This is a genomic window from Pasteuria ramosa, assembly GCF_056496785.1.
Genome location: NZ_CP143099.1, coordinates 519044 through 576714 on the forward strand (window position 1 = coordinate 519044; position 57671 = coordinate 576714).

At 30.5% G+C, this 57671-nt stretch carries 49 protein-coding genes and 9 tRNA genes (2 of these 58 running past the window's edge); 39 read left to right on the forward strand and 19 right to left on the reverse strand.

The window, feature by feature from the left end; translation table 11 throughout:
- The 17 genes from VS182_RS02310 to VS182_RS02390 all read left to right on the forward strand — a co-directional run.
- Nucleotides 1-739, forward strand: the 3' portion of a protein-coding gene (locus VS182_RS02310) for a Bax inhibitor-1 family protein (RefSeq protein ID WP_479492700.1). 2 nt of this gene lie to the left of the window's left edge; the window shows 739 of its 741 coding nt (coding positions 3-741); its start codon straddles the left edge of the window (only 1 of its three bases is visible, at nucleotide 1); the stop codon is at nucleotides 737-739.
- 277 nt (nucleotides 740-1016) lie between these two features.
- Nucleotides 1017-1108, forward strand: a tRNA-Ser gene (locus tag VS182_RS02315).
- A gap of 13 nt (nucleotides 1109-1121) precedes the next feature.
- Nucleotides 1122-1195: transfer RNA gene (locus VS182_RS02320), tRNA-Glu, on the forward strand.
- 7 nt (nucleotides 1196-1202) lie between these two features.
- Nucleotides 1203-1275: transfer RNA gene (locus tag VS182_RS02325), tRNA-Val, on the forward strand.
- A gap of 39 nt (nucleotides 1276-1314) precedes the next feature.
- A tRNA-His gene (locus VS182_RS02330) sits at nucleotides 1315-1387 on the forward strand.
- An 11-nt stretch (nucleotides 1388-1398) separates the two neighbouring features.
- Nucleotides 1399-1470, forward strand: a tRNA-Gln gene (locus tag VS182_RS02335).
- Between the two features lie 9 nt (nucleotides 1471-1479).
- Nucleotides 1480-1552: transfer RNA gene (locus VS182_RS02340), tRNA-Lys, on the forward strand.
- Between the two features lie 37 nt (nucleotides 1553-1589).
- Nucleotides 1590-1670 (forward strand) — tRNA-Leu (locus VS182_RS02345).
- A gap of 12 nt (nucleotides 1671-1682) precedes the next feature.
- A tRNA-Leu gene (locus tag VS182_RS02350) sits at nucleotides 1683-1767 on the forward strand.
- A gap of 198 nt (nucleotides 1768-1965) precedes the next feature.
- Nucleotides 1966-2036 (forward strand) — tRNA-Gly (locus tag VS182_RS02355).
- Nucleotides 2008-2601 carry a tRNA (adenosine(37)-N6)-threonylcarbamoyltransferase complex ATPase subunit type 1 TsaE gene (gene tsaE / locus VS182_RS02360; RefSeq protein WP_479484911.1) on the forward strand — a complete coding sequence of 198 codons (594 nt, stop codon included), beginning with the start codon at nucleotides 2008-2010 and terminating at the stop codon, nucleotides 2599-2601. The genes VS182_RS02355 and tsaE overlap by 29 nt, the downstream gene beginning before the upstream one ends.
- A 3-nt stretch (nucleotides 2602-2604) precedes the next feature.
- Nucleotides 2605-3267 carry a tRNA (adenosine(37)-N6)-threonylcarbamoyltransferase complex dimerization subunit type 1 TsaB gene (gene tsaB / locus VS182_RS02365; RefSeq protein ID WP_479484912.1) on the forward strand — a complete coding sequence of 221 codons (663 nt, stop codon included), beginning with the start codon at nucleotides 2605-2607 and terminating at the stop codon, nucleotides 3265-3267.
- Nucleotides 3268-3352: 85 nt separating this feature from the next.
- Nucleotides 3353-4369: a tRNA (adenosine(37)-N6)-threonylcarbamoyltransferase complex transferase subunit TsaD gene (gene tsaD, locus VS182_RS02370; protein ID WP_479484913.1), complete on the forward strand. Its 1017-nt coding sequence runs from the start codon at nucleotides 3353-3355 to the stop codon at nucleotides 4367-4369.
- Nucleotides 4369-4977, forward strand: a complete 609-nt coding sequence (locus VS182_RS02375) for a 5-formyltetrahydrofolate cyclo-ligase (RefSeq protein WP_479485124.1) — start codon at nucleotides 4369-4371, stop codon at nucleotides 4975-4977. The genes tsaD and VS182_RS02375 overlap by 1 nt, the downstream gene beginning before the upstream one ends.
- Nucleotides 4978-5118: 141 nt before the next feature.
- Nucleotides 5119-5886 carry a twin-arginine translocase subunit TatC gene (tatC, locus tag VS182_RS02380; protein WP_479488828.1) on the forward strand — a complete coding sequence of 256 codons (768 nt, stop codon included), beginning with the start codon at nucleotides 5119-5121 and terminating at the stop codon, nucleotides 5884-5886.
- A 160-nt stretch (nucleotides 5887-6046) separates the two neighbouring features.
- Nucleotides 6047-6988, forward strand: coding sequence for an ABC transporter substrate-binding protein (locus VS182_RS02385; protein ID WP_479492701.1), 942 nt, complete (start codon nucleotides 6047-6049; stop codon nucleotides 6986-6988).
- A 363-nt stretch (nucleotides 6989-7351) separates the two neighbouring features.
- On the forward strand, nucleotides 7352-7672 hold the full coding sequence (locus VS182_RS02390; RefSeq protein ID WP_479488831.1) for a hypothetical protein: 321 nt from the start codon (nucleotides 7352-7354) through the stop codon (nucleotides 7670-7672).
- A 57-nt stretch (nucleotides 7673-7729) separates the two neighbouring features.
- On the opposite strand, the gene VS182_RS02395 is transcribed toward VS182_RS02390, so the two are convergent.
- Together VS182_RS02395 and VS182_RS02400 are read right to left on the reverse strand one after the other, a co-directional pair.
- Nucleotides 7730-8443 carry a sortase domain-containing protein gene (locus VS182_RS02395; protein WP_479484917.1) on the reverse strand — a complete coding sequence of 238 codons (714 nt, stop codon included), beginning with the start codon at nucleotides 8441-8443 and terminating at the stop codon, nucleotides 7730-7732.
- Nucleotides 8444-9658: 1215 nt separating this feature from the next.
- The gene (locus tag VS182_RS02400; RefSeq protein ID WP_479484918.1) at nucleotides 9659-10372 is read right to left on the reverse strand and encodes a sortase domain-containing protein; all 714 of its coding nucleotides are present in this window, start codon (nucleotides 10370-10372) and stop codon (nucleotides 9659-9661) included.
- 686 nt (nucleotides 10373-11058) lie between these two features.
- On the opposite strand from VS182_RS02400, the gene purB reads away from it, so the two are divergent.
- Nucleotides 11059-12363 carry an adenylosuccinate lyase gene (gene purB, locus VS182_RS02405; RefSeq protein ID WP_479488832.1) on the forward strand — a complete coding sequence of 435 codons (1305 nt, stop codon included), beginning with the start codon at nucleotides 11059-11061 and terminating at the stop codon, nucleotides 12361-12363.
- An 85-nt stretch (nucleotides 12364-12448) separates the two neighbouring features.
- Here the strand turns inward: purB and VS182_RS02410 are convergent, their stop codons facing one another.
- Complete coding sequence (locus VS182_RS02410) at nucleotides 12449-12661, reverse strand: hypothetical protein (protein WP_479484920.1); 213 nt, start codon at nucleotides 12659-12661, stop codon at nucleotides 12449-12451.
- A gap of 684 nt (nucleotides 12662-13345) precedes the next feature.
- Here VS182_RS02410 and VS182_RS02415 point away from each other — a divergent pair.
- Nucleotides 13346-13507, forward strand: a complete 162-nt coding sequence (locus tag VS182_RS02415; protein ID WP_479492702.1) for a hypothetical protein — start codon at nucleotides 13346-13348, stop codon at nucleotides 13505-13507.
- A 136-nt stretch (nucleotides 13508-13643) separates the two neighbouring features.
- Here VS182_RS02415 and VS182_RS02420 read toward each other — a convergent pair whose 3' ends face one another.
- Complete coding sequence (locus VS182_RS02420) at nucleotides 13644-14693, reverse strand: mechanosensitive ion channel family protein (protein WP_479484922.1); 1050 nt, start codon at nucleotides 14691-14693, stop codon at nucleotides 13644-13646.
- Between the two features lie 1653 nt (nucleotides 14694-16346).
- Here VS182_RS02420 and codY point away from each other — a divergent pair.
- From codY to VS182_RS02460, 8 genes are all read left to right on the forward strand, one after another.
- Nucleotides 16347-17159 carry a GTP-sensing pleiotropic transcriptional regulator CodY gene (gene codY, locus VS182_RS02425; protein ID WP_479484923.1) on the forward strand — a complete coding sequence of 271 codons (813 nt, stop codon included), beginning with the start codon at nucleotides 16347-16349 and terminating at the stop codon, nucleotides 17157-17159.
- 246 nt (nucleotides 17160-17405) lie between these two features.
- Nucleotides 17406-18338, forward strand: coding sequence for a heme o synthase (gene cyoE / locus VS182_RS02430; protein WP_479488833.1), 933 nt, complete (start codon nucleotides 17406-17408; stop codon nucleotides 18336-18338).
- Nucleotides 18339-18389: 51 nt separating this feature from the next.
- Nucleotides 18390-19523 carry a cytochrome c oxidase subunit II gene (gene coxB, locus VS182_RS02435; RefSeq protein ID WP_479488834.1) on the forward strand — a complete coding sequence of 378 codons (1134 nt, stop codon included), beginning with the start codon at nucleotides 18390-18392 and terminating at the stop codon, nucleotides 19521-19523.
- A gap of 168 nt (nucleotides 19524-19691) precedes the next feature.
- A complete protein-coding gene (gene ctaD / locus VS182_RS02440; protein ID WP_479492782.1) occupies nucleotides 19692-21539 on the forward strand; it encodes a cytochrome c oxidase subunit I in 1848 nt (615 codons plus the stop codon).
- Between the two features lie 13 nt (nucleotides 21540-21552).
- A complete protein-coding gene (locus tag VS182_RS02445; RefSeq protein WP_479484926.1) occupies nucleotides 21553-22149 on the forward strand; it encodes a cytochrome c oxidase subunit 3 in 597 nt (198 codons plus the stop codon).
- 41 nt (nucleotides 22150-22190) lie between these two features.
- The gene (locus VS182_RS02450; protein WP_479492703.1) at nucleotides 22191-22487 is read left to right on the forward strand and encodes a cytochrome C oxidase subunit IV family protein; all 297 of its coding nucleotides are present in this window, start codon (nucleotides 22191-22193) and stop codon (nucleotides 22485-22487) included.
- Nucleotides 22488-22739: 252 nt separating this feature from the next.
- Nucleotides 22740-23015: a hypothetical protein gene (locus VS182_RS02455; RefSeq protein WP_479484928.1), complete on the forward strand. Its 276-nt coding sequence runs from the start codon at nucleotides 22740-22742 to the stop codon at nucleotides 23013-23015.
- A 231-nt stretch (nucleotides 23016-23246) separates the two neighbouring features.
- A complete protein-coding gene (locus tag VS182_RS02460) occupies nucleotides 23247-23648 on the forward strand; it encodes a hypothetical protein (protein WP_479484929.1) in 402 nt (133 codons plus the stop codon).
- 65 nt (nucleotides 23649-23713) lie between these two features.
- On the opposite strand, the gene VS182_RS02465 is transcribed toward VS182_RS02460, so the two are convergent.
- Nucleotides 23714-24196 carry a CBS domain-containing protein gene (locus VS182_RS02465; protein WP_479484930.1) on the reverse strand — a complete coding sequence of 161 codons (483 nt, stop codon included), beginning with the start codon at nucleotides 24194-24196 and terminating at the stop codon, nucleotides 23714-23716.
- Nucleotides 24197-24358: 162 nt separating this feature from the next.
- On the opposite strand from VS182_RS02465, the gene VS182_RS02470 reads away from it, so the two are divergent.
- Nucleotides 24359-24862, forward strand: a complete 504-nt coding sequence (locus tag VS182_RS02470; protein WP_479484931.1) for a DUF2614 family zinc ribbon-containing protein — start codon at nucleotides 24359-24361, stop codon at nucleotides 24860-24862.
- A 135-nt stretch (nucleotides 24863-24997) separates the two neighbouring features.
- Here the strand turns inward: VS182_RS02470 and VS182_RS02475 are convergent, their stop codons facing one another.
- Nucleotides 24998-25429: a Fur family transcriptional regulator gene (locus VS182_RS02475; protein ID WP_479488836.1), complete on the reverse strand. Its 432-nt coding sequence runs from the start codon at nucleotides 25427-25429 to the stop codon at nucleotides 24998-25000.
- Between the two features lie 616 nt (nucleotides 25430-26045).
- Here VS182_RS02475 and VS182_RS02480 point away from each other — a divergent pair.
- Complete coding sequence (locus VS182_RS02480; protein ID WP_479484933.1) at nucleotides 26046-28223, forward strand: ATP-dependent helicase; 2178 nt, start codon at nucleotides 26046-26048, stop codon at nucleotides 28221-28223.
- Nucleotides 28224-28262: 39 nt separating this feature from the next.
- On the forward strand, nucleotides 28263-30251 hold the full coding sequence (ligA, locus tag VS182_RS02485; RefSeq protein ID WP_479484934.1) for an NAD-dependent DNA ligase LigA: 1989 nt from the start codon (nucleotides 28263-28265) through the stop codon (nucleotides 30249-30251).
- A 71-nt stretch (nucleotides 30252-30322) separates the two neighbouring features.
- Here the strand turns inward: ligA and VS182_RS02490 are convergent, their stop codons facing one another.
- Entirely contained in the window at nucleotides 30323-31987 is a 1665-nt protein-coding gene (locus VS182_RS02490; protein ID WP_479484935.1) for a hypothetical protein, read from the reverse strand.
- Nucleotides 31988-32229: 242 nt separating this feature from the next.
- Here VS182_RS02490 and sufC point away from each other — a divergent pair, with 242 nt between their 5' ends.
- The 5 genes from sufC (at nucleotide 32230) to sufB (ending at nucleotide 37636) form a co-directional block, all read left to right on the forward strand.
- Nucleotides 32230-33003, forward strand: coding sequence for a Fe-S cluster assembly ATPase SufC (gene sufC / locus VS182_RS02495; protein ID WP_479484936.1), 774 nt, complete (start codon nucleotides 32230-32232; stop codon nucleotides 33001-33003).
- A gap of 38 nt (nucleotides 33004-33041) precedes the next feature.
- Complete coding sequence (locus tag VS182_RS02500; protein ID WP_479484937.1) at nucleotides 33042-34310, forward strand: SufD family Fe-S cluster assembly protein; 1269 nt, start codon at nucleotides 33042-33044, stop codon at nucleotides 34308-34310.
- Complete coding sequence (locus tag VS182_RS02505) at nucleotides 34307-35554, forward strand: SufS family cysteine desulfurase (RefSeq protein WP_479484938.1); 1248 nt, start codon at nucleotides 34307-34309, stop codon at nucleotides 35552-35554. Before VS182_RS02500 ends, VS182_RS02505 begins: the two co-directional genes overlap by 4 nt.
- Before the next feature lie 172 nt (nucleotides 35555-35726).
- On the forward strand, nucleotides 35727-36161 hold the full coding sequence (sufU, locus tag VS182_RS02510) for a Fe-S cluster assembly sulfur transfer protein SufU (RefSeq protein WP_479484939.1): 435 nt from the start codon (nucleotides 35727-35729) through the stop codon (nucleotides 36159-36161).
- A 44-nt stretch (nucleotides 36162-36205) separates the two neighbouring features.
- Nucleotides 36206-37636 (forward strand): Fe-S cluster assembly protein SufB, encoded by a 1431-nt coding sequence (gene sufB, locus VS182_RS02515; protein WP_479484940.1) that lies wholly within the window; start codon nucleotides 36206-36208, stop codon nucleotides 37634-37636.
- Between the two features lie 1107 nt (nucleotides 37637-38743).
- Here the strand turns inward: sufB and VS182_RS02520 are convergent.
- On the reverse strand, nucleotides 38744-39505 hold the full coding sequence (locus VS182_RS02520) for a hypothetical protein (protein WP_479484941.1): 762 nt from the start codon (nucleotides 39503-39505) through the stop codon (nucleotides 38744-38746).
- Nucleotides 39506-40101: 596 nt separating this feature from the next.
- Nucleotides 40102-40866, reverse strand: a complete 765-nt coding sequence (locus VS182_RS02525) for a hypothetical protein (protein ID WP_479492704.1) — start codon at nucleotides 40864-40866, stop codon at nucleotides 40102-40104.
- A gap of 194 nt (nucleotides 40867-41060) precedes the next feature.
- On the opposite strand from VS182_RS02525, the gene VS182_RS02530 reads away from it, so the two are divergent.
- On the forward strand, nucleotides 41061-42332 hold the full coding sequence (locus VS182_RS02530) for an IS701 family transposase (RefSeq protein ID WP_479488904.1): 1272 nt from the start codon (nucleotides 41061-41063) through the stop codon (nucleotides 42330-42332).
- A gap of 357 nt (nucleotides 42333-42689) precedes the next feature.
- Here the strand turns inward: VS182_RS02530 and VS182_RS02535 are convergent, their stop codons facing one another.
- The 7 genes from VS182_RS02535 to VS182_RS02565 form a co-directional block, all read right to left on the reverse strand.
- Complete coding sequence (locus VS182_RS02535; RefSeq protein ID WP_479492705.1) at nucleotides 42690-43598, reverse strand: hypothetical protein; 909 nt, start codon at nucleotides 43596-43598, stop codon at nucleotides 42690-42692.
- 1262 nt (nucleotides 43599-44860) lie between these two features.
- Nucleotides 44861-45616, reverse strand: a complete 756-nt coding sequence (locus VS182_RS02540) for a hypothetical protein (RefSeq protein WP_479492706.1) — start codon at nucleotides 45614-45616, stop codon at nucleotides 44861-44863.
- Between the two features lie 1828 nt (nucleotides 45617-47444).
- On the reverse strand, nucleotides 47445-47696 hold the full coding sequence (locus tag VS182_RS02545; RefSeq protein WP_479484946.1) for a hypothetical protein: 252 nt from the start codon (nucleotides 47694-47696) through the stop codon (nucleotides 47445-47447).
- A 256-nt stretch (nucleotides 47697-47952) separates the two neighbouring features.
- Complete coding sequence (locus VS182_RS02550; RefSeq protein WP_479488839.1) at nucleotides 47953-49095, reverse strand: N-acetyldiaminopimelate deacetylase; 1143 nt, start codon at nucleotides 49093-49095, stop codon at nucleotides 47953-47955.
- A gap of 10 nt (nucleotides 49096-49105) precedes the next feature.
- On the reverse strand, nucleotides 49106-50344 hold the full coding sequence (locus VS182_RS02555; protein ID WP_479484948.1) for an aminotransferase class III-fold pyridoxal phosphate-dependent enzyme: 1239 nt from the start codon (nucleotides 50342-50344) through the stop codon (nucleotides 49106-49108).
- A gap of 4 nt (nucleotides 50345-50348) precedes the next feature.
- The gene (gene dapD / locus VS182_RS02560) at nucleotides 50349-51071 is read right to left on the reverse strand and encodes a 2,3,4,5-tetrahydropyridine-2,6-dicarboxylate N-acetyltransferase (protein WP_479488840.1); all 723 of its coding nucleotides are present in this window, start codon (nucleotides 51069-51071) and stop codon (nucleotides 50349-50351) included.
- A 387-nt stretch (nucleotides 51072-51458) separates the two neighbouring features.
- Entirely contained in the window at nucleotides 51459-51920 is a 462-nt protein-coding gene (locus VS182_RS02565; protein ID WP_479484950.1) for a hypothetical protein, read from the reverse strand.
- An 811-nt stretch (nucleotides 51921-52731) separates the two neighbouring features.
- Here VS182_RS02565 and VS182_RS02570 point away from each other — a divergent pair.
- From VS182_RS02570 to VS182_RS02580, 3 genes are all read left to right on the forward strand, one after another.
- Entirely contained in the window at nucleotides 52732-52977 is a 246-nt protein-coding gene (locus VS182_RS02570; protein ID WP_479492708.1) for a hypothetical protein, read from the forward strand.
- A gap of 93 nt (nucleotides 52978-53070) precedes the next feature.
- Nucleotides 53071-53337, forward strand: a complete 267-nt coding sequence (locus VS182_RS02575; protein ID WP_479484951.1) for a hypothetical protein — start codon at nucleotides 53071-53073, stop codon at nucleotides 53335-53337.
- 21 nt (nucleotides 53338-53358) lie between these two features.
- The gene (locus tag VS182_RS02580; RefSeq protein WP_479484952.1) at nucleotides 53359-53724 is read left to right on the forward strand and encodes a hypothetical protein; all 366 of its coding nucleotides are present in this window, start codon (nucleotides 53359-53361) and stop codon (nucleotides 53722-53724) included.
- A gap of 1780 nt (nucleotides 53725-55504) precedes the next feature.
- Here the strand turns inward: VS182_RS02580 and VS182_RS02585 are convergent.
- The 3 genes from VS182_RS02585 to VS182_RS02595 form a co-directional block, all read right to left on the reverse strand.
- A complete protein-coding gene (locus VS182_RS02585) occupies nucleotides 55505-55657 on the reverse strand; it encodes a hypothetical protein (protein WP_479492709.1) in 153 nt (50 codons plus the stop codon).
- A 269-nt stretch (nucleotides 55658-55926) separates the two neighbouring features.
- Nucleotides 55927-56316, reverse strand: a complete 390-nt coding sequence (locus VS182_RS02590) for a hypothetical protein (RefSeq protein WP_479492710.1) — start codon at nucleotides 56314-56316, stop codon at nucleotides 55927-55929.
- Between the two features lie 451 nt (nucleotides 56317-56767).
- On the reverse strand, nucleotides 56768-57671 hold the 3' portion of the coding sequence (locus tag VS182_RS02595) for a transposase (protein WP_479492361.1). It continues 368 nt past the right edge of the window; only the last 904 of its 1272 coding nucleotides appear in the window; its start codon lies beyond the right edge, outside the window; it ends in the stop codon at nucleotides 56768-56770.

Below are 57671 nucleotides of genomic sequence, written 5' to 3' on the forward strand. Positions count from 1 at the left end.
GAAAATATTTACTCCACGTGTATCAGAACCTGTCGTTGTGTCGGATTCTGAGTCTTCAAATATCTTATTGCGTAAGGCTTTTGCTTGGATGTTTGTAGGTTTATCTATGACTGCTATTATTATCTATTTTATTGGGAGTCAGCCAGATATAATTCTTGATTTTAAAGAATTATATTTTGAACACGGAATGGCTTTTATTTTGATTTTAGGTATAACTAACTTTATTATTTCTTTAGCCTTATCATTTATAGTTAGAAGTAGTAGATTTTCCCCTACGATATCTGTTTTTTTGTTTTTGCTTTTTGCGGCCATTGAGGGTTTATTTATGTTACCTTTAGTTCTATTTATCGAACCTTTTCAAGTTGGGCTTGCTTTTTTTATTTCAGCTTCGATGTTTGGTTTATTTGCTCTTATCGGTTATTTAACAAAAATTAACTTAGCTACGAACCGTTTTAGATTATTTCTTGGGATGGCTTTTGGCGGTATGTTGCTTGTAACGATTTTTGGCCTCTTTATTTTTCGGATGTCGGGTTTGATTTTGTTGGTCAGTTATGGTCTAATCATACTATCTTGTATAGCCATTTCTTCGGATTTGCAGTTTTTGCGTATTTTATCTAAGAAAGCTGGTAACAATTCTAGAGATCTTGAACGATTAGCTATATTGGGTGCATTTATGTTTTATTTGAACTTTATCATTATTTTCCGTAGCGTACTTCGTATTTTATATCTTCGAGATTGATTTTTTTCTTTTTATAAAATAAAATGAGTTATTCAAAATTTTTTTTAAATTGTTTGTAGTACTAGGGTTCTTGCATGGATATATTATTAATAAGATCTTTCATGCGAGTGACCCTTTTAGTTTTTATTTTATGTTTTTGGCTTGATAGCGGCAATTTTTAAATTTTGATAATTATTTTCTCCAGACACTTGCAAACTCCATCATATCTTGTTACAATATTACATGTTGCTTAGTTGATTTTACTTTTGTTTATATTCCTTATTCTAGAGTTGAGTAAGGAGAGGTACTCAAGAGGCTGAAGAGGACGGTTTGCTAAACCGTTAGGGGGTTTTAAACCCCGCGAGGGTTCGAATCCCTCTCTCTCCGCCAGTGGATTTATTTTGGCCCGTTGGTGAAGTGGTTTAACACACCAGCCTTTCACGCTGGCATGCAGGGGTTCGAACCCCCTACGGGTCATTTTTATGGACGGTTAGCTCAGCTGGGAGAGCACCTGCCTTACAAGCAGGGGGTCGGCGGTTCGATCCCGTCACTGTCCATTGTTTTTGTTAGTTTGTGGTTTATGTTAATTTAATAAGGCGGTCGTGGCGAAGTGGTTAACGCACCGGATTGTGGATCCGGCATTCGAGGGTTCAATTCCCTTCGATCGCCCTGGTATTTGTTGGGGAGTAGCCAAGTGGTAAGGCAACGGGTTTTGATCCCGTGATACGGAGGTTCAATCCCTCCCTCCTCAGTGTTTACGAGAGCCATTAGCTCAGTTGGTAGAGCATCTGACTTTTAATCAGAGGGTCGAAGGTTCGAGTCCTTCATGGCTCATGTTTTTTTCATATTTTTAGTTTTTTTTTTAATATATGCGGGTGTGGCGGAATTGGTAGACGCACTAGACTTAGGATCTAGCGCCTCCGGCGTGGGGGTTCGAGTCCCTTCACCCGCACTTTCCTTGTTAGCGGTCGTGGTGGAATCGGTAGACACGCTATCTTGAGGGGGTAGTGGCCTTTGTGGCTGTGCGAGTTCGAGTCTCGCCGACCGCATTTATTTTTTTTAAAAATGTGGTTCTGATTTTAAGTTCTCTGCATATGATAAGGTATCAGAACATTTCAGTTAATTGAGACAGCGATTTAAAAATTTTTTTAAAAAAATTTAGAAAATGTGGTTCTGATTTTAAGTTCTCTGCATATAATAAGGTATCAGAACATTTCAGTTAATTATTTCAAAGATAATATTTATGTGCGGGTGTAGTTCAGTGGTAGAACATCGGCCTTCCAAGCCGAATGCGAGGGTTCGATTCCCTTCACCCGCTTTTAAACTTTATAAGTATGTTACCATCTCATGGATGGTGCATGCTTGTTTTTGTATTTTTAGACGGGGTGATAAATATACTATTAGATAAAAAAAGTCAAATTATTAAGGATAATTTTGGACCTCTTAGACAAAGTTGGACTATTAAAGATGATTTTTTGATGCAAAAGCTAGGCGCATCTTTTGCGCGTTTTTTTGGTCCAGGTGATGTACTAGCTTTATGTGGACCTTTTGGTGTTGGTAAAACAACTTTGGTTAAAGGGGTAGCTATTGGATTAGGTATTGAAGAAGATGTAGATAGCCCTTCTTTTGTTTCAGCAAAAGTGTATAATGGGGGTCGTTTGACACTTTATCATATAGATGCTTATAGGATAAGCAATGATGCTCAAGAAGGTGATTTATATGCAGAGATGATTGAAGGAGCTGGTATATGTGTTATAGAATGGGCTATGAATTTAATTTCTTGGTTACCTGATCATACATATTTTTTAGATATGACTATATCTTCAAATGGCGAACGTGTTATTAATTTGTTTGGTCGAAACATTTTTTTTGAGGAGGGTTAGGTTTTGATTTTAGCTATGGATACTTCTTCCTCTTATCTTACTTTAGCGATTTATGATACAGAGACAGGCTGTATCTTGGACGATATCAATATGTATGCACCTAGAGAACATGCTACGCTTTTGGTACCTTTATTATCAAAAGTTTTGCAAAAAAACCATTTGAAAATTGATGATTTCAAAGCTATTGTTGTTGGTTTAGGTCCAGGTTCTTATACTGGGATTAGAATTGGTTATATGGTGGCTAAAACGCTTTCTTTTACACATAAATTGCCCTTATATGGTTTTTCTACATTAGCGATGCTAGCTAATGAAGCTAATTTTTTTTCAGGTACGATTTTTCCTTTATTAGCTGCTCGTAAGGGGTATTTATATACTGCTGCTTATCGGTTTGAACATGATGAATTTTATGAAATCACACCACCTTGTTTAGTGGCAGAAACGGAAAAGTTTTTTGCGTCGGAGGGTAAGGTATTATTAATCGGTCTTTCTCCTATGGAAGAATTTTTTGCTAACCTTTGTGATCGTGATAGAATGATGTATATGGTTCGTCATCCACGTGCTGCTAATTTAGCTTATCTTGCAGCTAAAAAGTTGACATGTTTACCATCGATAGATGATTGTTCAGCTCCTTTTTATCTAAGTTCACCAATTTCCAGGACATTATAGTGTTTTATGATATATTTAAGATTTTCCAAACTTTTTATTTATTTTTTTATATATCTTTATGTTTATTTTGTGAAGGATGATTTTTTTGTCTGAAAATATAATATTATTAGGCATTGAGACGAGTTGTGATGATACTGCTGTAGCTATTATTCGTGATGGTAAGGAGATTTTAGCAAATGAAGTTATATCCCAGGCTATTCATCATAGTAAAGAAGGAGGAGTTATTCCCGAAGTTGCTTCTCGTTTACATGTGGAACAGATTATACCGGCGTTACAAAAAGTTTTTGATCAAACTAAGCTATTGCCGCAAGATATGCATGCTATTGCTGTAACGGATGGTCCGGGTTTGATTGGGTCTTTGCTTATTGGTGTTATGGTGGCTAAAACATTATCGCTAGTTTATGAATTACCTTTGGTGCCTGTTAATCATATTTTAGGTCATATTTATGCGGCTCATTTAGTTAAAGAGCTTACTTTTCCCTTGGTTGCGCTTGTGGTATCTGGGGGGCATACAGAATTGTTAGTTATGCATAAACATGGCTTGATTAAACGTTTAGGCAAAACACGCGATGATGCTGCAGGGGAAGCCTTTGATAAAGTGGCGCGTATGTTAGGGCTACCATATCCTGGGGGGCCGCCATTAGAGAAATTGGCTCTTAACAGTAAAAATCCATATTGTTTTCCCCGTGCTATGTTGCCTCAAACACCTTATCATTTTAGTTTTAGTGGTTTAAAAACGGCTGTTTGGCAACTTTTGTTTAAAAAGGATTCATCTAATATTGATAAGCAAGATATTGCTGCTGGGTTTCAGTCAGCTGTGGTAGATGTTTTAGTTTCGAAAACCATGAGAGCTGTTGATGATATTAAAGCACAACGGTTACTTGTTGTTGGGGGTGTAGCTGCAAATAGTTTTTTGCGCTCGCAAATGGAAGAACAATGTTATCTTAAAGGCATAGATGTTACTTTCCCTCCTCCGCATTTATGTACTGATAATGCAGCGATGATAGCTTCAGCCGGTACTTATATTTATCGCAATGGTATTAAAGCTTCTTTAGATCTTGTCCCATCATCTCAAAGGAGTTTTGTGGATGATTATATATGATGCTGAAGAATGATTTGAAAAACTATTTACGAAAAAAGATTTTAAAGCAACGTTTGGGATTTACAAGGTCTTTTTGTCAGCAATCTTCAATACGAATTTTTTCAATTTTATATAAATGGAGATATTTTTTGTGTGCTAAAAATATCTTATTCTATTCATCTGTCAATAATGAATTATCTTTAAATACAGCTATTCATTATACTTGGTTAAATAAAAAGAATGTTTTTCTACCACGCATTGTTGGACAGGATATTTTATTTTATAGAGTTGTTGATTGGGATAATTGCAGAAGGGGTTCTTTTAATATTTTAGAACCACTGAATGGTTTTGTTATTTCAATCTCAGAATGTGATTTGATGTTTATACCTGGTCTAGCTTTTGATAAGCGAGGATATCGTTTAGGTTATGGAGGGGGTTTTTATGATCGATTACTATGTAATTCGGATCATATGAAGTGTGATGATAAATATGTAGATTCTGTTATCGATATAAAAAATAAAACTTTAATTATAGGTATCGTTTATAAGGAATTCTTATTTGAAGAACTACCGATTGAAGATCATGATATACCTGTTGATATTATACTTACGCCGGATGGTTTTTATTAGTTATTTTTTAATATATTATTATTCTATTATTTTTTATAGATTAATTATATTGTTTCTTTTTTTATATGATATTAATTTTTCATATTATTTTTTTCTTAATTAAGATGTTCTAATGATAAAATATACAGAGGATAATATAAAATGGATTATAATAATAAAGGTTTATCATCAGAAGAATTTTTAGTTTCTAAAGAGAAAACATATGTACAACCTTGGGTAGATCATATCAAAGAATTACGTAATCGTTTAGCTATTGTTGTGGTAACTTTTATTTTAATTTTCATAACATGTTTTTTGGTTTTTCCTAAAGGTGTTATAAGTTATATGGTCAATTTTGCTTATGAGGGATATCAGCTTTTTGCGATTAATCCTCTTAGTCCTTTTCAAATGAGTATAAAATTAAATTTTTTGTTCGCTCTTTTGATAACCATGCCTGTGCTTTTATATAATTTATGGCGCTTTGCGTCTCCTGGTTTTAAAAACAGAGAAAGATTTTTAATTTTGATTTGGTTGCCTGTTATTATTGTATTATTTATATTAGGATGTATTTTTGGATCATTTGTTTTATTCCCTTTTATTAGAGAGTTCATATTTTCCTTTAATTCAGATATTAATCTACAACAAACGTATGAATTAGGATATTCTTTAGATACTTTTTTAACCATAGTATTAGCTACTGGATGGATTTTTGAATTACCTGCGCTTGTCCTTTTTTTAGGAAAACTAAATTTAATAACATCGTTACAATTAAGGCGTTCCCGTCGGTTTTCTTACTTAGCCTTAGTTGTTATTGCCGCTTATTTATCACCAGATGTTTTAGTAGGAAATATTATTGTAATTATTCCACTAATCTTTTTATATGAAATAAGTATTTTGTTTTTAACTTGGTTGGAGAAGAGATCAGTTTAAAGGATGTTTGAATAAAATGGATTTGTTTTTGGACAAACTATTTAGGTTTGTTAAATATAGAACTGTTTTTTATAAAGTATGGTTTGATAAAAAATTTTTTAATAAAATGTTCTATATTTTTTTTATGTTCTTTGTGATTATAATGCTATTGTTTTTTTGTTTGGGTTGTTTTTCTGACAAAGATCAAGTTGGAGATAGTGAAGGGCATTTATTCCGTATAACTCTAGATTGGGAAGCTAATACTCATCATACAGGGCTGTTTGTTGCTAAGGAAATGGGTTTTTTTAAAGATGTTGGTCTGGATGTTGAAATATTAAATTCCCATAGTGGTATTCCTGCAGAAACCTTAGTGGCTGATAAAAAGGCTGAGATAGCTTTTAGTCATACAGAGAGTTTTTTATTTGCTAAGAATCAAAAATTACCATTGATATCTTTAAGCGCGGTAGTGCAGGATAATTTACATGGGTTAGCTGTTAAAAATGATGTTAATACGCTTTGTGATCTTGTAGGGAAGCGCTATGGTAGTTATGGTTCTGTTTTAGAATGGTATATTTTACAAAATATCATTATGGAAAAATGTGGCGATGCAGATTTAAAGAAGATTAATACAGATTCTTTAGATGCATTAGCTCTTTTAAAGCGGAATGTTGCAGATATAGTTTGGGTATACTCAGGATGGCAAGGTGTTCAGTCTAAGCTAAAAGGTGATGATTTTAAAGTTTTTGTTATGCGTGAAGTAGATCCTGTATTTTCTTATTACACACCTATTTTGATTGCCAATGATGAAGAATTAAAGAAGAAACCTGATTTATATAAAAAATTTATGTTGGCTATAAAAAAAGGTTATGAATTTGCTATATCTAATCCTGAAAAAGCAGGTGACATGCTGATAAAGGAACATCCTATGCTGGATGAAACGTTAGTTCAACATAGTCAGCAATTTTTAAAACCTTTATATATTGGTCAAGCGGATTATTGGGGTTTTCAGGATATTAAGCGCTGGGAGGCTATTATATCTTGGATGCAGGATAAAAAGTTGATTGATCATCATATTAAGGCTAAAGATGTTTTTACTAATTATTTTTTGATTAAAGATGAATGATAATATAAATTAAAAAGATAATTTTGAGATCATTTATGTTTTCTACAAATATATATCTTAAAAACTTGTTTATATTTTTATATCTTATGATATTTTTACATTTTAGTTCTATTACATATTATGGCAAAAATTAATATATTTTTATATGCGATATTTTAGTATGACAAATCCGCTATTTATGCATAATTGTTTAATTTTATACAAAATAATTTAATATTATTTTTTTTAAAAATAATATATTTCCTTTAAGATTATATATTAAATTAATGTGTATAATATAAGTTGAGAGAAAAATTAATCTGAGAGCAGATCATCTTTTAGATTAATTTTTTTTATCAATATTTTTAGGGGGTTAATATGTTTATGATAAGTTTTCGACATAACAAGGGTTGTTCTATGGCTAGTACTATTATTTTAGGTTTTTTAGTTTTAATATGGATTTGCTCGCCAAGCTGTCGTAGAAGATGGTATGCCTTTCTTTGTGGATGTTCATATGATAATAAAGTTAGTTGTGAATTAGGTTCTAAAATTAAAAAATGGGTTAAAGGTGATGTTAGTGATAATATCAATTTGTGCTCAACAATTCCTTTAGCACAGTCTCCTTCGGCTCATATGGGTAATAATGGTAACGATAAAAATAATGTTGATAACAACAACGGTAATGGTAAACATAATAAAAAATAATTCAAACACACACTCTCTCTGAGGGGTGTGTTTGAATTATTTTCAAAAGCTTTATTATTAACTTTTATTATGAATCCATGGCCATTTTGCTGGATTTTTGGTCACATCTGTTAATTGAGATTTATAGTGTCTTCTATATGGCGCATCACCTGTGAATTGAAAAGGAAAACATGTAGAAAGTTCAAATCTGAATTCGCCAGGTTTAGGTTTTGGGTCTACTAACTTAGACTTTTCTCGTGCTTGTGTTCTGTGGCCGGTGATTTGGAAATGCCATTGAGTTTTTTTATCATATAATGTGAACATGTGACCTGGTTTAACGTCTTTAAAATTTCTAAATGTTGTATCTCGATGACCTGATATGACAACAACACCTTCTTCTCCTGGATACGCAGTTGCACCACTTCTATGTATAAGCGAAGCGCCTTTCTTTAGGCATCCCTCTTCTGATGGAAGATTTGGTGCATAAAACACAGGGAATACCTTTTTTAATTGCCATGAATAAAGTTCAAATATTTTTTCGCATTTTTTCGGTTTTTTGTTTTCTCTTTCAGATTTAGGATTTAATTTCATTTTATCTAGTTTTTCTTTTTTAATTACTATGCCTGTTTCGATAGCTTCTTGAGTTACATTATTTACATCTTTTTCGTTTAATGATCTTTGATATTCACTTAACGAACTTGTGCTTTCGTACCACCATGTATACCCATAGTAGGCAGATATACCAAATCCTGATATACAAATTAACCAAATTATTTTTTCTAATAATTTCAACATTATGCTCCTTTTAATTGCTGTTTTTTTATTGCTAATTATTATTTAATTAACTGTAATTACAGGAAAATAAAGTCAAAAATTGCAAATTAGATTTTAGGGAGGAAAACAGGTATAAAAATAGACATAAATTTCCCTTCTGTGTAAGATATAGGTATAAACTCACACATATGAGAAACGAGAATGTCTAATACAAAAAATTTACCATAAAAAGAGTGCTTGGGCAAATGTTTTAAAAAATTGAAGTTATTATTTTATTTTTCTAAACCTGTTGTTAATAATATGGTACATATATTCAATGGGATGGTATCTGATGTTTTTACAGGTACATTGGCAGAAAGCTTTTGTAATAGAAGGAGTCTCAATGATATGCTTGCAAATGGCAGATAGAATGCAAAATTCCTAAATAGAATTGTGCATCCATTTTATGAAAAAAGTCAGATATAAGTTAAGAAAAATAACCAATAAATTTTTGTTGTAATTGATGATAATGTTTTTAACAAAAAAAAGCTTTTTTCATTGGCTATTAATTCTAAGAAGAAGATAGATATAATTATTATGTATTATAGAGAGGACTTGTCCAGAAACGTTAAATATCTAATTAGTCGTGAGGTAATTCAAAACCCAAAATAGCCGTTATTATAAGCCTTTAGTGTTTTCCATTAGGTTTTGCAACTCGCTGTTACATAGGTTTTTGGACAAGCTCAGAAAATAAGTTTATAGACACTCTTTTTCCAACAATTTTACTTGCTGATCATTTTATATATCAATTTGTTATATCAATATATGCACCTGAAAAAAGGAAAAGACTACTCTTGGCGAAGGCATAAATTTGATTTATAAATCATCTTAATCATAATAAAAAAATTTTATGTATTTTCGTGATTTTTAAAAAACAGTTTTGATATAAAATTTAAAAATACTTCTTTTTATTTATAAAGTAAAAATCAACCGTGTTATTTATCAACAAGTAATTAAGTAATATCTCAATCAATTTACTTTAGATATTTATTCTTAAATACACCATGCATTGAAGTTTAATCCCAAGTCCATGGATTCAAAAAAAACATGCTTTTTATATTTTTCTTAATTTTATTAGATTTTTCCTAAATCTTAGAACAATATTTTAGATTAAAGCTAATTTCAGCAATAAAAAAATAATTTAAACATAATAAATTTATGTTTAAATTATTTTTATTATCTCTATATTTATTGTTAAATTTTATGAACCCATTTCCATTTTTCTGGATTTTTGGTTACACCAGTTAATTGAGATCTATAGTGTCGTCTGTAGGGAGCATCGCCTGTAAATTCAAATGGGAAACAAGTAGAAAGTTCAAAGCGGAATTCACCTGGTTTTGGTAAGGGATCTATTAGTTTTGAGGCATCTTTAGGTTTGGTTCTATGATTGGTTATTTGAAAATGCCATTGAGTTTTTTTGTCATATAATGTGAATGTGTAACCTTTTTTTATATTTTTAAAATCTCTAAAAGTTGTATCTCTATGACCAGATATTACTACAACGCCTTCTTCGCCCGGATAAGCAGCCATACCATTTCTATGAATTAGTGAAGCTCCTTTTTTGAGACAGGCATCTTCTGATTGAAGATTGGGAGCATAAAACACAGGGAAGACTTTTTTTAATTGCCATGAATAGAGTTCAAATATTTTTTCGCATTTTTTTGGATTTTTGTTTTCTCGTTCAGATTTAGGATTTAATTTAACTTTATCTAATTTTTCTTTTTTGATTATAACACCGGTTTCGATAGCTTCTTTTGTCACTTCATCTACTTCTTTTCCATCCAATGCCCGCTGATAATCACTGACTGAACTTGTGCTTTCATACCACCATGTATATCCGTAATAGCCTGCAAAACCTAATGCGGCTATACAAATCAACCAAATAATTTTTTCTAATAATTTCAACATTCATATTCACGCCCTCTCAATCATTATTTCTCATTTTTTTATGGTTTGTTTAATATAAATTTATATTTAGGCATGAATAAAAATTTTTAGTTTATATGATTAAATTAATTTAAATTTTATTTATTTTTGTTTAATTTTATTATTTTTTGTGTTAAAAAACACCTCAATCTATGTGAATAAAATAATTTTTATAAAAATTATTTTATCGATGTAAATTTTAATTTTTAAAACTTTAAATCTATTTAAATTAGCATTTTTCATAATATGTTTTAATAGCATCCAAAAATACAATATTAATATTTATTATAAGGACTATTTGACTTTTTGTAAAGAAATTGTGATATTTTAATTAATAAAAAGTTGGATGATATTTTGGATTGTTTTTAAATGTTATATAATGAAAAGGTGATTGTTGGTGTTAATTTTTGATATTTTATTTTTTTGTTTAAATTAAGAAACAATACATTACATTATATTCTATTATATTCTATTGTAATAAAATATATTATGAATTTAGATGGTTATGATTTGCCTCTTAATTATTTTTATTTGATGTATTTTTTATGTTTTTTATTAATATAATGTTTGAGTATAATATTTAAATACAATATTTTGATATAATACTTTTGTTCTTTTTTTATTAATATAATGTTTTTTATGATTATTTAGATAGGAGAGATGTATAATTGCTTCCCCGTTATGTAAGTACCAAAATGAGCGAACTCTGGAGTGAGGAGTATCGCTTAGAGATTTGGTTGAAAGTTGAAATTTTGGTATGTGAAGCTTTGGTTGAAAATATGGTTGTGCCTCCTGAGGTGTTATGTGAATTAAAAACCAAGGCTAAGATAGATAAGGACAGCATGCGTGTTTGGGAAAATAAAACCCACCATGATGTCGTTGCTTTTCTATGGTCGGTATCTGAAACAGTTTCAGAAGAATCAGCTAAGTGGTTGCATTATGGGCTTACATCTACGGATTTAGTTGATACTTCCTTGGGATATTTTCTCAAGCAAGCTAATAAATATTTACTTCAGGATATGAAGGAACTGCTAAAAGTATTGCGCCATTTAGCTTTAACTTATCGTGAAACGATTACTTTAGGTAGAACTCATGGTATGTATGCTGAACCGGTAACCTTAGGATGGAAGTTTGCTCGTTGGTATGCTGAAATTATGCGCCATGTAGATCGATTCGAGCAATCTGCTCAAGAAGTAGAGGTTGGTAAATTATCTGGAGCAGTGGGTACATATTCTACCATAGATCCTTCCGTTGAGTTGTATGTATGCCATAAATTAGGTTTACAACCAGCTTCTTTAGTAACCCAAACGATTACTCGTGATAGGTATGCACAATATATTGCTAACTTAGCTTTGATTGCTACTTCAATCGAAACTTTTGCAACAGAAATTCGTCATTTACAAAGATCTGAAGTAGATGAAATGGCGGAATCTTTTGGTAGAGATCAAACCGGTTCTTCCGCTATGCCTCATAAGCGAAATCCTATTGGTTGTGAGAATTTATGTGGATTAGCCCGTATGATGAGGAGTTATATTGCACCTGCTTATGAAAATATGGTTTTATGGCATGAACGTGATATTTCTCATTCATCTGTCGAACGTATTATTATGCCTGATGCTACACAGTTGCTTGATTATATTTTGAGCCGTTTCACGGATATCCTTAAAAATTTAGTTATAAATGAAACTAAAATGGCTCAGCGTCTTTTTGATGCTAACGGAGAGCCATTTTCGCATAATCTTTTATTAGCATTGATCCGTAAAGGTTGGTCTCGTATTAAGGCATATAATTTGGTAAGATCTTTATCTAAATGTTCTAGAGAGAGGCAAGCTCCATTTCGATTATTGGTTGAAGAAAATGACGATATCCGGCGTACTCTGACAGAAAGCGAAAGGGAAGCTTGTTTTGATATTAAAGAACATTTGAAGCATATGGATAAACTTTTTGTGAAAGCTGGTTTATTTACCAATTAAATATTTATAATTTTTTTGGTTTTTGTTTATTAGTTAATCCTTAATATGTTTAGTTTAATCATTGGCATATCATTATTAACTCTTTTCAACCAATTTGGCTTGCTTCAGGTTCGCTTGCAAAAGGTATAACCTGAATGGGTATACTGAACCACCAGCCACCTTGACTGCGTTTTACGGGTTGGTAGCCCGCTTTTTTTAATCTTCTTGCCACGGTATAACTGGCCGTATATACCGTGGCCATATTTGTGGATTCATCAAATTGAATCACGGTTTCGCGTTCGATATCACTAAGGGTCATTTGTAGCACACTCCTCCATTAAAAGAGACGGCACGTCTACCGATCATATGTTCGCTAGGCCACCTCATTATATCATAAACTTAAGTTTGGTATTGAAATTTTATTTAAATAAAAACTTCATACCCTTTTTCGACACAAAGTTACATCAAGCCTGCTTATTTGTGTATTTAAATACATAAATCAACTTTTGATTTTTTTGTAATTTTTTCGGATTATACTTGATAATAAGGTTAATTTAATGCTTTTTATTCATTTTATAATATAATATTGATTTTTTTTATACTTTTATAATCGATTACCCTTTTGAAAAGTATTATATAAAAAGTTAAATATATATTCAAGTAATAGATATGAGTTGTGTTTTTGTCGAAAAACGAGGAATGATAAATTTTTTTGAAATGATTTTTATTACGGTTCGACAAAAATCGATTATTTTTTAAAAAATATATTAGTATTATTTATTAATAGATATTATTATTTATTAATATATATTATATTGATATAAATTTATTAATCAAGTTTTATACTTAATAATGACATTTTTTAATAAAAAAATAATTTTTTGTTTTTGGATTCATTTATAATATAAATTGTTCATATATGAATGGATTGTAATTATTTTTTATTTTCTTGATATGCATTAATCTTGGGATTGAGTAAGCTCATATTTACGGAGGGATTATAATGGTTAAACCAATTAACTTAAGTGATCATAATAAGATGAACAACAAAACATTGAACTTTAATCAGATTATGAATCGCGATCTTAAGTTGACTGTGCTTTGGGCTGCGTTATCTTGTTTGTTTATTTGTTTTTTATATTATTTTAAGGATTTATATATTTAGTTATTTTTATTATTTGGTATTAAATAAAAATAACCACCTCTTTTTATACATTTTGTTTATATGTATAAAGAGGTGGTTATTTTGTTGCTTATTTTACTTAATTACTTAATGACTTAATTACTTAATTACTTAATAATTAATCTTTGGATTCTTGATTTATAAGGTTTGAGGGTTTTGGATTTGGATTTTCTTTAATTTTTGGAGATTCATTATTTGCGCGACCTATTGATAAGGTGTTGCTAGTCGAAGATGGTGGTTCTTCTGGATTTCGTACGGCTTGTGTTATCCAGTAAACTTTATATTTTTGTAATGCCGAAATAGATGCTTCTCTTAAGCGGCATTCTATTTTCCATACTCTTTCAGGGACTGTTAGAACAGCTATAGTTACTTGAACACCATTTGTATCTACCTTAGTTACGCCAAGAACCTCAGGTTTTTCTAAGATCCATTCACCGAAGTTTGTTTTCACTTCTTCAGCAGCTTCTTCCAGGGCTTTTTTAACCACTTCTAAATTAGTTGATGCTAAAATATTAATAGAAACCATTGCTCGCATTTTTTCGCGTGTTGAGTTTGTTATTTGAGTTATACTTCCGTTTGCTATGTAATGAAGACGTTGATTAAATTCGCGTATTTTTGTAATTCTTAGACCTATTTCCTCTACAGTACCAGAGATTTGATTATTAATTAAAACATTATCATTTACTTCTAATTGTCCTTCGAATATTATAAAAAAACCATTTATTATATCTTTTACCAAATTTTGAGCTCCTATACCTATAGCTAAACCAATGAAACTCACACTTGCCAATATTGGTAATGGATCTAGGCCAAGATTTGCTAATAAAGTTAATGCGGATATAAAATATATAGTGTAGCGAGCAATTGATTTGAATAGTTTTCGCATGGTAACTGCCTTAGCACCTATAATATGTGTTATACTGAAGGCGTGGTCAATTAGCCGATTAATAATTCTTAAGATTAATATTGTACTTAGGATAATAAAAAAAATCTTAATGAATGGTATTATTAGATATTCAATAGGATTTTCCCAGATATTTTGGGCTAAATTTGTTATTTTATTTATCCATGTGTCAAAATTTGCTTTTTCTTTGGTAGAGGTATTGTAGTATCCTGATTCTGTTTGTGATATACTGGGAACAGAAGGATTTGGATTTTTAATATTCAATTATCAGTTTCCTTTTTAAGTTTTGATTTTTGTATTCTTAATACCTATTTATATTAATACTATTTATAGGGTTTAATTTTAAGAAAATACTAATTTTAATCACTTTTTATATTTCTTGTATTCGCATGCAAAGAGTTAGGGATATCCTACATATGTAATGATATGTTAATCATTTTAACATTTAAGTCAACTTATTTTGTTTAGTTACATAAAAAATAAAATAAGATTTTTATTATCTTACTTGTTGTATAAATTATGATTCTTTGTTATCATGTGCAAATATTTTACAGGTCTATGTATTGATTTTTTTAGACATAATATTTTTAATTTTAATATTGAGAGGTCGAGGTCATTTTTTATTCATTATGATTATGAATTGATTGTTTGACCTTGTCTTCGTTTTGTTGATTGTCTATGTTAAATTCCGAATAATTATATAATATAAATAATTGCGTTATAGGCTTGAGATTTTGTTTCAGGCATATTTTGATAAAGATCAAATTGCATGTTTTTGTTTTCGTAGTTAACTGTTATATGATTTTTTATATTGGGTATTTCGATATCAAAAGTAATATTATAGATAATATTACAAACATTTTTGTGATATAATGAATTTTGTTAATTTATACTAGTTATTCGTTGGTTTTATTTTCATTTTAGCTAGAGTTTGTTTTTTTGGAGTTTTTAAGTATAATTTTATTTGTATATTTTTATCAAAAATTTTTTATTGATCTTTTTATTTATTTTTTAGCTATTGACTATATTAGGGCAAGGGCCCTGGTTAATTTTTGTTTTTCTCTTATTTTATATAACAATATTTGGATTATGGATTTCTTTTTTTAATTTTATTTTTACCTCTATATTTTGTTTTTATTTGGTTATTTATTTTTATATTATGTATTTTTATTTTTTATTTAATTCGCTTTTTATATGTTTGTTTTTTTATATTTTTGGTTTTATAATTTGTTATCGTTGGTTTTGATTTTTAAATTATTTTGTACCTTTATTGTTTAAATAATTATTTTTATGTTTTTATATGTTTTGATTTTTTTATAGAAAATGGTTTGATTTTTTTATAGAAAATTAGCGTTTAGTATATTGGTTTTAATGTTTTCTTTTTTTTCTCAATTTTTTATTTTTGTAAGCACTCTTTTATTTTTTCTTTTAGCTTATTGATATTAATTTTGTTATGGTGAGTCAGATTATATTTTTGGGGTCAAATGTTTGTATTAATTCCAATTATTTGACTACTGTTTAATTTTGGAACTATTTATTATATTTGCATAATTAACGTATTTTTAGTTATTTTTGTTCTTTCTATTCAATTTATCTTTTTCATTTAAATTGTTTTTATGTATATGTGATTCTGGGGTTTCGTTGTAAGATTATTATAAGTCGTCTTTAAAATTCTGAAGGTTAGCGGTTTTAACTCTTTGTCCTTTTGGCGATACAGTGGTAGTAAGCATTTTTTATTTTTGATTTTCTTGCGATGTTTTTTCAGTCAATAAGGACTATTCGTTTTAGTTGTTTTGTTTTTTTATCTAAACATACCAAGTTGTCAAAAAAACTGTTAATTTCTTTTTATCTATTTATTAAAAATAATTTTTAAAATTTTGGATATTTGATTTAATACTTTGAGGAGGAATTGTTTTTATGGATTTGCTCGGTAAAACACGTTGTATATCTAGGATATTGCAAAAAAATGTTGGTAATCATTTGGTGGATTTAGATGAGGTGGCTCATGCTTTATGTGATGTCATATCTGCTAATATTTATGTTGTAAATCAAGATGGTATTTTGTTGGGTCTTGCTATTCATCATGAATTTACAAGTGAACGGATGCGCATGTATTTACAAACACGAAAGTTTCCGGATGAGTATGCAAAAATGTTGATGGAAGCTGATAAAACTTTATCTAATTTAAAGATCGATAGTCCTTACACAGCTTATCCTGTAGAGATGGTTGAGATTTTTCATGATGGTTATACGACAATTGTACCTGTTATAGGGGGCGGTGATCGTTTAGGTACTTTAGTGTTCGCTAGATTGGGTGAACCCTTTAAGGAAGGTGATTTGATTTTAGCGGAGTACGGATCTACTGTTGTAGGTATGGAAATTTTACGAGAACGCGCAGGTCGTGTGGAGGAAGAAGCGCGTAGTAGAGCTGTTGTGCAGTTAGCTATTAATTCGCTTTCTTTTAGTGAGCTAGAGGCTGCTGAACATATTTTTAATGAGTTAGATAATAGACAGCGTAAAGAAACAGATCGCGAAGGTTGTAAAGAAGGGTTATTGGTGGCTAGTAAAGTGGCAGATAGGGTGGGTATTACGCGTTCTGTTATCGTTAATGCTTTGCGTAAACTAGAGAGTGCAGGTGTGGTGGAATCTCGCTCGTTAGGCATGAAGGGTACATATATAAAGATACTTAATCCTAAATTGATTCCAGCTTTAGAAAGAGCGCGCTATTAAAATTTGCTTTTTATTTTTAATTGATTATTTAAAATTATCCCATTTTTTTCTATTTGTATTAATTTGCTGATATCTGAGGTGATTTAGTTTTTGGTTCTTTTTACTAAATATGGTTCTTATTTTTCTTTGTTTTGTTGAATGCTGTTAAATGGGTAGATATAATTGGGATGAGGTATTTTTTGCTTGTCGTATTTATCTGTGTTTATAGAAGATTTTTTAGCGTTTGAGAGGGTGATCAAGACCTTTATGGGTAAAACGGTACAACAGTCGGTATCAGAGACGGCTTCTATCGAACAAACTGCAGTTCATATTCCTCGTCCTATATGGTATGATTTAGCGGAATTAAGTAAGCCGAATATGATTTACAGCAATGTCTTAGTTGCGTGGATGTCCTATTTCATTGCCTCTGGCGTGTCAGATTTTGATTGGGCTGTTATGTTATGGTTAGGTCTTGGTTTATCTTTACTTATAGGCGGAAGTTGTGTTCTGAATAATATTTATGATCGTGATGCGGATAGATTAATGATCAGAACTAAGCTTCGTGTTTTGGCTATGGAAAGATTTAAAATTTCCATTGCTTGGTTCTATGGATTATTTTTAGTTTTAGCTGGTTTGGTGGTTTTGTTTTGGACACAAGGTATTGAAATTGCTGGTGTAGGTCTGTTAGGCTTTTTGATATATGTGTTTGTTTATACTGCTTTATTGAAGAGAACTAGTACAGCCAATACTTGGGTAGGTGGTTTATCTGGTGCAGTTCCGCCTTTAATGGGTGCTTTGGCTGCGCCAAATGTTTCTCTTCAGGTGGTATGTTGTTTGTTTTTAATCTTATTTTTATGGCAACCACCTCATTTTTTTGCATTATCTATATACTATATAGATGATTATCGTCGCTCTGATTTTAAAATGTTACCCGTGGTCAGGGGTGTTCATTTTACTGCAAGGCGTATTAGGATTTGGGTTCTTCTGCTTGTATCGGCGTCGTTTTTGCCATTTGTTATTACTCAAGCTAGTTTGATTTATCTATCTGGTGTTATTTTATTAGGTTTTAGTTATATTGTTTTGGCTTTTCAAAAATTTGCAAAACATATAACTACTTGGTCTCGCTATATGTTTTTTGCCTCACTGGTTTATTTAGTCGGTATTTTGTTATTTTGGATTTTAGATAGGATTTTTGTTTAAATTTTGTTGATAATTTACTGTTGAAAAGTATTTTTTGGGATGGAAGGTGAGGTGAATTTTTTGCGCCTTTTAGGCCGTAGATTTGGTGGTAAATTTTTTTATTTAGGTTCGATATCTATTTTTCTTCTGTTCCTTCTTTATGGTTGTAGCGGTGAAGAGAACATGAGTATTTTTAATCCTGCAAGTAATGTAGGTGAGATGCAGCTAGATCTTGTTAAAACCAGTTTTTTTGTTATGCTAGGTGTTTTTGCGGTTGTTATGAGTTTGTATTTTTACGTCTTAATCCGTTTCCGCTATCGTCCGGGTCGATCTGCTCCTAAAACGATTTTCACAAAGGACGATAATGTTAAGTTAGAGATTTTATGGACTACCATACCCATATTTATTTTAGTGTTTCTAGCTGTTCCTACGGTTAAAAATACTTTCCTGCTGGAGGAGCGAGTACATAGCCCGGATAAGGTAGTCGTAAATGTTGTTGCTAATAAATTTTGGTGGAGTTTTGAATATCCTGATTATGGTATAAGGACTTCACAAGAGTTACATCTTCCTGTTAATGCTCCTGTAGAATTGAGGTTAAAATCGACCGATGTGATGCATTCTTTCTGGGTTGTCCATTTAGGTGGCAAGAAAGATCTCGTTCCGGGTGTGGATAATGTTTTAACTTTGACGCCAAATCGTACAGGTGAATTTGCTGGGCGTTGTGCCGAGCATTGTGGTTCTGGGCATACTTTGATGAACTTTAAAGTATATGTTCATGAATCGGATGAATTTAAGAAATGGCTCAAGAATATGAACGATGCTGATGTTGTATCTAAGCAGTTAGATAAATATTCAGGCGATGTAAAAGGTAGTGATGTAAATTTATTTAATAAAAATTGCGCTTTATGTCACAATGGTGATAATGCCCCTGATATGACTAATTTCTGTGCACGCAGTACAATTGCAGGTCGTGATATTAAAGGTATTTTGAATGGTTCAATTAAAATTAATGGGTTAACTGATGCTCAAAAACATTCTTTAACAAAGAAAGATTTATTCTTCTATTTACTTGAGAACCCAGTTTCCTTTAAGCCGGGAATTTTGATGCCTAAATTCAATCAACTGAATGTTGATGAAAAGGAAAAATTGTGGAAATACTTAACAAATTTCTGTCAAAAGACTGGTTTAGATAATTTTAAAGAGTGAGATATGTAAGATTTTTTATAGATGCGATGAGATGATGTAGATCTTTCATCGCATCTACTTGTATTTATTAGTTGACGGGGAGGGCTGATTTTGAGTTATTTTATGATTGTGTTAGTTTCTGTAATGTTTTTGGCAGCCCTGTTTAGCGGAGGTTATAATGGCCGCTTTATGATAAGGGTTCGTAATTCTAAAGCATGGGATTGGCTAACCACAGTAGATCATAAAAAAATTGGTATTCTTTATTTTTTATCGGGGCTTTTCTTTTTTGTTATTGGTGGTTTGGAGGCTTTATTAATTCGTATCCAGCTATCAGCGCCTGATTTAAAGTTTTTTGTAGGTGATATATATAATCAAATTATGACGATGCATGGTGTTACAATGATTTTCTTAGCTGCGATGCCGATATTGTTTGGGTTTATGAACTATATTATACCCTTGCAGATTGGTGCTAGGGATGTGGCTTTTCCTTTTTTAAATTCTCTGGGTTTTTGGTTATTTTTAGCCGGAGGTATCGTTATCAATACAGGTTGGTTGTTTGGAGGTTCTCCTGCAGTTGGTTGGACTTCTTATGTAACGATGGCTTTGAATGAATATAGTCCCGGTTCGGGTGTTGATTACTATGTTCTAGGATTACAAATTTCGGGTATTGGTACTCTTATCGGTGGTCTAAATATCGTTGCTACTATTATTAATATGCGTACTCCTGGGATGAATTTTCTGCGTATGCCTATGTTCACATGGACGAGTTTTGTTGCTAGTGTGCTTATCTTGTTTGCTTTGCCTGCTTTAACTGCAGCCCTTTTATTGCTCTCTTTTGATCGGCTATTTGGAGCCAATTTCTTTGATCATGTTATGGGAGGAAGTTCTGTGATTTGGGCCCATCTGTTCTGGATTTTTGGTCATCCTGAAGTATATATTGTTATTTTGCCAGCCTTTGGTCTTATGGCAGATATTTTCAGTAATTTCGCTAAAAAAAGGATCTTTGGATATACGTCAATGGTTTTTGCGACCTTGGTTATTGGTTTTTTAGGATTCATGGTATGGGCACATCATATGTATACAATCGGGTTAGATCCCATGACAAATACCTTTTTTGCATTGGCCACTATGGCTATTTCTATACCTACTGGTATTAAAGTGTTTAACTGGTTGTTTACCATGTGGGGTGGGCAAATTCGTTTAACAACAGCTATGTTATTTTGTGTTAGCTTTGTTCCCACATTTGTTATTGGTGGTATGACAGGGGTTATGGTTTCATTGCCTCCTGCCGATTATCAGTATCATGACAGCTATTTTCTCATTGCTCACTTTCATTACACACTCGTTGGAGGAACAGTAGTAGGGATATTTGCTGCTTCATATTATTGGTGGCCGAAGATGTTTGGTCGTTTACTGAATGAGACATTGGGCAAATTGCATTTTTGGTCGTTTTTGATTGGTTTGCATTTAACATTTTTTCCTCAACATTTTATGGGTATGTTCGGTATGCCGAGACGTTATTATACGTATATGGGCGGTTCAAGTTTAGATACACTTAATCTCCTCAGTACTGCTGGTGCTTTTTTGATGGCTTTTGGCACATTGATTTTTGTTATCAATATTTTATATGTGCATTTTAAAGGCAAAAAAGCTGTTGCTGATCCTTGGGATGGCCGGACTTTAGAATGGTCTATTTCATCTCCGCCGCCGGAATATAATTTTTTAACTTTACCTAAAGTTAGAGATCTTGATCCGCTTTGGAAAGAAAAAACGGATGGTAATGGTAAGATGATATCAGCACATCCCGTTGGTCCAATTCATATGCCATCTTCTAATTACCTATCTCCGCTAATGGCGCTCTTTTTCTTGATTGCTGGTTTTGGTTTTGTTGCTGGTAATAATTATCCTGATCCACCTAATGTTGTTGATTTTTCAGCTGGTATTCTGGGTTTGGTCGGTGTTATTGTTTGTATGATTATGAGATCTTTTCAACATGATCCTGGTTACTATATTGACCCATCCAAGACCAAGCAATAAGGGGGTTGATTTTTTGAAAGCTATACAACATTGGGAATCGAGTACTGCTGATGCCAAAAACAAACTTTTAGGATTTTGGTTGTTTTTATCAGCAGAAACAGTTCTTTTTGCTTGCTTATTTGGCACTTATATGGCTTTAAGGCGTAATACTTTAGGTTTAATTGAGCCATATGAGTTATTTGATCTTAATCTTGTGGCTATTGCTACATTATTATTGCTTACAAGTAGTTTAACCAGCGCTTTGGCTATATCATCTATGCGTAGAGGTCAAGCTAGTGCTGTTATGCGCTGGTTAATGATAACGTTTTTATTTTGTTTTTCTTTTCTTTTGCTGGAGATTTATGAATTTTGGCATTATGTACAACAGGGACATACGATGGTTAGTAGTGCTTTTGGCTCAGCTTTTTATGCTCTTGTCGGTACACATGGTGCTCATGTTTTGTTTGGTTTATGTTGGTTGATATGTATCATGATCCAACTTAAACGAAGTGGTCTTAACAAAGAAACAGGTCCTAAAGTTTTTGTTTCTTGCCTATATGTTCATTTATTAGATGTTGTATGGGTGTTTATCTTTACAATTGTTTACCTTATAGGGAAGGCTCAAATGTAGAGGATAGCTTTGAAAAGCATAATTTTAGAAGGGTGAGCTTAATGATTTCTAAAAAACAAACTTCTGATGTTAAACCACATAACGATATTCCGAAGATTATCATGGGTTTTTTTCTAATGATCGTTTTAACTTCTTTATCTTTCTATGCAGCTACAAAGCCTTCGCTTGCAGGGACGCCTCTTTGGATAATTTTGTTTACCCTGGCTTTAATTCAGGTTTTATTGCAATTTTATACTTTCATGCATATGGGAGAAAGAGGAGCTCTTTTTTATAATATTTTTATGTATACCGGGATTGTTATTTCTGTAGTTTCTGTTGGAGGTCTTTTAGCCCCGTAATTTAAAACAATCAACCTTTTGGTTGGTTGTTTTATTTTTAGCATTTATCAAGATTTTTTACATTTATTTTGATTTAATTTTTAGTATATTTTTAAAAAATTATATTATAAAATATTGATCTGAATTATTGGACAATTCGCTATGTATTTTATATAATAGATTTGAGGCTAATGATTAATGAGATTATATATTAAAAATATAATTTTTATAAAATTTTTTTAAAATTTTATAAATATCAGGAGGTTTAATATTATGATAACAACAGCTGAAATCGGTATCAAAATTTCCCCTAAAATTGATACTTATGGTATGGATAGATATATTTCATCGGCGCCTCATATTATGGAAAAAGCAGGCTTAGTATATAAAATTAATAATGAAGAAACAATTATTGAGGGTAATTTGAAAGATTTGATTTTATTATATTCCTTTATTCAGCATGAGATAGATTGTTTGGGTTATAAAATGGAATTATCTAAAGTTTCATTTAAGTCTACATCTAGATATCGAATGATTGTTTGTTCCTGAGATATTTCTTATTATATCTTATTTTATAATCATATAATAATATGATTATAACTATCCTTCCTTTACTAAGATCGAGGGAGTTCAAAAGAAAATTCGCTTATTTTTTATACCTTAGGTTAAATGTGATAATATTGAATTGAGATTTTTTAATGGTAAGATATATTATCTTGTTTATTTTCTCTCTTGATATATTTTATATTTTATTTAATGCCTATTAAAGGGGATTTGTTAATGGTTTTATTTCAAAAAGATCATAAGTTGTCCTCCGATATTTTTTTTTCAGATCATCCATCTAAGGGGATAACATCCCCTAGATGGGGTATAACTTTCCAGATGAGACTTAGTTCATCTGATTTTTTACGATATGAGAATAGCATTTATAAACGAAGGTTGTTAGCTTTTTGGCGAGAATTTGGTCCCTTAATTGATAATGGCGATGTTAATATTTATGATTTATATAGTTTGATTAAATCTGCCTATAAAGAAGATTTTACAATGCCTTTTAGTGTTTTTTCATGTTTTAGTTGGTTTAGATATATTATTTTGCTTTCGCAAATTTTACATAAGAATAATGATATCAAACACTGGCAAGCAATGAGTTTATTTTTACATAGAAAGATATCTTTTTCATGATTTTTTAAATTGGTTGAGATTGTTTGATTTTTTCATAACTAAACTATAGATTTTTAAAAATTTGATTAATGCTTTTGCTCAACGCTTGAGATATATTCTTTATGGAAGTATTCTATTACTTTTTCCATCATGACTTTTCTTGTTAAGATACCTAAGAATTGATTTCTTATATCAATAATAGGTATATATGATCGATCGATTAAACTTTCGAATGCAAATGAAAAAATTGAATTTGGTAAAATGCCAAAGTAATTTGCGTCGATTGCTTCAATCACCATATGATTTTGCAAATCACTAAAGTTCATCGATTCATTTTTACTTCTTTTTAAGGTGTAATCTAGAATGTTTGTTTTACTGATTAGACCTTCTACTTGTCTATTATTGTTTATAACAGGTACTGAGTTTGTACCTTTTCTTGTTAGGATAAGTAGTGCTCTTTGTAGGGACCATTCTGATTTGATAGTGATAACTTTTTCTTTAGGGATGACGAGTTCGGAAATTTCACGATTAAAAAGTGATTTTGCTTTATTTATGATTTCTGAGTTCAAAGCATTATGCTCCTTTCTTGATAATTATCTTAATTTAATTATTGCATAAGTTATTAATGGCAATCTTTATCCTTATGTAATTTTATAATATTTCCATATCTTTTTGGCGTTCTTTAATTATATTAGATTTATTTTATATATAATGATTAAGGGGATTTTATCATGACTAATGATTTTTTGAGAAAAATGCGTATACTTTCTACGTGTTTTTCCATTAGTGGTGTTTGTATTTTTTTTCTTTGGTTATATAATATTTTTTTTGATAATTATTTAAGTGATAATCAAGTTTTATGGTTAAAATGGATTGGGGGTTTGTTTTTGGGTGTAGGCATGATTGGATATAGTTTTTTTAATATATATCGTTCATCGAAACTTAACTTGATTCGCACTTTTGCTTCAATGGCTTTTTATTCAGGTGTTTTATTTGGTTACTTAGGATTACTTATGGGAGGCGAAGATGGTATTATTATTTTAATGATTCTATGCGCTTTGTTCCTCACTTTGGGTTTAAGTCTTTATACATTCGCTGGTTCTTTATCCTTACAGACACCAAATATACTTTGTCCTGCTTGTAAAACGCATACGAAAGTTTTAGGCCTTAAAGATCGTTGCGGGCGATGTCTGGTTCCTTTGTCTTTTGATCCTAGGGATAAGAGGATTGGTTAAGTTTTTGTTTAAAGTTTATTATATACAAAATGTTTATTTTTAAATTTATGAATCTTATATTTAATTCTATTTTTAATATGGCTGTTTTGATCTTCACTTTGCTTACATAGCTTAAAAAAGCCGTTTATTCGGCTTTTATTTTCTCTCTTCTTGTTGGCATTTTGGACAAACACCATATAATTCTAGCCGATGATTTCGGATGATATAATTGGAGTCTTTAGCTGCTGATGTTTCTATATGTTTTAACGATGGATAATGGAAATCGGTGATTGTATTGCATTTTTGGCATGATATATGATAATGATCATCAATATTAGCATCAAATCGACTAGATTCACTATATTTAAGTTCTTTAATTAGGCCTTTTTTTTGAAGCTGCCGCAGATTATTATAAACAGTAGTTATACTTAAGCCAGGAAACTTAACCGCTAATGATTCATGTATTTGATCAGCGGAGGGATGATTTTTTTTGGTTAGTAGATATTCTAAAATAGCTCGTCTTTGGGGCGTTATTCTTATGCCTTGGGTTTTTAGTTTGGATATTATTTCTGATAATTTTTTATCCATAGCCCCCCTCCTATTGTTAGGTTTGATTTTTATATAGCATTTTTTTGTATTATTATTCATACTTTAGTTTTATAATCTTTTCAATAGAGTGGCGAAATTTGATTTATTTTATTTTCAATCACATTTTTAATTATTTTGAATTAAAACATAAAACTTAATCTTCTTCAGCTTGATACTAGTATTTTGATTTTTTATATCACATTGTTGAATTATGAAATAATTCATATTCTAAGATAGATATTAAATAAATAGAGATATTAAATTTATTTATCTTTGTAATGACTATGTTTTTGATCTTATCAAAGTAATGATTTTATCATATTTTAGTTATATTTTCTTAGTTATTTTCCTGGAATATTTTTGGCTTTTTATTTTATTTTAATGATAATTATATTTACAGTTAACATTATGCCGAAAATTATATTTTTAATATACAATTGTAATCTTGTATTTTATATCTGTATTTTACAAATTAAATGAGTACTCGTCAATTAAAAATTTTTTAGTGCTATACGGTAAAGTTATGGCTAGTATATTGTTAAGATGACAAGTTAAAAATTTTTGGGTTAACTTTGTTTATGTAAAATACCTTCAAAATGAATAGAGGTAAATTGGTTTGGATAAATCAAAAGAGCTAATGGATAGTTTAGATTTGTTAAATGAACAACAGAGGCAAGCTGTAGTTACGACGGAAGGTCCTTTATTGGTTGTCGCTGGTGCTGGTAGCGGTAAGACGCGAGTTTTGACACAGCGCGTAGCATATATTTTATGTACGAAGCAGGTTGATCCATGGTCTATCCTATGTATTACTTTTACTAATAAAGCGGCTATGGAGATGCGTAAACGTATTTGGTCGATGTTAAAAGAGCGCGGAAAAGATAGTTGGATTTATACTTTTCATTCTTTGTGCGCGCGGATTTTGCGTTCGGATATTCACCATTTAGGATATGATCGTTCTTTTGTCATTATGGATATAGCTGATCAAAATGCTTTGATTAAGGAAATTTCACTTGAACAAAATATTGATGCGAAAAAATATCCGCCGCGTATTTTTCGTTCACGTATAAGTATGGCTAAAAATAAAGGGGTTAATCCTACGCAAATGCTCGAGCAGGCTAAGGATGTCCAAGAAGAATTAGTAGGTAACCTTTTTAAAAGGTATGAAACACGCATGCGTGATTTGCAGTCATTAGACTTTGATGATCTTTTATGGAAAACGCTAGATTTGATGGATAAATTTCCTGAAGTGGCTTCAAAATATGCTTCTAAATTCCATTATGTCCATGTAGATGAATATCAAGATACAAACCATATACAATATGGACTGTTGAGGAAACTAGTATCTAAACACAGGAATATATGTGTTGTGGGCGACACTGACCAATCTATATATAGTTTTCGTGGTGCTGATTCGCGTAATATAACACAGTTGCGCCATGATTTTCCCGATTTACAAACAATTGCTTTGGAACAAAATTATCGTTCTACGAAAGTTATTTTAGCAGCAGCAAATCATTTAATTCAAAATAATCCTATACGTGAGAAAAAAAACCTTTGGACGAGTAATGATGAGGGTGATAAGATTTATTTATACAATGCTTATAATGAATGGGATGAAGCATCGTATGTTGTTAAAGTTATTATGGATGCTCATAAAAATGGTAAATCATATGCTGATCATGCTATTCTTTGTCGTACAAATGCACAAACACGTGTTATGGAAGAAACTTTATTGAAGTCGTTTGTTCCTTATCGTGTTTTTGGAGGTATGCGTTTTTATGATCGCAAGGAAATAAAAGATATTTTGGCATATCTTCGTTTACTCATTTTACCTAGTGATGATACAAGCTTTATTCGTATTGTCAATATTCCTCGACGTGGTGTGGGTAATGTTACGGTGGATCGTTTGAGGGCTTCTGCTTTTTCTTTAGGAAGATCACTTTTTGAGATGGCTAAATCCAGCACGCATAAAGGGTTAGTTGTTTTTGTAAGTATCATTGAAAAGATTAAAGCTAATATGGATAATTATCAATTACCTGAGTTGATTGATTATATTTTAGCTGAAACAGGTTATCTTACATGGTTGCAACAACAAGACAAGGGTAAAGCTGAGGATCGTTTGGCCTATTTAGATGAATTTCGTTCTTTAGTCGCTAATTTTTCTTCCAATCAAGGTAGTGATCAACTATCTATAAAAGATAAATTGACAACTTTTTTGACGGATGTAGCTTTAATTACTGATGTAGATATGGAAGATGAAGATCAGCAGAATCCTGCTAATGATATGGTTCAATTGATGACTTTTCATAGTGCTAAGGGATTAGAATTCCCTAATGTTTTTTTGATTGGGATGGAAGAGGAAACTGTACCGCATATGCGGGCGCTTTTAGAGAATCCTCAAGAAGGTCTATGGGAAGAAAGGCGTCTAATTTATGTTGCTTTGACTAGAGCACAAAAATCTTTGCATATTATTCATGCGAAATCACGGACGCATTTTGCTGAAATAGTTAAAAAAGAGCCTTCGCGTTTCTTAGGTGAGTTACCTTCGAATTTACTTATGTCTGTCGGTCAGAATGCTCATATCAGGCAATACCAGAGCAAACAAAGGATTATGTTAGATAAAAATGTTTTTTTAGCTGGTGATAAGCTTAAACACGATAAATGGGGTCAGGGAGAAGTTGTTTTTGTTGATACTAGTGGTGATTTAGTGACCATTCAGTTTGCAGATCCAATAGGTAAGCAGAGGTTACATTTAGCATATGCCCCTCTTACAAAGTTAGATGATCATGAATGATGTTTTATCTTTTACAACTTTTTGATTTGGAGGAAAAATATGGATAAAAATACAGCTGAAGATCGTCTGTGTTTTTTGCGTAGATGGCTTAAAGAACAAAATCATGCTTACTACAACTTAGACGTTTCTGATGTTTCTGATGCTGTCTATGATCAGCATATGCGAGAACTTATTAGTTTGGAAAAACAGTTTCCGCAATTTCATGATCACGATTCGCCTAGCTTTCTTGTAGGAGGTGTTGCTTCTGCTTTTTTTACCAAAATAGATCATAAGTCTCCTATGCTGAGTTTAGGCAATGCATTTAATAAAGAAGATCTAGAGCATTTTATTCATAAAGTGACGAAAGTTTGTTCTAATGATCATCAAGTTTATATTTGTGAGGCCAAAATAGATGGCGTTGCTTTATCTGTAACGTATGAAAAAGGTTATCTTAAATCGGCTGCTACGCGTGGTAATGGGTTAGTGGGTGAATTAGTTACGCCAAATATTTTAACGATTCGTTCTTTGCCTTTACGATTACCTTTACCTGTCGATTTAGAGGTTAGGGGTGAAGTTTATATCCCTAAAGAAGCTTTTAATCGTATTAATGAACAGCGGTTACAAAAAGATGAATTACCTTTTGCTAATACACGTAATGCCGCCGCTGGTTCTTTGCGTCAATTGGATATGCAATTGGTCGAGGCGAGGGAATTAGCGATAGCTTTTTATACGCTTGTGTATTGTGGGGAAGGTATGCCAGATACTCATAGTGGTGCTTTAAATTATATGTCGGCTTTGCATTTGCCGGTTATTCCTCATTGGCATAAAGCGTACAATTTGGCTGAGATCACTTGTTATTTAGATGAATTATTTAATCAACGTAGCCATTTGCCCATGGATATTGATGGAGGGGTCATCAAAGTTGATGATATCAGTATACAGGGGCAACTGGGTACGACGGCTAAAAGTCCTCGTTGGGCTTTGGCTTATAAGTTTCCTACAGAAGGTTCAGTGACGAAGTTAATAAAAGTTATTTGGCGTGTCGGTCGCGTAGGTATTGTGACGCCGATAGCTGTTTTAGAGCCTGTAATGCTAAATAATACGAAGGTTCAGAAGGCTACTTTACATAATCTTTCAATTATACGAGAAAAAGATATTCGATTAGGTGACTATGTTAAAGTGCATAAAGCTGGTGAAATTATTCCTGAAATAATTGAAGTTATTAAAAATAGAAGGACAGGCTCTGAATTCACTATAGATGTTCCGCAATTTTGTCCTTCGTGTTCACATGAATTGATTTTAGATAAAACGACTTTTGTTTTATTTTGTCCTTCTAAGACCTGTTTTGCGCAGTTACAGGAGTCGATTGTACATTTTGCTTCTCGGCCAGCGATGAATATTGAGGGGTTAGGTAAAAAGATCGTTGATGTGTTATTAGCTCATAATTTAGTCAAAGATGTCGCTGACTTATATGACTTATCACAGGATGATTTAGAGAAATTGCCCCGTTTTGGTAAAAAAGCTGCTGAAAAATTAATGCAGAGTATTGAAAGTAGTAAGCATCCTGAGTTAGGTCGTTTTTTGTATTCTTTAAATATTAGGCATGTGGGTGAACGTGTGTCTATGATTTTAGCTCATAGATATGGCACTTTAGATGCCATACAAGAAACTAATTTGGACGTTTTATGTTCTATTCCTGATATCGGTGACAAGGTAGCGCGCAGTATTATAGATACTTTTTCCAATGAGTCTTTTCAAGCATTGCTGATAAAATTAAAAAAGTTTGGCATTATAATTACCTCTGTAGAGAAATCCGCATCTCATAGTGCTTGGTTGAATAAAAAAATTGTGCTGACGGGAACCTTAACTTCCATGACACGGCAGGAAGCTAAAAGAAAGTTACATGATCTTGGTGCTATTGTTACAGCAAGTGTGAGCTCAAGCACCCATATGTTGATAGCTGGTGGAGGATCTGGTAGCAAAAGGAAGAAAGCCGAGGAATTAGGTATTCCTATTTTAACTGAGGAAATGTTTTTATCTCTCTTATAAGACTAATAAACAATAAACCATGATGAATTTATAATAAATTTTGTTATTTATTTATTTATTATGATTTTTGTTCAGTTGTTTGTAGTTTTTTTTTCTTCTTTTGCTATTTTTTCTTTTTCTATTTTTTCTTCTTTTGCTATTTCGTTTAGCAATGCTTCTGTTTGTTTATTTGTGGGTAACCAAGGCATTGATTCATTTATTGCGGGCCCTTTAGGTAATAATGGGGCTGGAAGTAGAACTTTCCCTGTATTAATATGGCACGAATGTGCTAGGCGGTATGCTAACGGTCTTATTGGTAAAGAGTGTATGGATGGTTTTTCACCTTCTTTTGGGTATGATTTGAAATCAACATTTAAGGTTTTTAGGAATTCTTCATACCATTTATGGGTTAATTTATGTAGTAGAAGTTGGCCTTTTTCATTTTTTGGTTGAGCGATATCTAGTTTTTTTAAGACGGCCAAACGATTGATGGCAGCATATGCTTGATTGGCTATTAATAATAGCAAGCCCAAGCCGCGGAGTCTTTTTTCTTGCTTTCCTTTGTAACATACACGAGGTATTTGATAAGCTAGCTGCCATAAGAAGCGATAATCACATTTTGGGCGGCATTCATGGTCATATAATTGCCATATTTTTTCTGCTGGTAATGATTCTTGTGAAATTGTTGTTGCTAGATAGCGTACTTTTAAAAAGCTATTTTCATCTGTTAAAGGTGATTTTTCACTTTCTTTAATTGCTATAATGCGGAAATTTGATCTATGGCAATAATGCCAGCCTAATTCATATACGCAATGATGTAAATCATCGTTTGAACGAAGTGGTACATCTATCCATAGATTCATTTCTTTTGTTTTTTGGTCTAATAATTCTGGTAAAAATGCTGAGCTGCCAATAGGTTCAAATTCCCAGATTACTTTACCTAGGATAGACGCTGCTGTTCTTGTATCAGGTGCTGATGTTCCTTTAGGCATAATTGCTGTCAATGTATGCCATCGTTTTTGGATGGAGGGCTCGAAAGAATGAGTTTGTAAGCAACGCCGGAAACTGGCGAAGGCATTTTTTGGATAAGTATTTTTGTTTAGTATATAGCTGCTTACAGGGAAGCCACGCATGCTTATCATATGAATATCTATTCTTTTACCTCTACCTCTAGCCATTAAATGAGCAAAAGGATCTTCGGCATTTGGACATTCGTCAAGTGCTGTTTGATTATCAGTTAACCATATTGGGAAATAATCGCTTTTGAGCGTTACGTAATCGTTTTCTGCTGGCCAAGGTACTGTTCCTAAGCGATCCTGATTAAGGATAAATTGTGCTGTTAAAGCTTCATGGCAACCGTATTTTCCCAATCTTGTTAATAGTCCTAAAATGACACCTTCATGTGTTGGTATATTATGGTCTAAATTAGCTTTTTTAGCTTGTGTCCAAAAATCATTTTCATTTTTAGATGTATCATTATTCATCTTTATCCATGGTAGTTTTGTGGGTGAAAGTAACATAGCTGAAACTAACGTTTGTATCAAATCACTTTTTTCGTCATTTAAAATACGAGGTGGTACGAGCGAAAGATAGCTTTGCATTAATGGCTGGAAATTCATGGCGTTTAAAATCTTATGAAATATTTTGATTTTTTCTTTTGAATGAGCGATCTCGGCATCATCATGGATTAATGATGGACAATTTATATTTCCTGGCATTACGTAATTAAATTTTATGATAGGTCCTTTTTTAATCAAAAACTATTACACCTCCAATGATTTGTAACCATATTTATGATTTTATATGAACTTATTTATTTTTATCCTAAATTAATCTTTTAAAGAGAAACAAATTTCAAAATCAATATTTGATAAAAAACTAAAATATTTAAGTTTTTTAACTTGCATTGGCTAAGCTGTTAAAGTTAAAATGTAATGAGAATCAAATGATAATTGATTGGTAAGTGTATTTAAAATCTTTTTAGGCAGGGTGATGTCATTTGAAACCACTTCTTAAGATCAAAGATTTAGCAGTGAGTATTAATCAAAAAGGTATTATTTCTGGGTTTGATTTAGAGATAAAGGGTGGCGAAATACATGCTATCATGGGCCCTAATGGAACAGGTAAGAGTACATTAGCAGCTGCATTGATGGGTCATCCACGTTATGAAGTTGATGGTGGCAATGTAACATTGGATGGAGAAGATTTATTAGCCATGTCTGTTGATGAACGTGCACGCGCAGGTTTATTTTTAGCTATGCAATATCCCAGTGAAATTAGTGGTATTACTAATGCCGATTTTCTTCGCGCGGCGGTAAATGCGTGTGCTCCTGAGGGTAAAGAAGTTTCTTTGATGAGTTTTATTAAAACTTTAGAAGGAAACATGGATAAATTAAATATTGATGCTAAGTTTGCACATCGGTATTTGAATGAAGGTTTTTCTGGTGGCGAAAAGAAAAGAAATGAAATTTTGCAGATGTTGGTTTTAAAACCTCGTATTGCCATTTTAGATGAAATCGATTCAGGTTTGGATATAGATGCTATGCATATTGTATCAGATGCTGTTAATAGTGTTAAAAATGACAACATGGGTGTTTTGATCATTACCCACTATCAGAGACTTTTGGATTACATTAAACCTGATTTTGTTCATGTCATGATGCAAGGCCGTATCGTATTATCGGGTGATGCAACATTAGCGCTGCGTTTAGAAAAAGAGGGTTACGATGGTTTGAAGTCGGAATTAGGCATTGCAGATGAAACCTTAGTTTAGGATCGTATCTGTTAAAATCTTTAGGGGGAGATCTGAAAATGCAGTCTAATTTTATGGATGAATATTTTTTTGAGGATAGAATGCGCCATAATAAGGAATCAGCTAAGTTAAAAGATCAAAGAAAACAAGCTTGGTCAAAAATTTCTGGCTTGCCCTTACCTAAGGTAGAACGTGTTGATATGGGATCATGGAATTTATTTGATATCAATCGTGATTTAGATAAGGGTTATGACCGCAAATCTTTATCTAATGCTTTTTTGCATAAGTGGACTTTACCTAATGCTATGCATCTAGTTTTTGATGGAGATCAAGTGATTGATCATAGTAAAATAAATTTGCAAAATGATCAACCTTTTATCTTGTCTTGGGAAGATGCTTTAATTTCTAAGCGTGATCTTATGCATAAGTATGTTTTTTCTGAAAAATTTGTTATGAAAAACAAACTATTTGCTGTTCATCAAGCACTTTATACAGGTATTGCACTTATTTATCTTCCTTCAGGCACCAATTTAGATACCCCTTTACAAATTACGCTTAATTTAGATGCACATGTTGGTTCTTTTCCATATATTTTAGTTGTTGCCAAAGACAATGTTTGTGCAGATATCTCTATTATGAATGTTGGTTCTGCTGATACATTACACAGCTTACTTGATGTTCATTTAGCACAAAATGCTCAAGTTCGTCTATCTGTTTTTGATCAAGCTGTTATTCGTAAGGTGGGCACTTTTCAACGACGTGCTTACTTAGGTAAAGATAGTGAATTGACATGGATAATTTCTGAGTCTTTGAAAGGCAAGATTGTTTCGGAAACGACAGATTATTTAGCAGAACCTGGTAGTAAGACAAATGTGAAAACTTTAGGTATTGGTACAGGAACATCGGATGTTTGTTTTTCAATCCAAGCTGATCATTTGGCGCAGAATACAAAGAGTAATCTTCATACGAGGATTGTTGTTTGTGATGAATCGTCTAATATTGTGAATAACATCACAAAAATTAATAATGGTGCTAAAGGCGCTGATGGCCGACAGACAACACGTTTGCTTATGCTTAGTCCAAAAGCGCGTGGTGATGCTAATCCGATATTACTAATCGATGAAAATGATGTTATGGCTGGGCATGCTGCTAGTGTAGGTAAGATTGATCCAATGCAACTTTATTATTTTTTAGCAAGAGGTATTCCGGAGAGCAAAGCTGAAAAAATGTTAATAAAAGCGTTTTTAATGGAAATTGTTTCAGAAGTATCTTGGGTTGATTTGCGTTCTTTAATTAATGACCAATTTATAAAGGGTGTCTTTGTATGAGTTTGACGCCATTCTCTTTAAGTGATTTTCCCTTACTTAATAATTTAGTTGATGATGATGGGAAACGCTTACGTTATCTGGATAGTGCTGCTACTTCACAGAAACCACAAGTTGTAATCGATAGTTTGAAAGATTTTTATGAAAAATCAAATGCTAATGTTAATCGTGGTATTTATGGATTGGGATATAAAGCTACAGAAGCATATTGTTTAGCTAGGGAAAAAGTGCGCAATTTTATTAATGCAGCTCATTCTTACGAAGTTATTTTTACCAGAGGTGCTACCTCTGCTTTAAATATGCTTGCTTATAGTTATGCTTTACCACGGCTTAAGTCAGATGATGTTATCGCATTAACTATGGCTGAACATCACAGCAATTTAGTACCTTGGCAATTTGTAGCGAAAAAAACAGGTGCGCAATTGTTTTATTTACCGTTACAAGATGATGGTAGTTTAAATTTAGCTGATGTTGAAATAGCTTTGGATAAATTAAAATCACAAAACAAGCATTTGCGTATTGTAACTATCAATCATTTGTCAAATGTAACAGGTTTTTTAAATCCCATTAAGGAACTTGCCCAACTCGTCCACCGTTATGGTGCTGTTTTAGTGGTTGATGCGGCACAAAGTATCCCGCATATGAAAGTTGATGTACAAGATTTAGATGTCGATTTCTTAACCTTTTCCGGACATAAGATGTGTGGTCCAACAGGCATTGGTGTTTGTTATGGGCGTGCTGATATTCTTCGTACAGTAGAGCCTTTTGAATATGGTGGAGATATGATCTCGGAAGTTGACTTATTTACTGCTACTTTTCGCGATCTGCCTGCCCGTTTAGAAGCAGGTACACCAATTATTTCAGGTGCGATTGGATTAGCAGCGGCTATTGATTATTTAAATCAGCTCGGCTTATCCAATATCGAAAAACATGATCGTGACCTTGTTAAGCAGGCAATCCATCGGCTACAAGATATACCGGGTATAACAATTTATGGTACTCAAGAAAACAGACTAGGTGTCGTGACTTTTAATATCGATGGTGTACATGCTCATGATGTTGCAACGCATTTAGATAGTTCAGGTATTATGATTAGAGCGGGACATCATTGTTGTCAACCACTTATGAAAATGTTTGGCTTGTCCTCTACAGTTAGAGCTAGCTTTTATCTGTATAATGATAAGACTGATATAGATGCATTAATAGATTCAATATTAAAAGTTAAACATTTTTTTGCTAAAAGATAACAAAATGAAAAAGCAACAATAAACAAAATGAAAAAGCAAATCAGAAGGTAATAAAAAAGAAATTAAAAATCAACAATTAAATAAACCGGAAAGCAATAAAAGAATTTTTTATCCCTATAATAATCTAAATAATATATATATTTTATATATCGGAGGGTAGGTAAACTCTTAAATGTTAGAAGATTTATATAAGCGTGTGCTGATGGAATATGCACAGTCTAAAAAGCACCGAGGTTGTGTAGATAATGTTACATTTTCTATCACGCTTAATAATCCTATTTGTGGGGATAAAATTTGTTTGTCTTTGCATGTAGAAAATGATTTGATTAAAGATGCTAAATTTTTGGGTGACGGTTGTGCTATTAGTATGGCTTCAGCTTCACTTATGATAGATGCGATTAAAGGTAAGACTTTAAATGAAGTTGATGAAATGAGTCGTTTATTTTCATCGTGGATGAGTGGTAACAATGTCGATATTTCCCAATTTCCATGTGAAGATATTCAGGTTTTGTCCGGGGTGCAAAAATTTCCTGTGCGTATAAAATGTGCCATGCTATCTTGGCAAGCGCTGGAGAAATCCTTATCACAAGATGGGGATGGAAGATGATGCAACCTTTTTGTATATCATGATTATATATGGGGGGGAATAGTATGGGCGATCTATTGGATTATAGAGAAGATAATGATTATAAGTATGGTTTTAAGGAAAAGGATATTTCTGTTTATCGGTCAGGTAAAGGATTAACGGTTGAAATTGTTGAAACTATTTCTAAATTAAAAAAAGAACCGCAATGGATGTTAGATTTTCGTTTAAAATCATTTGAGCAATTTCAGAAAATGCCTTTACCTACTGACCAAAATAGTCAATGGTTTTCTTTATTGCCAGGCAAACTGAATGAATTAGACTTTAGTGATATTACCTACTATGCCAAACCTTCTAATTATCAGGGAAATGATTGGAATGAAGTTCCTAAAGAGATCAAAAATACGTTTGATAAAATAGGTATTCCTGAGGCAGAACGCAAGTTTTTTGCTGGGGTTTCTGCGCAATATGAATCGGAAGTTGTTTATCATAATATTAAGAAAGAGCTTGGTGATCAAGGCGTTATTTTTTGTGATACCGATACTGCTGTGCGTGAATATCCTGATCTTTTACGTTCATACTTTGGAAAAGTTATTCCGCCTTCAGATAATAAATTTGCTGCTTTAAACAGTGCTGTATGGAGTGGCGGTAGTTTTATTTATGTACCTAAAGGTGTAGATTGCAAACTACCTCTACAAGCTTATTTTCGGATTAATGCTGAAAATATGGGTCAATTTGAACGTACACTTATCATTGTGGATGAAGATAGTTTTGTGCATTATATCGAAGGATGTACAGCACCAACGTACACGACAAATTCACTGCATAGTGCTGTTGTAGAGATTATTGTGAAAAAAAATGCACGTTGTCGGTACACGACGATTCAGAATTGGTCTTCGAATGTTTATAATTTGGTGACCAAAAGAGCTATTGCTGAAGAAGCGGCCCATATGGAATGGGTAGATGGTAATATCGGTTCCCGCTTGACGATGAAATATCCAGCTATTATCATGACAGGACCGCATGCTAAAGGTGATATCTTATCGATTGCAGTAGCAGGTAAGGGCCAGCACCAAGATGCTGGAGCTAAAGTAGTTGCTTTGGCACCTCATTGTACATCTACGATTGTTTCAAAATCTATTAGCAAGCAGGGTGGTAAGGTTACTTATCGTGGATTGGTACGTTTTAATAAAAAAGCATATGGTGGTAAAGCTAATATAAAATGCGATACTTTGCTTTTAGATGATATATCTGTTTCTGACACCATCCCTTATAATGAACTGAATACAGATGATATTATTTTAGAACATGAAGCAACAGTATCTAAAGTTAGTGAAGAACAACTATTTTACCTTATGAGCCGTGGATTAAGTGATCATGAAGCAACACAAATGATTATCATGGGCTTTATTGAACCTTTTACTAAGGAATTACCTATGGAATATGCCGTAGAAATGAATCGCCTTATTCGTATGGAAATGGAAGGATCTATAGGTTAGATCATGCTAAATAAAAGGGTCGTTATTTGACCCTGGGGATTTTATTTCCCAAGTTTATATTTAATTATTTTTACATTATTTCATTATTTTTTTTTATTTTAATTTGCTTTTTTATAGACATTAGCTCATTATTTATTTTATGTTAATTAGGATTATAATTTTTCATAAAAAAATAATATTATATATATTTTGATCCTTTAGTTAAAAATATTAAATTTTTTCATTATTTAAAATAAATAACTCAGCGCTTATTGCGCTTTATTTTTATTCCTAAATTTTAAATATATGTTTTTCGAATTTATTAATATAATTAATTATATTCAAGAAAATATCTATTATTTATATTTTTTAATTCATATTAAAATATTTAATTATATAAAAAGATATTTAATATATTTTGTTAAGAAATATAATATATTTATTAACAAAATAACACAACACTATGATTGAATGGTGTTGTGTTATTTTGTTTTTTGTCGATATATATTAAGATAAAATTTAACAAGAAAAGCACATAAAAAACAAATAAAACAAAAAAGAAAAGAGGCAATAATTATGACTTATTGTTAAAAACAGATATTTAAATATGGAGTATACAAAAATAGCATCATTAAACGAAGCTAGCTTTATTTCTGCTGTAGGTGTTTATACAAAGAACCTTTTTACTTATAGTAGAAAGTATTAGAAAATATGATTTAAAAACACACGCAAAAGTTGGTAGACTGACTATACTTTACGCCTAAAATCAAGCATTTCTGTTTTTTTTTATAATTTTTTATTCGTGTTTACTCATAGAAAAATTGCTAAAAAGTTTAATATTAATAGTAGTACAGTTAATAAAATAGTAGTATAGTTCTGTATATGCAAAAAAAAGCAACAAAATGTAAATTTTTAATAAAAATAATAAAATATTATTGTGTTTCCGAATTTTGCAATATATTATATTTATGGAGAATAATATTAATTATATTATTTATCTAATTATATAAAAATTAAATACCATAAATGTTGTATAATTTTAATTAATGATTTAAAGTTGTTGTTTTTTAAGTAATTGCAGTAAGATATTAATATATTTAAACGATTGATTTAGCTATAATTTTATATTCATGCAATTTGTGTAATTGTAATATTAGCTAATGTGGTGGAATTAGCTGTTAAAGATGGCACACCACCTGTTATGATCAAACCGGTTATGCGGGGGATTATTTGAAGCGTGGCATTTGTTTTTGTATTTATAAGTATCTTGTTGCTTAATCTTGAATTATCAATAGAAGCCGGATATGAACCGGCAGCTGCCCATATAAAGCTACCTAGCAGAGCTGTTCCATTTAATAATAACTCTGCTGCAATAACATTTGACGGGACTAAAGAATCGCCTGATATAGAATAATCAACAATGTATGAACCTTGTGTTAGGTTAATTGTATTACTACCTTTTAAAGAAATATTGTAACCGATATTTTGTAATTTTGTTAAAGGTATGGGTTGATTTACCTCCAGCGAATATAGATTGCTTTTTGTGATAAATCCAAAAGATGCAGCTGCATAAGTGAACTTATTACCACTTGGTCCGGATGGAGCTTCTACAAGATTAGATCCTTGAGGACCTGTAGGTCCTTTTATACTTATGCCTGTAGGTCCTTTTATACTTATGCCTATTGGGCCTGTCGGACCTGTGTTTCCGGTATTTCCTATTGGTCCAGTGTTACCGATAATACTGGACCCTGTAGGTCCGGTAGTGCCTTTACTACCTCTTGGGCCACAGCAAATGATACAACCATATGCGTTCTTATAACAATGACAACAGGATTTTTTTGGAGAGCAATTAGCAATATAAGATGATGATTTTTGTGGCTTGTGATTCATATTTTTCCTTTGAATTATTTTTTATAAAATATATTTATCTCAATTTAATAATTATGATTTAATTTCTGATGAATAAATTAAATCATAATTATTAAATATATATCTAACTATAGAATTCAGATGATCCATTGCTTGTATATCATGTTTAGTGAATGAGGATTGAATTTTTTTATATATTGAGCTTTTTTTCACACTAATCTAATAGAAAGTTTAAGAATATTATAGAATAACCTGAAAGCTATGATAATAAATGTTTTTTAAATTTTATTCAATTATTAAATTATTCAAAACTAAGATTATTTTTTTATTGTTTTTACTTATATTTTTAATTTTTCTTTTTTTATATTTAATAAGAAATTAAATTCTATTAGATCAATCTGGATGGTAGATTATGTGAAATTTTAGATTAAATCAAATTAAATTTAAATATATGTGTTGGTTTTCTTTATTAAGAAATATGTTAGGATTTGTGTCTAAACTTTATTAGTATAATTATGACATTAGTATTTATTATGTATTAAAAAAATATATACAAGTCATTTTTTAATAAAGTTTTTATTTTAAATATTATTGAAATAAAATTGCGAATTTGTTATTCATGCGATTTGTGTAAAAGAAATATTGGCTAAAGATACGTTGTTACTAATTAATATATCTGCAGATCCTGATATAACTACTAAATTACTTATGCGTGATATCATTTGAAGTGTGGATTGCGAAACTATATTGAGAAGTATTTTATTGCTAATTCTGGCATTATCTAGAGTATCATACGGAGGGTCATTCGTTAATCCTGCAGCTGCCCAGATAAAACTACCTAAAACAGATGCGCTATTCAATAATAATTCTATAGCTAGTACATTTGGAGGATAGGTATCACCTGCTAGAGAATAGTCAACTATATATGAGCCTGGAAGTAAATTAATATTAGTGTTTCTTAATGATATATTGTTGCCTATGTTATTAATAGTTGTTAAAGGTATAGGTTGATTTTGATAAATAGTGGAGCTGGTGTTTGTAGCCATAAAGCTAAAAGATGCAGCTGCATAAGTGAACATATTGCCACTTGGTCCTGATGGAGCTTCTACAAGATTAGATCCTTGAGGACCTTTAGGTCCTTTTATACTTATGCCTGGTGGGCCTGTAATAACAATCCCTGTTGGGCCTTTCGGACCTATGTTTCCTGTATTTCCTATTGGTCCAGTGTTGCCGATAATACTGGATCCTGTAGGTCCTGTAGTGCCTTGACTACCTCTTGTGCCACAGCAAATGATACAACCATATTCGTTCTTATAACAACGACAACAGGATTTTTTTGGAGAGCAATTATAAGATGATGATTCAAGAAAATTTTTGCTCATAATTTTATGTCCTTATTCTGTACATGCAAAAAAAGCAAAAAAATGTAAATTATTAATAAAAATAATAAAATTTTATTATATTTCCAAAGTTTACAATATATTACATTTTAATATTTTACAAACAAAAATAGACATTCCTCTATCACCTGTGTAGAATGTAAGTGTTAAGCAAACACACAACAGGGGGATAGCGAATGTCTATTAATTGTAGGTTAACAAATAAATCTCATTTGGTCAAATTTTTTCGTAAATTGGGGTTAATATCCCAATTTACTTCATCTGTTTTTAATCATATTTTGCAAATTATTGATGGTATGTTGTCACAAAACTTTAACGGAACTTTGTCAGATATTCATAAAAAAAGCTTTTATAACAGGTGCCGACAAACGATAAGCCATATGATGACTAATTCAAAATGGGATGAAAAAATACTTAGTGACGCCATTAAAAATGTTTCTTATGAAGAAGTTATCCATCAAGCTAAGAGAAAAAATAAACCTTACTTTCTTATAATTGACGATACAGTATGCCATAAGACAAAGCCATCATCATTAGCTGAACACCCTATGCAAGCAGCGGGTTATCATTATTCTAATCTAGATAAAAGAAGTGTATATGGTCATTCTATTGTTCAAGCTATGTTACATACAGATGGTTTAAGCTATCCTATAGAAGTTAAACGTGCTAATAAAACAGAAAGTAATAAAATGGATACTGCTTGCGATATCATATCTAGTGCTCCTGAGCCAGATCACAAAGCATATGTTTGTGTAGATTCTTGGTATATTTCAAAAAAGATCATCGAAACAAGCTTAAAAAAAGGATTTCATTTTATAGGTGCATTAAGAATCGATATTGTTATTTGTCCTTTAGGCATTAAAAATCAAATAAAAATGTTTTTAAATTTTATAAAAAATAAAGATACAAAAGTTGTTACCATTAAAAAACAAAAGTATCGTGTTTATAGATATGAAGGTAATCTTAATTTTATTGACAATGCAGTTGTCCTTATTTGTCTTAAGGAAGGTCAAGATATATCTAAAGCAAAAGCTTTTATTTGCACAGATATGGAGCTAAGTAATGAAGAAATTCTAAATTATTATTCGAAAAGATGGGAAATCGAAACCTATTTTAGAACAGCTAAAAATTATCTTGCTTTACAAGGATACCAAGTCAGATCCAGCAAATCTTTAGATAGATACTTAATTTTACAAATGTTTGTAGCAATGTATTGTATACATACAGGTAATGGTAATCTCCTAAAGGGATTACGTAAATATCAGGCTAAAAAAGAAGCTGATCGAATAGAAGATATGATTGATATATTAATTTCATCCCTTAAAGAGGTAATATCATATTTAGATGTTCCTACGCATATATCTGTGAAGCTTATTTTATCACGTGCCAAAAAAGGATTAAGAGCAGCACTAAGGTCCTACTGTTATCAATTTAAAGAGGTAGCCTAAATCTGCAAATACAATTAAAAAGGATAGATATGGTAAAAAAACTAAAAAAGCTAGATTTGGTTTTTGACCATTTATAAATATAATTAAATTTATTATAAAAATACAAATATATAAATTCTCTTTTTAGAGTAATTAAACATAAGGATGCTAAATTACTCTAAAAATAAAAACGATCTTTTGTATAAACAAATAATGTTCAAACTTAGATTATAATAAACTTTTTAAGTTAATTTTTGAAAATCAAAAATTATGGCCTATTTTTTTTGGCAAGTACAGCTTATTATCTGTTTTTTAAATATTGATTTTAATATATGTTTATTCATAATTTTGATTTTATGTTTGGTTAAGATTTTTTAATTAATTAACCCTATGTATAGACATTGTGGCTATATTCGTATTATTAGGTATTAATTCTGATATAGCACCTGACGGTACTGTGAATATAAGGGGTGACAACTTAGGTACAAGTTGTAAAATGGAGTTCTGAGTTACGTTAACTAGTATTTCATTTGAGATGCGTAAATTACTATCGTTATTCGCAGGTATTGGTGCTGAGGCATAAATAAAGCTACCTAGAATAGGTGATCCTCCTAATGTAAGAACGGCTGCTGTTATATTATTCGCATCCGATGAATTGCCGGTAACAGAGTAGTCTACCATATAATTTCCAGGTGCTAATGTTACGGTATTTGCTGACGATAAAACTATATCGCTACCGTTTACGGTTTGATAATTAAATGTTACAGGTTGATCTACAGGTAAAGTGGTAGGTTGCGTAGGTATGAAGCTAAAAGTACCAGCCGAATTAGGCACAGAAGCCGTTGCACCAGTCGGACCTGTATCACCAGTCGGACCTGTATCACCAGTTGGACCTGTATCACCGGTAAGTACAAGGTCACCCGTCGGACCTGTAACATTTGTTGCTGTATCACCAGTTGTACCAGTAGTACCAGTAGTACCAGTCGGACCAATTGCACCATTTTGACCTGTACCATCAGGACCTGTAGGACCGGTAGGTCCTGGTTTTCCTTTTCTGTATCTAATTTTACAGCATCTTTTTTTTCTTCTTTTTCTACAATGATGATCTAATACATATTCATTTATTAGATAAGGATCTAAGTCATAAGGGTATGAGTCATAAGGATCTAAGTCATAAGGATCTAAGTCATAAGGGTATGAGTCATAAGGGTATGAGTCATAAGGGTATGAGTCATAAGGGTATGAGTCATAAGGGTATGAGTTATTCGGATCTTGATTATAATGCATATATTTTTGTCTCCAATAATGAACTTGTTTCTAATATATAAATTTTCATATGTTTTAAATTAGGTTTATATTCTAAGATATTACTTATAACGTCAGATTGTATGGTTAAAAAGAAGAAATAATCTATGTATATTTTTAACGGACACTAATCTTTTTTTTAATATGTAGGTAGCTATTATTAGATTGATATTATAGTTAAAATAAATCAAAATACAACTGAGATAGATATGATGCTCCTACTTATCGTAACCTTTATTATTGTTAGCATTATTCGATCTATTTAATTATTATTTATTTATAAATTAATAATTATTATTTAGTTTTTGATAAATTAATTTGCATACTTGTCATTATTTGATCATATATGTTTAAATTTATGATTAATTTTTTTGTTCAGCATGATTGTTTATTATATTTTGTATTAAAAGTAAGATTCTTTTATCTTTTTTTCATTATATATTTTTTATTTTAGTAATGAATTTGAGATATATTTGATTTATATATCTTATTTCAATAATAATTAATAATTTGAATAATAATAATTTGAAGAATAATTAATAGCTAATTATTCTTCAAATTACAATACAATCTTAATGATTAGATTTGAGCTACCGTATTAGTTTTTGGTAACTTGCCTAATAAAAAATTATATATTTTAACATATTATTAGGATTTTTAGAATTATTAATAGCAAAACTTGAACATCATAGTATATATAAGATAATTTTTTCATTATAAATATATATTGCAAATATTTTTCTCTTGATTCTAAAAAAATAAATCGATGGCAAATCTTTTTATCCCTTAATATGATATTTTTTTAGTTAAAATTACAATATATTTTATATTTTATATTTTATATTTTTTAACATTATTTATGAAATTCAAATACAAAAGCCGGCGTTACCATAGTTTTTAGTACATTGGATTAGGTTCTTAAACTTTTTTGCACCGGTTTTTGGAAAAGTTCCAGGTATTAAATCTGCAAATACACTTTAAAAAGGATAAATAAAAGGATAAATCAAAAAGGGTAAATAAGGTAAAAAACCTAAAGTTTAGGTTTTTTGGATTATCATTTATAAATATAATTTAATTGATTTCAATAATATAAGTATATAGGTTTAATGGAAAATACGAATTATCTTTTTTTTAAAAAATTATGTCCTTATTGTTTTACAATTATAGAAAGAATTAATGATTGGATATTAAATAGAAAATAATTATATGATCCATATGAAAATTGCATTATCTATAAGTGCAGATTACGCTATTTGTGTAAGCGTAATATTCGCCATTGATGCGCTATTACTGGTTAATGATGGGGCTAATTCTCCGGGATAGATGGTTAGCCCTGATATGCGAGGTACCATCTGTAATGTTGAGTTTTGTGTTATGTTAACTAATATTTTATTACTTATTCGTAAATTATCAAAAGGATTATTACTTGTGTCTGAAGCTGCCCATATAAAACTTCCATTAATAGGTGTGCCGTTAAGTAATAATTCGGCTGCTATAATATTAGGTGGTCCAAATACATCACCGCTTACAGAATAGTCAACGATATATGAGCCTGGGGTTAAGTTTATTGTATTGTTATTTGCAAGTGAGATGTTGTAACCTATATTTTCTAATGTCCTTAAAGGGACAGGTTGACCTTGGCTAAGCGAATAATTACCATTTTGAGCTAGAAAGCTAAAAGAGGCAGCTGTATAAATATATTTTGAACCTTGCGAACCTTGTGATCCTGTATAATTTAAACCTGTATCTCCTGTAGGACCTGTAATACTAGCGCCTGTAGGACCTGTAATACTAACACCTGTAGGACCTATATCTCCGGTTGCACCTGTATCTCCAGTTACACCTGTAGTGCCTGTAATACTTGCTCCCATAGGACCTATTGGTCCTGTATTACCTTTTGGTCCACAGCATATGATACAGCCACATTTATTTTTATAGCATCGACAATTACAACCAATTGTTTGGCAGCAATCGCCTTTTTCAAGGTATTCATATAGCATTTTAATATTATTTCCTAATTCTGTATGTATTTCATAATTTTTATTTTCTAAAATAATTTATAAATCACTTTTTGCTTAATTTATAAATTTAAACAATGATAGAAGTGCTTAGTATTTTGATTTTAAAATTTCACATATAAATTATCGTATATTTATACACATTATTTCAAAGCCATTTTATGAATTTAGGAAATGGAAGCAATCTTATTTGATTAAACGTTTTAGTTTTTTTATAATTACATATATAATAAAATTATAAATTAATTTATGCAATAACGTCTCGTCATTTATCTTTGATATTAATAATATGAGGTAGCGTTTTGCCCCCCCCCAAACCGTGCAAGCATTTACGGCTTTTCGATTCATTTAAACATTTTAATTCCCAAAAATTTGAAATCATTTTAGAATATATTAAATTTCAGAGCTTAATCTATAAGCTATAGCCTTTCAGTTGTTAGCTAGAAACTTTTAACTTCAAGAGAATTTATTAGATTTTTTGCAAAAATAATATTAAGATATAGATCAAAAATTTGAAAAAATTATTTTGTTTACGTTAGTCAATCTAACTGGATTAAATATATTACTTTTATCACAAATATATTTTTAACGATATAAAAGATATACAAGTTTTTAATATTGGGCCTTTTTATCGTTCAGTTGCTTCATAAATTAGTATTTAGATTGTATTTAGTTTATATTAATGTTATTATACATAAAGCTTGATATGATATTATAAAATTTATCTAAGATCTATCTCTATAGCTGCTCTATTAACTTTAATTACTAGAGTAATTTTGGGTATATTAGCTTGTGACAATTTATCATGTGACTTTTAATAATTTGATATGATATGTGATTGTTTTTTTATCCTAATAATATATATTTTAAACCTACATATATTAGTTTGAGTTTTATTTAAATCAAAAAATTAAATCAAAAAATTTATTATTAAATTAAAATCAGTTATAATAAAAGTATATTATTTTTTGCTTCATTCGATTGTGTGCTTAAACCTATTTTATCTTCTGTATATTCATTTCTGTATATTCATTAAAGTGAAGTTGTGGATTGTAAAATAATTCTTAGCGCTATTTTCCTATTTGCTTTTTTTCTAGAGAAATATTTTTCTATATAAAGTAGATATCTCAAATCATCCATACGCAGATAAGTTGGAACAACAGCATGATCATAAACTTTTTTTATATAATGAAGAATAATGTTAACCTGTGTTTTGTATATCATATTGAGCTGATGACAATGTATTTGTCTTTTTACTATATCATCAATGATTAGAAATTAAGGTTTATTTTTCTTCTTATCTTGCCTGATAATCTTTTTATGATCAACATCTTTTACTGCTTTATTAAGTCCTTGGCACCCCATTGATAATTGTCATAATATTTCATTATTTTTATTAAAAATGTCTTTCTGTTGGATTGAGTGCATTTTCTAACTAATTTTCCTAATCGACATAGTAGCTATATTTGTGTTATTGGGTATTAATTCTGATATCATTCCTGCTGGTACTGTGAATTCAAAGGGTTTTAATTTAGGTAGAAGTTGTAGAGCGGAAGTATTATCTACACTTATCAGTATTTCGTTTGACATACGTAAGTAGCTATCGTTATCATCCGGGGTGGGAGATGAGGTATAAATAAAGCTTCCTAGAATAGGTGATCCTCCTAATGTAAGTACTGCTGCTGTTATATCAATTTCTTCGACTACTTCTCAAGATTTACTGACTAAAGAGTAATCTATTATATAATTTCCCGGAGTTAGTGTAACGGTATCTTGGGCGGATAAAGTTATATTTTTCGTAGGTATAAAGCTAAAAGTACCAGCTGAAGAAGGTATTGTTGCTAAGGGACCTGTAACCAGTTATACCTGTTGTTCCTGTTGGACCAGTGGATCCATTTTGACCTGTGCCATCAGGACCTGTAGGACCAGTAGGTCCTTTTTTGTCTGTTTGATATTTAATTTTACAGCATTTTTTTCTTTTTCTGCAATGGCATAATGTATATTTTTTGAGATAGTGATCAAAGTTATAGTGATCAAAGTTATAGTTATATGAATAATTCATTAATTTTCACCCACAATAATTCAGTAACTATTGCTTAATCAGATCAAAAGTTACATGTTTAAACTTGATTTTCATTAGATTTATATCTGTTATATCTAAAGTTTTTTGTGATAATTTATATATTTTGTGCTTTTAATTTCTTTTTTTTCTTACTTTATGTATTAACATATTTGATTTATTATACGTTTTTCTATTGAAATAAATAATTACTTTGAACTATATGTAGTTTAGATACCTTATTTTTATTATTAAGCAGTTATTTTTTTTCCATTGAAAGATAATGTAAAAATTTAAATACAATATCTATTCCTGTAGATATTGCTTTTTCGCAAGGATTAAACATAGGATGATGTAATGGATAAGGGCTATTGACACCTAACCAAAACATAAATCCTTGTGTTTTATTTAAAAAATAGCCGAAATCTTCGCCTGCAAGCTCGGCTTCACATAGTGTAAATTTATATTTGTTTTCTTCTGTTATATATTTTTGGAATATATGGACTAAATCAGAATCATTTTTTACGCATGTATATCCTGCACCAAAAGATAATTTTGCTTTGCAGTTAAATGCTGTTTGTGTTCCATTTGTTATGGCTGATATGCGTTCTTTTATTTTTGTTAATACATCTTTTTTTAAACTTCGGATAGTTCCTTCTAAAATAGCTTGGTCTGCAATAATATTTTGTTTTGTTCCAGCGGATAATTTGCCGATGCATATGGTTGCTATATCTTTGGGATCAACATTTCGGGATATAATGGTCATTATGTCTTTCGTTAAAGCTGATATAGCGAGTACCATATCATTCCCTAGTTGCGGTTCAGATGCGTGGCTGCTATTTCCGTATAATTTTATACTAAACTCTTGGGTATGAGCGAAAATAATATCAGGCTTAGTGGCGACAAAACCTACAGGATATTTTGGAGCAACATGTAAAGCTAAAATTTTGTCAGGTTTAAAAGATGTGTATAATTCGCTTTCGCACATTAGCTGTGCACCGCCAGGGCCTTCTTCTGCTGGTTGAAAAATAAATAATACATCTTCTTTGATGGGTTTTTTAATTAATTTATCTAGCACACCATATGCAATTGTCATATGGAGATCATGGCCGCATGCATGCATATAGTTTTTATGTTTGGACATAAAGGGTAAGTTTGTTTTTTCCTCTATAGGTAGTCCGTCCATATCTGCTCTGAAAGCGAACATTTTATTTGGTTTTTTAGTATCTGTTCCTTTTAGGTGTACGAATATTCCGGTACGCCATTTTTCGATTTTTATTTTTTCTTGAGGGAGTGTGGCTAACAAAGCTAACAATTTTTCTTGTGTTTTATGCTCAGCGAAGCCGATTTCAGGGATTTCATGTAAACTTCGGCGTATAGAAATATATTTTATAATAATCACCTCTTTAATTTTATTTTAGATTTTTTTTTAAACACTTATCAAGTGCTTCTAAAAACATGTCCCATTCATTTTCTTGAAGGGTTAAAGGTGGTAGTAGGCGCAAAATATTTTTGCCTGTTATATTAATTAAAAAGCCATTAGCTAGTAGTTGTTTTTGTATATTTTGTGCTATCCTTTCTAAACTATCGCCCCATATACCTAACATTAATCCTCTTCCGCGTACTTTTAGATTTAGAGATTTATAATATGGTTGTAAGACTGTTCTTAATTTTTTTGTCATTATATGTGCTTTTTTTCTGATACTCAACAGCATTGCAGAATTTTCTTTTAACAATAGATCCATAATGGTTTCACCTAGGGCTACAGCGAGTGGTGAGGGAGCAAATGTTGATCCATGGTCCCCTTGATTGAGTATATCACTATAAGTATCATTCGCTATGACACCACCCAATGGTAAACCGCCCCCGATACCTTTGCCAAAAAGTATTAAATCAGGTACGATACCCGCATATTGATGTCCGAATAAGTATCCTGTACGGCCCATTCCTGTTTGTATCTCATCTAAGACAATCGTTATATTATTTGCTTGGGCTATACGATTTAAATTTTTCATATATGATTTTGATAAAGTTAATATGCCTCCAGACCCTAAGATAGGTTCCATAAATATAGCGATCGGTTTTTCTTTTTCTAAAATATTTTTAGCGTATAGTATATCTTCTAATGGTAATTTAAAAATTTTAAATGGTAGACTTGGATAATAATTTTTTTTTGGATAAGGAGCTAAAGAAAAGGCACCTGATGTGCGTCCATGAAAGGCTTTTTTTATTACAGCGATGCAGCTTTTATCTTTGTGGTTACTATCTTGTTTTTGGTTATGAAAACGGTGAATAATTTTCAAAGCTGCTTCTGTTGCTTCGGTACCTGATGTCGTGAAAAAGACCTTACCTTTTTTATCTGGAAAGGAAGCTTCTACTAATTTTTTTGCTAAATTTATGGAATGAGGGTTCATAATTAAGTTTGAAGTGTGTAAAAAAGCTTTTATTTGTTTTTGGATTGTTTCATTAAGCTTTCCATTTAAATAACCAAACATATTTACGCCTAATCCTGTTACTAAATCTAAATATTTTTTACCTTGCACATCAATTATATAGTGGCCTTCTATTTTTTCAACAGCAATTGGATAGCGTTTAAATGTATTCATAATATATTTTTGGTCTAAATCTAACCAGAAAAGATTATCAGACATATAACTATTCTAACTCCCTTAAGGCATCAATGATGGCCGTTTTAGCTTCTGTAAACTTATCTTTTTTCTTTAAAACCTTAGCAGGAATTCCTCCTACGACCATATTTTCTTCGACGTCCTTTGTTACAACAGAACCTGCTGCTACAATAGCGCCTTTTTTGATATTTATACCTTCTAACACTACTGCATTAGCTCCGATTAAAACATTATCTTCAATAACTACAGAATTTTCTGAAGGTGGTTCGATTACACCTGCTATCACAGCACCTGCTCCTATATGACAGTTTTTACCTATTTGTGCTCTGCCTCCGATGACGACATTCATATCAATCATGGTTTTTTCACCAATACAAGCTCCGATATTAATAACAGCCCCCATCATAATTACTGCTTGTTTACCTATTTCAACATTGTTTCTAATAATAGCACCTGGTTCAATTCTGGCTTCGATAGATAGTAGGTCTAGCAGAGGTATAGCCGATAATCGGCGGTCTTGCTCTATTTCTAATTCTTCTATATCATTTTTATGGTTCTTAATAATATGTTCTAGCTCTTGCCAATCACCAAAAATAATAGCTGTTTGATTGAAGCGGAATACTTTGCTTTTCCCAAAGTCAATTTTATCTATTTTACCGGACAATGTTATTTTGACAGGTGTTTTTTTTGGACTGTTCTTTATAATAGAGATTAACTCCTGGTCATGATTTGAGGAATTTTTATTTTTCATATTTAAATACTTCTCCTTAATTTAAATTTCACCTTAGAAATTTTCGGTTTTTTCAAAATTCGCAAAAATTTTTGAGTTGTTCTTATTTTTGTCTTGCTTAGATATCTTTTTATATATTTTTGTCTCTTAAGATATAACTCGATTAATGCAATAATGGTTTCATTTTAATTTTATCTTAGTGGTTTCAAAATGTTTTAATCAGAGATATTTATTTTTATTATTTTAGTCATTTTAAAATAAATAAATCCCTCATAGGGGATTTATGATAATTTTTATTTGGTTGTATTTACTGTATATTTATTTTCCAGGATTAATAATCATTCATTCTTAAGATTAAATAAATTGAAAAATCACCAATTTTGATAAATATTTAAATTAATCTAAAAATTAACCAAGGGGTAATATTGATTTTATTTCACCAACATAAAATAATACTAACATACCTATGACTGATATTGACATCAATGTACGATATTTGCATAGATATTTACCCGTATCTGTATTATCTTGGTTTAAAATTTTAAGCCATTTTTTTCCTAAAACAAATATTAATATGATCATAATGATTAGAAATGGTGCACCAAAACGTTCTTTTACAAGTAACCATCCAGGTTTTGCTTCCCCTAACCAATTTGACCAAAGTTTCAGGCCGCTGATTAATGTTAATAACCCTATGGGTAGATATATAGTGATATTCCAATTATGTATTTGATTGAATGCTTTTAATTGGCTGCTTTTATCATCTATTTTTAACGACTTACTTATAAATAGTAATAACGCTAATGATCCACCTAACCATATTACAACAGAAAGCACATGAAAAAAAACATACCATGGTTGCATATTCATATTTTGTTTAGCTCCTTTACATGATTTAATTCATTTTACCTTTTATTTTAGTATTTAAGCAAGATGATTTTTATTAATTAATTTTATATAATTATATATTTTTATTTTTAATTTGTTTATTTTTATTAGCAATTAATTTTATTCTAATCAATAAAATTGCGACATATATATTTTGAATCATCTAAAAATCAATAAATATAGCTATTCAATTTATTGATTTATTTTTAGAACTATTTTTAGTTTATAAGATATATAATCTATTTTTATGTCTTAATATATAAACAAATTTTATTTTGATAATCATTTAGATCATTGTTTGATTCATCTTAAAATGCAGTTTTAGTAGCTTGTCCAACAAAATAATCTAAAGAGAGTTTTAAGAACCTAATTACTAATCTGCTATATTAATATTTCTGGACAAGTCCATAATTGAATGTACTAAAAGCTCTTATAATGGACTTTTCCAAGAATCAATGTGAAGAGAGTTTAATGGTTTAATAAAAGGCACTAAAAGCTATGATAATGGCTATTTTTGTGCATTAAATTAGACCATTACTAATCGGCTATACGGATATTTATGGTTGATTTATATGTATAAATTATACATTAATTATATTTTTTTATCATAGAGGTAGGAGTTAATGTCTTTTTTTGTTATAATTGCTCTATTATTTAAATTTATTAAAAAAATATTTATTAATTATGAAAATTATTATATTCATATAAAATATCATGTTAGGGGTGCCATCATTGCAATATATGAAGATGCAAAACAACTTAAAAAAATCTTACTTCCTTCACTTTTTCTTATATGGGAAGTGCTTTTTGTACAATCGCTGATACATCTTTGGGTCAAGGTGTTGAATCAGTTAAAACATTAGACCAGAGATTGAGTTCACTACCTCAAGATACACAAATCCATCTTTTTTATTATAACGCATTTGAATATGTAGACATCTATTTCCGAGCATATGATGGAAAATTTAGATCATTTGAAAACCATATTAAGGATTTCAAGAACAAAAACCAATTGTCTATAGATGAAACCGACCAATGAGATAAATTATTAAAAGGATATAGAGTACCTATAGACAAAATAAAAGAGATTGGGCTTCTAAATTATAATAAAGAATCACATAAATCTATATCATTGGAAACTCCGTATTTTTTTCATAAAGTTTTGTTAGAATTTGATGCAAAGATTCCGGAGCATGAAATATCAATAATATCACGACTACCACCAGCACCAGTTTATGATAATAAAGATTATGATGTTGAACAAAGCTTAGACGAGAGATGGTATACACGATCGAAAGCTACGAAAGAGAATCTTTTGCATTATGCATTATTTCTGGATTTAAAAGATAATTTCGATACATACAAGGGACACTTCGAAGCATTTAAAAACAAAATTTAGGATTTAAAGACATCGAAACTTTTGAATCATGATCAAACCCAAAAATACGATAACTTATTAACAGAATATAGAAGACATATAGAAAAACCAGAAAATATATTGCTTCAAGATGATCAGAAAACATCACATCTACATCAACTGAACTGGAAAGGTGTAGTTAATGATATCATTTCGATAGACGATTGGAGAAAATTGATAAAAGATATTGATACCCAAACATCAGAAATAGATAAAATATTATTATCAAAACGACCACCAGCACCATCAGCACCACCATCAGCACCACCAACAGCATCAGATACTGATACACCAATATTTTTAATGCTAGCAGCGATATTAAATAAGGAATCAGATACATTGACTTCTGCTGATCAATCGAAAAAATGATCTGAGGCAGTAAGTCATATCGATAGTATTGATTATGATCATTTGTATAATAAGCTTATAAAGGCAATTAAAGAAAGGACCGCTGATCAAAGGTTGAGTTATAAACAAGTGATTGATTAACTTAATCAACTCTATAAATATCTTTCTTAGCATAATTCGGGTACAATTTCTGATGACAAATTAATTCCAGAAATCTTTTATATTATTGTCGGACTTGAGAAAAAAATTAATGATATAATTTTTTTCTAAAAATGAATTTAAAAAGTTTATTATAATCTATTTTTGAGTATTATTTTTTCGACAAAATATGATTTGTATTTTCCTTGTAATTTAGCAACTTTATGCTTAATTAAAATAAACTTATATTTGTATTATAATGATAAATTTTATTATATTTTATTATATTTTAATATGTTCACAAACCTAACCTTTTTACCATGTACTTTTCATTAAAGACTAATATAGCCGCTTGTCCAGAAATATTAATATAGCCAATTACTAATGGTGTAATTTAAACACAAAAATAGCCATTATAATAGCTTTTTATGCATTAAATTAGGTTTTTAAACACTATTTAATATGGGTTATTGAAAAAGCTCATAGGCTATTAGTTCGGGAAACCGGGATTATCTTTATTGTTAATTTTAAAATGTTATAAAAAAAATTAAAAATAAATATGTATATTTTGCATATTTTTAAGATATGCAAATAATAATGTTGTAATTATTCTAATGTTAATAATTATTATATAAGATACATATATTTTATTAATAGTTTTCATTTTATTCTAAAAAATAAATTAATGCTAAAATTATTTTATCTATGGCTAATTGTTTTTAAATTTAAATATCAATATATATTAAAAAACGCAATATTATATTTATATTGTGTTTTTTAATATATATTAGAATAGAGTTTAATATTTAAAAGATACGATTAAACATGTATTTATAAATATAAATTTAAACACTTAAATATTTAATTAAAAAAAGATAGCATAATTATATCCAGATAAATTAATATATTTTATATATTTTATATATTTTATAGATAAAATCATCTCATTAAGAATAGTTGAGAGAGTTAGAAAAATAGATTAACCACAAAAGGATGTGAGACCAAATATCCTCGACCTCGGAAATCGATTATATTTATTTTCCCATAATTTTCTATCTGATTTACTGATAGAATGATTTTATGAATTTTTTTTATTAGTAAAATTAATTTTAATACCATTATATAAAAGATACAAGTTATTGCTAAAAAATTATTATCCAAAAGATATTAGATAAATTAGTTTGCATATTTTCTAGTTTTAACATTTGGTTTGCTTCTCTTAGGTTGTACGGAATTGATATTGGAAAGACAAAAAAGATAATAAAAAATATGGATCTGGAATCAAAAATACCCAACAATGAAATCTTTACTTTTAATTTTTGCTGAAACAACTTTGATTTGCTACACAAATTTTTCATCTGGTAGGGAATATGATTTAACGCTTTTTAAAGATTCGCACATTTATTGGTTATAACTGTACTTGCCACAAAAAATAGGCCATAATTTTTTATTTTCAAAAATTAACTTAAAAAGTTTATGATAATCTCAGTTGGAACATTATTTTCTTATACAAAAGAGCGTTTTTATTTTTATATTAATTTAGCAGCTTTATGTTTAATTACTCTAAAAAGAGAATTTATATATTTTTATTGTTATAATAAATCTAATTATATTTATGGATTTCCAGCAAACAAACCTGGCCTTTTTAATTGTATTTTTATATTTATGCTACCTCTTTAAATTGATAACAGTAGGATCTTATTGCAGCTCTTAATTCTTTTTTGTCACGTGATAAAATAAGCTTTACAGATATATTAGTAGGAATATCTAAATATGATATTATTTCTTTCAAGTATGAGATGAATATATCAATCATATCTTCTAGTTAGTCAGCTTCTTTTTTAGCCTGATATTTACGTAATCTCTTTAGAAGATTATCATCACCTGTAGATATACAATACATTGCTAAAAAAAACTGTAAAATTAATTATCGATCTAAATATCTGTTTGATCTGACTTGATATCTTTGCAAAGCAAGATTATTTTTAGCTGTTCTAAAATTTTTTTCAATTATCCATCTGTATGTAACATAGCTTGAACAATAGAATGACCATATACACTTCTTTTATCTAGATTAGAATAATGCTAACCCGCTGCTTGTATATGGTATTCAGCTGCTGATGATGGCTTTGTCTTATGGCATACTGTATCGTCAATTATAAGAAAGTAAGGTTTATTTTTTCTCTTAGCTTGATGGATAACTTCTTCATAAGAAACATTTTTAATGGCGTCACTAAGTATTTTTTCATCCCATTTTGAATTAGTCATCATATGGCTTATCGTTTGTCGGCACCTGTTATAAAAGCTTTTTTTATGAATATCTGACAAAGTTCCGTTAAAGTTTTGTGACAACATACCATCAATAATCTGCAAAATATGATTAAAAACAGATGAAGTAAATTGGGATATTAACCCCAATTTACGAAAAAAATTGACCAAATGAGATTTATTTGGTAACCTACAATTAATAGACATTCTTTATCCTCCTGTTGTGTTTTGTTAGGACACTTATATTCTGCACAGGTAATAGAGGAATGTCTATTTTTGTTTGTAAAATCTTAAAATATAATATATTTTAAACTTTGGAAATACAATAACATTTTATTATTTTTATTAATGATTTACATTTTTTGCATGTACAGTTATAAGAACTGTACTTGCCAAAAAAAATAGGCCATAATTTTTGATTTTCAAAAATTAACTTGAAAAGTTTATTATAATCTAAGTTTGAACATTATTTGTTTATACAAAAGATCGTTTTTATTTTTAGAGTAATTTAGCATCCTTATGTTTAATTAATCTAAAAAGAGAATTTATATATTTGTATTGTTATAATAAATTTAATTATATTTATAAATGGTCAAAAAACAAACCTAGCTTTTTTAGGTTTTTACCATATTTATCCTTTTTAATTGCATTTGCAGATTTAGGCTACCTCTTTAAATTGATAACAGTAGGACCTTAGTGCTGCTCTTAATCCTTTTTTGGCACGTGATAAAATAAGCTTCACAGATATATGCGTAGGAACATCTAAATATGATATTACCTCTTTAAGGGATGAAATTAATATATCAATCATATCTTCTATTCGATCAGCTTCTTTTTTAGCCTGATATTTACGTAATCCCTTTAGGAGATTACCATTACCTGTATGTATACAATACATTGCTACAAACATTTGTAAAATTAAGTATCTATCTAAAGATTTGCTTGATCTGACTTGGTATCCTTGTAAAGCAAGATAATTTTTAGCTGTTCTAAAATAGGTTTCGATTTCCCATCTTTTCGAATAATAATTTAGAATTTCTTCATTACTTAGCTCCATATCTGTGCAAATAAAAGCTTTTGCTTTAGATATATCTTGACCTTCCTTAAGACAAATAAGGACAACTGCATTGTCAATAAAATTAAGATTACCTTCATATCTATAAACACGATACTTTTGTTTTTTAATGGTAACAACTTTTGTATCTTTATTTTTTATAAAATTTAAAAACATTTTTATTTGATTTTTAATGCCTAAAGGACAAATAACAATATCGATTCTTAATGCACCTATAAAATGAAATCCTTTTTTTAAGCTTGTTTCGATGATCTTTTTTGAAATATACCAAGAATCTACACAAACATATGCTTTGTGATCTGGCTCAGGAGCACTAGATATGATATCGCAAGCAGTATCCATTTTATTACTTTCTGTTTTATTAGCACGTGTAACTTCTATAGGATAGCTTAAACCATCTGTATGTAACATAGCTTGAACAATAGAATGACCATATACACTTCTTTTATCTAGATTAGAATAATGGTAACCTGCTGCTTGTATAGGG

What these genes read in the sequence shown, in the direction of transcription:
- sufB (WP_479484940.1), top strand. Translation starts at nt 36,206, where the DNA reads ATGGGCGATCTATTGGATTATAGAGAAGATAATGATTATAAGTATGGT.
- VS182_RS02455 (WP_479484928.1), top strand. Translation starts at nt 22,740, where the DNA reads ATGATAACAACAGCTGAAATCGGTATCAAAATTTCCCCTAAAATTGAT.
- VS182_RS02505 (WP_479484938.1), top strand. Translation starts at nt 34,307, where the DNA reads ATGAGTTTGACGCCATTCTCTTTAAGTGATTTTCCCTTACTTAATAAT.
- VS182_RS02555 (WP_479484948.1), bottom strand. Translation starts at nt 50,344, where the DNA reads ATGTCTGATAATCTTTTCTGGTTAGATTTAGACCAAAAATATATTATG.
- VS182_RS02520 (WP_479484941.1), bottom strand. Translation starts at nt 39,505, where the DNA reads ATGAATCACAAGCCACAAAAATCATCATCTTATATTGCTAATTGCTCT.
- ctaD (WP_479492782.1), top strand. Translation starts at nt 19,692, where the DNA reads ATGATAAGGGTTCGTAATTCTAAAGCATGGGATTGGCTAACCACAGTA.
- VS182_RS02545 (WP_479484946.1), bottom strand. Translation starts at nt 47,696, where the DNA reads ATGAATTATTCATATAACTATAACTTTGATCACTATAACTTTGATCAC.
- VS182_RS02470 (WP_479484931.1), top strand. Translation starts at nt 24,359, where the DNA reads ATGACTAATGATTTTTTGAGAAAAATGCGTATACTTTCTACGTGTTTT.
- VS182_RS02475 (WP_479488836.1), bottom strand. Translation starts at nt 25,429, where the DNA reads ATGGATAAAAAATTATCAGAAATAATATCCAAACTAAAAACCCAAGGC.
- sufU (WP_479484939.1), top strand. Translation starts at nt 35,727, where the DNA reads ATGTTAGAAGATTTATATAAGCGTGTGCTGATGGAATATGCACAGTCT.
- ligA (WP_479484934.1), top strand. Translation starts at nt 28,263, where the DNA reads ATGGATAAAAATACAGCTGAAGATCGTCTGTGTTTTTTGCGTAGATGG.
- VS182_RS02590 (WP_479492710.1), bottom strand. Translation starts at nt 56,316, where the DNA reads ATGTCTATTAATTGTAGGTTACCAAATAAATCTCATTTGGTCAATTTT.
- VS182_RS02570 (WP_479492708.1), top strand. Translation starts at nt 52,732, where the DNA reads ATGGGAAGTGCTTTTTGTACAATCGCTGATACATCTTTGGGTCAAGGT.
- tsaE (WP_479484911.1), top strand. Translation starts at nt 2,008, where the DNA reads ATGCGAGGGTTCGATTCCCTTCACCCGCTTTTAAACTTTATAAGTATG.
- VS182_RS02530 (WP_479488904.1), top strand. Translation starts at nt 41,061, where the DNA reads ATGTCTATTAATTGTAGGTTAACAAATAAATCTCATTTGGTCAAATTT.
- cyoE (WP_479488833.1), top strand. Translation starts at nt 17,406, where the DNA reads ATGGGTAAAACGGTACAACAGTCGGTATCAGAGACGGCTTCTATCGAA.
- tatC (WP_479488828.1), top strand. Translation starts at nt 5,119, where the DNA reads ATGGATTATAATAATAAAGGTTTATCATCAGAAGAATTTTTAGTTTCT.
- VS182_RS02500 (WP_479484937.1), top strand. Translation starts at nt 33,042, where the DNA reads ATGCAGTCTAATTTTATGGATGAATATTTTTTTGAGGATAGAATGCGC.
- VS182_RS02450 (WP_479492703.1), top strand. Translation starts at nt 22,191, where the DNA reads ATGATTTCTAAAAAACAAACTTCTGATGTTAAACCACATAACGATATT.
- VS182_RS02540 (WP_479492706.1), bottom strand. Translation starts at nt 45,616, where the DNA reads ATGCTATATGAATACCTTGAAAAAGGCGATTGCTGCCAAACAATTGGT.
- VS182_RS02565 (WP_479484950.1), bottom strand. Translation starts at nt 51,920, where the DNA reads ATGAATATGCAACCATGGTATGTTTTTTTTCATGTGCTTTCTGTTGTA.
- VS182_RS02375 (WP_479485124.1), top strand. Translation starts at nt 4,369, where the DNA reads ATGCTGAAGAATGATTTGAAAAACTATTTACGAAAAAAGATTTTAAAG.
- codY (WP_479484923.1), top strand. Translation starts at nt 16,347, where the DNA reads ATGGATTTGCTCGGTAAAACACGTTGTATATCTAGGATATTGCAAAAA.
- dapD (WP_479488840.1), bottom strand. Translation starts at nt 51,071, where the DNA reads ATGAAAAATAAAAATTCCTCAAATCATGACCAGGAGTTAATCTCTATT.
- VS182_RS02535 (WP_479492705.1), bottom strand. Translation starts at nt 43,598, where the DNA reads ATGCATTATAATCAAGATCCGAATAACTCATACCCTTATGACTCATAC.
- VS182_RS02415 (WP_479492702.1), top strand. Translation starts at nt 13,346, where the DNA reads ATGGTTAAACCAATTAACTTAAGTGATCATAATAAGATGAACAACAAA.
- VS182_RS02525 (WP_479492704.1), bottom strand. Translation starts at nt 40,866, where the DNA reads ATGAGCAAAAATTTTCTTGAATCATCATCTTATAATTGCTCTCCAAAA.
- VS182_RS02410 (WP_479484920.1), bottom strand. Translation starts at nt 12,661, where the DNA reads ATGACCCTTAGTGATATCGAACGCGAAACCGTGATTCAATTTGATGAA.
- VS182_RS02390 (WP_479488831.1), top strand. Translation starts at nt 7,352, where the DNA reads ATGATAAGTTTTCGACATAACAAGGGTTGTTCTATGGCTAGTACTATT.
- VS182_RS02585 (WP_479492709.1), bottom strand. Translation starts at nt 55,657, where the DNA reads ATGATTGATATATTCATCTCATACTTGAAAGAAATAATATCATATTTA.
- VS182_RS02460 (WP_479484929.1), top strand. Translation starts at nt 23,247, where the DNA reads ATGGTTTTATTTCAAAAAGATCATAAGTTGTCCTCCGATATTTTTTTT.
- VS182_RS02400 (WP_479484918.1), bottom strand. Translation starts at nt 10,372, where the DNA reads ATGTTGAAATTATTAGAAAAAATTATTTGGTTGATTTGTATAGCCGCA.